The organism is Streptomyces sp. NPDC045022 (genome assembly GCF_056432605.1).
The window spans coordinates 114020-171690 of sequence record NZ_JBWKIR010000010.1; the positions used below are offsets into that span (position 1 = coordinate 114020).

Sequence of the window (57671 nt, forward strand, 5' to 3'; positions counted from 1 at the left end):
ACCGCGTGCCTGCAGAGCCGCCGATGGCTCTGCGACTCGGCGATCTCCACCTTCCCGAAAGCGTGCCGCTGCGCATCCCGATGCTGGTCAGGCTGCCACTGGAGCGAGGTCTGTGGATTGACAGCGGTCCGACGGCAGCGCTCGATGACTCCCTCCCGGACTCCGCCGAGCTGCGGCACCTGGCCATGGCCGCGGCCGTCGCGCTCGCGGCCCGGCTGCTCGCCGTGCACCCCGCGGGGGAGTTCGCCGTGCACGTCATCGACCCGGCCGGTGCCGGGGCGGCGGCGCTTCTGCCGCTGGCGGGAGCCGGAGTGCTCGCCACTGCGCCCGAGACCGGGGCGGCGGGGGTGACGCGGGTGCTGGAGACGCTCACCCGGCGGGTCGACCTGCTGCAGATGGCGGTGCGGGCCGGCGCGGCCGCGTCGCTGCCGGCCGATGTCGACACCGCGCAGCAGCTGCTGATCGTCAACGACTTCCCGCACGGGTTCGACGACCGGGCGGTCACCCGGCTGCGTTACGTCGCCGACGAGGGCCCGGCGGTCGGCGTCCACCTGCTGATGGTCGCGGACCGCCGGGACGCCGCCGCCTACGGCCCCCTGCTCGACCCGCTGTGGCGTTCGCTGATGCGACTCACCCCCGTGCCCGACGACCACCTCGCGGATCCTTGGGTCGGCCACGCATGGACGTACGAACCCTCGCTCGTGCCGGCCGGTAGCCAGATAGTCCAGCGGGTGCTCGCCGAGGTGGCGAGAGCGCTGGCCAAGCGCAGGTAAAGATGCGTTGGCCAGGCAATTTGGTCATTCTTTTACTTATCCCTTTACCTTTCCTTGGTGATTGGGGTACTGTTCTTCGTGCGGAGGGGAGTACTCCCTGACTGCGGCGCACCCGTCAGTACGGACCGGTTCCGGTCCCGGGGCGTCGGCCCCGCGCGGGTGGAAGAGACCTCCGGCAGTGACACCGCTCATGTGTTTGCCGTTCCGTAATCCGGAGGTGCAGTGGAAGTCTCCATGACCCTGTGGGTCCTTACCGTCCTGGGTCTCGCCGCCCTGATCGCCGTCGACTTCTTCATCGGTCGCAAGCCCCATGAGGTGTCGATCAAGGAAGCCGGCATCTGGACCGTCGTCTGGATCGCCCTGGCCGGGCTGTTCGGCCTGGGTCTCCTCGCCTTCGGTGGCGGACACCCGGCCGGTGAGTTCTTCGCCGGCTTCATCACCGAGAAATCGCTGAGCGTCGACAACCTCTTCGTCTTCGTCCTGATCATGGCGAAGTTCGCGGTACCCACCCGGTACCAGCAGCGTGTGCTGCTCGTCGGTGTCCTCATAGCCCTGGTTCTGCGTGCCGTCTTCATCGCCGCGGGAGCCGCGATCCTGGGCAGCTTCTCCTGGGTGTTCTACCTGTTCGGTGCCTTCCTGATCTGGACCGCCTGGAAGCTCGTCAAGGAGGCCCGCGCCGAGGAGGAGGACGAGGAGTACGAGGAGAACAAGGTGCTGAAGGCCGCGGAACGCAGGTTCGGCGTGGCCGACCGGTACCACGGCACCAAGCTGTGGATCCAGCAGAACGGCAAGCGGGTCATGACGCCGATGCTTGTCGTGATGCTCGCCATCGGCACCACGGACGTCCTGTTCGCCCTGGACTCCATCCCCGCGATCTTCGGTCTGACCCAGGACCCGTACATCGTGTTCACCGCCAACGCCTTCGCCCTGATGGGTCTGCGTCAGCTGTACTTCCTCATCGGCGGTCTGCTGAAGAAGCTGGTCCACCTCTCCTACGGCCTGTCGATCATCCTCGGCTTCATCGGCGTCAAGCTGGTGCTGCACGCACTGCACGAGTCCGGTGTCCATGTGCCCGAGATCAGCATCCCGGTCTCGCTCGGCGTGATCTGCGCCGTGCTGGTCGTCACCACGATCACCAGCCTGATGGCCACCCGGAGACAGGTGGCCGTCGAGGCGGAGCGCACCGGCGGCCAAGCCGCTCCGAAGGACAGGGCCGACGCCTGACCGCGCCGACGGGGCGAGAGGTCTCCGAAAAGGGCGGACTGCGAATCTTGTACCTCTCTGCGACCATCGCGGCATGATCACTCGGCTGCGGTCGCTCACCAGCCAATGGACGCTCCTCGTGCCGGTGCTCGCGGTCGTCCTGCTGGTCTTCAGCTGGGGCCGTCACCTGCCCGGCCCGGTCGTCGCCCTGGTGACCCTGGTGCTCGCCGGCTCCGTCCTGGCGGCGGTGCACCACGCCGAGGTGGTCGCCCACCGGGTCGGCGAGCCTTTCGGCTCCCTGGTGCTCGCCCTCGCCGTCACGGTCATCGAGGTGGCACTGATCGTGACCCTCATGGCCGACGGCGGCGGCAAGAGTTCCACTCTGGCGCGGGACACCGTCTTCGCCGCCGTGATGATCACCTGCAACGGCATCGTCGGGATCTGTCTGCTCGTCGCCTCGCTGCGGCACGGCACCGCGGTCTTCAACCCGGAGGGCACCGGCGCCGCCCTGGCGACCGTGGCGACCCTGGCCACGCTCAGCCTGGTCCTGCCGACGTTCACGACCAGCACGCCCGGACCCGAGTTCTCCACCGTGCAGCTGACGTTCGCAGCCGTGTCCTCGCTGATCCTCTACGGCCTGTTCGTGGCCACCCAGACCGTACGCCACCGGGACTACTTCCTGCCGATCACCCGGCAGGGCGAGGTCATCACCACCGACAACCACGCCGAGCCCCCGTCCGGGCGCACCGCGTGGATCAGCCTCGGCCTGCTCGGGCTGGCCCTGATCGGCGTCGTCGGCCTGGCCAAGGGTGTGTCGCCCACCATCGAGTCGGGCGTGGGGGCGGCGGGACTGGACCAGGCCGTCGTCGGTGTCATCATCGCCCTGCTGGTCCTGCTTCCCGAGACGATCGCCGCGCTGCGCTCGGCCCGCCGTGACCGGGTGCAGACGAGCCTCAACCTCGCGCTCGGCTCCGCGATGGCCAGCATCGGCCTGACGATCCCGGCGGTGGCGCTCGCCTCCGTCTGGCTGTCCGGGCCCCTCGTCCTGGGCCTCGGCTCGACCGGCATGCTGCTGCTCGCACTGACCGTCGTCGTCGCCTCCCTGACGGTCGTGCCCGGACGGGCCACCCCCTTGCAGGGCGGTGTCCACCTGGTGCTGTTCGCGGCCTACCTGGAGCTGGCGATCAACCCCTGACGCACGGCGGGACGACCGGCCTGCCGCGGTCATGGGCCCCGGTGCACACGCGTGGGGGCGGCGCCACCGCGGTCATCCCGTGGCCGGCTCGGCCGCCGGCACGGGGACCGGCCGTGTCTCCGGCAGCAGCGCGAAGCACCCCAGGCTGAGCAGCGCGATGCCCGTCAGATACGCGCCCACGCCCCACGGGACGCGCCCGCCGTGTTCCGCGAGCGCCGTGGCCACGATCGGGGTGAGGGCGCCGCCGAGGACCCCACCGAGGTTGTAGCCGACCGCCGCCCCCGTGCAGCGCACCCGCGCCTCGTAGAGCTCCGGCAAGTAGGCGGCGATCACCGCGAACATGGTGACGAAGGCGAGCAGGGCGCCCAGGATGCCGACGAACATCAGCAGGGGTTCACCGGTGGCCAGCAACGCGACCATCGGGAACATCCACAGGGCACAGGCGGCGCAGCCTGCCAGACACATCGGCCGGCGCCCGTAGCGGTCACCGCACAGCGCCATGACGGGCGTGAGTGCTCCCTTCACCACCACCGCGGCCATGACACAGGTCAGCATGACCGTCCGACTCACGCCGAGCCGTTCCGTGGCATACGCCAGCGACCAGGTCGTCACCGCGTAGAACACCGCGTAGCCGGCGGCCAGCGCCCCGGCGGTCAGCAGCACCAGCCGCCCGTGGTGCCGTACGACCTCGACGAGTGGCACGCGCGCGTGGTCGTCGATTTCCAGGAACCGGGGGCTCTCGGCGAGCGACGAGCGCAACCACAGCCCCGCCAGTGCCAGCGCACCGGCCGCCCAGAACGGCACGCGCCACCCCCAGCGCGCGAACTCCGCGTCGGACAGCCCGGCCGACAGTGCGAGCATCACCCCGTTGGCGAGCACGAAGCCGACTGCGGGCCCCACTTGGGGAAAGCACGACCACAGGGCGCGCCGCCCCGCGGGGGCGTGCTCGGCGGTCAGCAGCACGGCCCCGCCCCACTCCCCGCCGAGCCCCAGCCCTTGCAGGAAACGCAGGACCAGCAACAGCACGGGTGCGGCGATGCCGATCGTTTCGTACGACGGCACGCAGCCCACCGCGACCGTCGAGGCACCGGTCAGCAGCAGCGAGACGACGAGCACCGGCCGCCGCCCGCGCCGGTCGCCGAAGTGCCCGAACGCCACCGCGCCCAGCGGCCGGGCCAGGAAGCCCACCCCGAACGTCCCGAATGCCGCCAGCGTCCCCGCGAGCGGCGAGAACGTCGGGAAGAACAGCGGCCCCAGGACCAGGGCGGCCGCGGTCCCGTAGACGAAGAAGTCGTAGAACTCGATCGCGGTCCCGGCGAGTGAGGCGGCGGCGAGCCGCGACATGGACGGTGCGCTCACGGCGCGTACATCGTGCATGCCGCGACAACTACCCGGGGTGATCACCGGTTACGGGAGCGTGCGGTGGTGATCACCGATGCCGGAGCGTGCGCCGAGGCGGCGGCGCCCGCGGCCGGCCGCCCGCTCGGTCCGGCGTGATAGACCGGGTGCGAGCAGCGGTCGTCGACACACCGCCCGAACGGACCGGAGGAACCGTGCCCCGCACCCTGGCCAATGCCCCGATCATGATCCTCAACGGGCCCAATCTGAACCTGCTCGGCCAGCGTCAGCCCGAGATCTACGGCAAGGACACGCTGGCCGACGTGGCGGCGCTGTGCGCCAAGGCGGCGGCCGCGCACGGCGGCACGGTGGACTTCCGGCAGTCCAACCACGAGGGCGAACTGGTCGACTGGATCCACGAGGCGCGCCTCAGTCACTGCGGCATCGTCATCAACCCCGGTGCCTACTCGCACACGTCGGTCGCCATCCTGGACGCACTCAACACGTGCGACGGGATGCCCGTGCTGGAGGTGCACATCTCCAACATCCACCAGCGCGAATCGTTCCGGCACCACTCCTACGTCTCCCTGCGCGCCGACGGCGTGATCGCGGGCTGCGGGGTGCAGGGCTACGTGTTCGGCGTCGAGCGGGTCGCGGCTCTGGTGGGGACGGCGCGGGCCGACGCATAGCCCTGACTCCTACAGGCGGCCGGCCTCCACGATCCGCCGCAGGAAGCGCCGGGTGCGCTCCTGCTGCGGGTGACCGAAGAGCTGCTCGGCGGTGCCCCGCTCCAGCACGACGCCATCGTCCAGAAAACAAACCTGGTCGGCGACGTCCCGGGCGAACCCCATCTCGTGCGTCGCCAGCACCATGGTCATGCCCTCGTCCTTCAGGCCCCGGACCACTTCCAGTACCTCACCCACGAGTTCGGGGTCGAGCGCGGCCGTGATCTCGTCCAGCAGCAACAGCCGGGGCCGTACGGCAAGGGCCCGTAGGATCGCCACACGCTGCTGCTGGCCGCCGCTGAGCCGGTCCGGGTAGGCGTCGGCCTTTCCGGCGAGGCCCAGACGCTCCAGCAGCTCCCTGGCCCGCTCCTCGGCCTCGGCGCGCGGGACGCCGTGCACCCGGCGCGGGGCGAGCGTGATGTTGTCCAGCACGGTCATGTGCGGGAAGAGGTTGTACGCCTGGAAGACCACGCCGATCCGGCGCCGTACCGCGTCCTGGTCGGCCCGTGGATCGGTGATCTCCTCGCCGTCCAGCCAGATCGCGCCGTCGTCGATCTCCTCCAGAAGGTTGGCGCAGCGCAGCAGCGTGGACTTGCCGGAGCCGGAGGCACCGATCAGCGCGGTCACCGTGCGCGGGGCGACCTCCAGATCGACGTCCCGCAGCACGACGGAGCCGCCGAACGTCTTGCGGACGGACTCCAGACGCAGGACAGGTGCGTCGCTCATAGGGATCCTCCCTGGGCCCGCTGACGGTCCATCCGGGCCGTCACCCAGTCCGTGAAGCGGGTCATCGGGATGGTCAGGGCCACGAACACCAGCCCCGCGACGATGTACGGCGTGTAGTTCAGACTGCGGCCCACGATGATGTCGGCCGCCCGTACGGCGTCCACCGCGCCGCCGATCGACACCAGACCGGTGTCCTTCTGCAGCGACACCAGGTCGTTGAGCAGCGGCGGCACCTGCCGGCGCACCGCCTGCGGCAGCACCACATGGCGCAGGGCCTGCCGGTTCGTCAGGCCCAGCGAGCGGGCCGCCGCCCGCTGGGAGGGGTGGATGGACTCGATGCCGGCCCGGAAGACCTCCGCCACGTAGGCCGAGTACGTCAGCGTCAGCGCCGTACCGCCGAGCAGCACCGGATCGACCGTGACGCCCTGCAGGCGCAGCGCGGGCACGCCCAGAACCACGATCATCAGGTTGATGATCAGCGGCAGGCCGCGGAAGAAGTCGGTGTACGCCGCCGCCAGCACCCGCAGCGGGAAGAACGCCGGGCCGCGCAGGGTCCGGGCGACGGCGATCAACATGCCGAGGACCAGGACGGCGACGCCGCAGATCAGGAGCAGACGGACGTTCAGCCACAGCCCTTCGAGAACCTTGGGGAACGCCTCGCGCGCGTACTCCGCGCTGAAGAAGGTCTCCTTGGTGCGCGGCCAGCCCGGCGCGTTGACGACGACCAGGTAGAGCACGACCGCCGTGACGAGGGTCGAGAGCGCCGCGACGGCCGCGGCGCGGCGGGCACGCGCGCGTTTGTAGCGCTCGCGGCCCAGGCGCCGCTCGGAGGGTACGTACCCGTCGGCGGCGGCACCGTCGCCGGCGCCGCCCGTCGTGTCACCCTTGTCGTCCGCCCCCTCCCGGGCCGACTCGCCCTTGGTGACGGTCACTTGAGTACCGGGGCGTCGACGGCGTCGGAGAGCCACTGCTTCTCGAGCTTCGCCAGGGTGCCGTCCTTGCGCAGGGCGTCGACGGCGCCGCTCACGCACGAGGTGAGCGAGCTGCCCTTGTCCAGCACGAGCCCGAACTGCTCGGGCGTACCGCCCTGGTTCTCGAACTGGCCGACGATCTTCGCGTTCGTCACCTCGGCAGCGGTGATGTAGAACGCGGTCGGCAGGTCGGTGACGACGGCGTCCACCTGACCGTTCTTCAGCGCCGACTTGGCCTGGTCGTTCTTCGCGTAGGCGGCGGGCTGCTGCTTCGGCTTCACCACGTCGTCGATGTAGTCGAGGCTCGTCGTGCCCACCTGCGCACCCAGCTTGAGGTCCTTCAGGTCCTCGACGCTCGCCGCCTTGGCGGCCTTGCTGCCCTTGAGCGCGATGACGGCCTGGCGCACGTCGTAGTAGCCGGAGGAGAAGTCCACGGCCTTCTTGCGCTCGGTGCTGATCGACACCTGGTTGATGTCGAAGTCGAAGGTCTTCACGCCGGGGGCGAACGCCTTGTTGAACGGCACGCTCTGCCACACGACCGCGCTCTTGTCGTACCCCAGTCGCTTCGCCACGGCGTAGGCCACCGCCGACTCGAAGCCCTTGCCGTCGGCGGGCTTGCCGTCCTTGAACCACGGCTCGTACGCCGGCTCGTCGGTCGCGATCGTCAGCTTTCCGGACGTCTTGGTGGCCAACTTGCCCTGGACGCAGCTCTTCGCGGTCGACCCGGACGGGGTGGCCGACGCCTTCTCCTCGGGCTGCGGAGCACAGCCGACAGCGGTGGCGAGCAGGGCTACGGTGGCGGCGGCTACCGCACGGCGCAGGGCGCGAGGGGCAGGGTGCATGGCGGGAGAGTGGCAGCGAACGCCGCGTTTGTCGAGGTCACGGCGGTGTTTGTCCGCATACTGGGAACGGGTGTTGCGGTCGTGTGAACGGCGGCTGTGGCCTGCGCCCTGGCCTGGGCCGCCGGCCGAGGGCGGGGTGGGAAGACCGGCGGCCCCTACCGCTCAGGAGCCGTCATCCTGTGCGGGGCTGCTACCAGTTGACCGCGCGACACCGGCCTACGGGAGCGCGCACGCGCGCCGGGGTCGTGCGAAGTGTTCACACGGGGCGCGCGGTGCGGTACGGGCCGGGCGCACAGCTCCGCCGTGTGGGCGTACACCACGAGGAACCCACGGACGCCCCCGCACCAGGCCCTTGGAGTCATTGGGCACTCGGCCCCCTCACCACCCGCGCGCGTGCCACTCCGGAAGATGCGGCCGTTCCGCGCCCAGCGTGGTGTCGTTGCCATGGCCGGGGTAGACCCAGGTCTCGTCCGGCAGCACGCCGAAGATCTTCGTCTCCACGTCGTGGATCAGGCTGGCGAACGCCTTCGGGTCCTTGCGCGTGTTGCCGACGCCGCCCGGGAAGAGGCAGTCGCCGGTGAAGACGTGGGGATGGCCGTGCGGGTCGTCGTAGACGAGCGCGATCGAACCCGGGGTGTGCCCGACGAGGTGGCGCGCGGTGAGTTCCACGCGCCCCACCTTGATGACGTCGCCGTCGTCGACGAGGACGTCGGTCGGTACGGGGATTGCGGGGGCGTCCTCGCGGCCGGCGTAGGTACGCGCGCCCGTGCCGGCGACGACCGCGGCGAGCGCCTGCCAGTGGTCGCCGTGCTGGTGCGTGGTGACGACGGACGCGATGCCGTCGTCACCGATCATGCCGAGGAGTACCTCCGCCTCGTTGGCGGCGTCGATCAGAAGCTGCTCGTCGGTGGCCCGGCAGCGCAGCAGATAGGCGTTGTTGTCCATCGGGCCGACCGCGATCTTGGTGATCATCAGGTCTTTCAGCTCGTGCACGTCCGCCGGTCCGCCGACCTTGACCTCTCCGGTGTACGTCATGGCGGCCAGCCTATAGCGGGGAAGCCCCGGCGTACGGCCCTCGTGCTACAGCGGGGGCAACTTCGGGAGGGTCCCGCCCCGCACGTCCAGCGCCGCACCGTCGCGGCGCCCGGCGAGCCAGCCCAGCAGGTGCGCCGGCCGGCCGCTGATCGTGACCTCGGGCTCGTCCGCCGTGCGACCGGTGCGCCACGCGAGCGTGCCGTCCGTGACGCGGGTCGCCGGGACCTCGGCGTGCCCGGAGAACCGCTGCGCGAGGAAGTCGATCTCCCGCTCCGTGAACTCGTCCGGAAGGTCCTCCAGCTCGTAGCCGATCCCGAGGTCCACGTGATGCAGCTCCACCTCGACCCACCGCCGGAACGGCACCCGGGACGCGGAGTCGGTGACCCCGTTGCGCAGCTCCACCGTGCGTGTCCAGTCGGCAGGAGCGTCCCCTGCCGCCTGGAAGCGGGCCCCGCTCTCGCGCAGGTCGGCGAGCTGGACGTCGAGGGGGCGGGGGGCGTCGCGCTCGATGTCGGCGTTTCGCGCCTCGGCGCCGGGGTACATGGGGCGGCCCTGCAGGACGTTCACGAGCGCGTCCGCGTTTCGGGCGAGGTGAGCGAGCACATGCCCCCGGCTCCAGCCGGGGAGCCGTGACGGCTCGGCGAGCGAGACGTTGTCCAGTTCGGCGACCGCGCTCAGGAGCCGTTCGGTCGCGTCACGTACACATGCCAGGTCATGAGCGTGATCAATCATGGTGCTGACCCTAGCCCCGCCACACCTTCGGGTGAAGGCGGTGAACGTTGTCCATGATTCGAATGCGCGTGCTATATGGTCGAGAGCGGCGTCGGGCATGCTGGATGGTCGGGGGTTGTTATGCAACCGGGCAATCCGACCGGCGTTGTCAGTGGCTCCCCCTAGTCTGAAGAAGCACGGGGGCCCCGCCCCTGTCACTTCTCTCAAGAAAGGTGCGGACCGGCGTGGCCGACCGTCTCATCGTCCGTGGCGCGCGCGAGCACAACCTGAAGAATGTCTCGCTCGACCTGCCTCGTGACTCGCTCATCGTCTTCACGGGCCTGTCCGGGTCGGGCAAGTCCTCCCTGGCCTTCGACACGATCTTCGCCGAGGGTCAGCGCCGCTACGTGGAGTCGCTCTCCTCGTACGCCCGGCAGTTCCTCGGCCAGATGGACAAGCCGGACGTCGACTTCATCGAGGGCCTGTCCCCGGCGGTCTCCATCGACCAGAAGTCGACCTCGCGCAACCCGCGCTCGACGGTCGGCACCATCACCGAGGTCTACGACTACCTGCGTCTGCTCTTCGCGCGCATCGGCAAGCCGCACTGTCCCGAGTGCGGCCGCCCGATCTCGCGGCAGTCGCCGCAGGCCATCGTGGACAGGGTCCTGGAGCTGCCGGAGGGGAGCCGCTTCCAGGTGCTGTCGCCGCTGGTGCGCGAACGCAAGGGCGAGTTCGTCGACCTCTTCGCGGACCTGCAGACCAAGGGCTACTCCCGCGCCCGCGTGGACGGCCAGACCATCCAGCTCTCCGAGCCGCCGACGCTGAAGAAGCAGGAGAAGCACACCATCGAGGTGGTCGTGGACCGCCTCACGGTGAAGGACTCCGCCAAGCGCCGCCTCACCGACTCCGTGGAGACCGCCCTCGGCCTGTCCGGCGGCATGGTCGTGCTCGACTTCGTCGACCTGCCCGAGGACGACCCCGAGCGCGAGCGCATGTACTCGGAGCACCTCTACTGCCCGTACGACGACCTGTCCTTCGAGGAGCTGGAGCCCCGCTCCTTCTCCTTCAACTCTCCTTTCGGCGCCTGCCCCGAGTGCACTGGCATCGGCACGCGCATGGAGGTGGACCCCGAGCTGATCGTCCCGGACCCGGACAAGTCCCTGGACGAGGGCGCCATCCACCCCTGGTCGCACGGGCACACCAAGGACTATTTCGGCCGCCTGATCGGCGCCCTCGCCGAGGCGCTGGGCTTCCGCACGGACATCCCCTTCGCGGGCCTGCCCCAGCGCGCCAAGAAGGCCCTGCTCCACGGCCACAGGACCCAGATCGAGGTCCGGTACCGCAACCGGTACGGCCGCGAGCGCGTGTACACCACGCCCTTCGAGGGCGCGGTGCCCTTCGTGAAGCGCCGGCACAGCGAGGCGGAGAGCGACGCCAGCCGCGAGCGCTTCGAGGGCTACATGCGCGAGGTGCCCTGTCCCTCCTGTGAAGGCACCCGCCTGAAGCCGATCGTCCTCGCGGTCACGATCATGGAGAAGTCGATCGCCGAGGTCTCCGCCATGTCGATCAGCGACTGCGCGGACTTCCTGGGCCGGCTGAAGCTGAACGCGCGCGACAAGAAGATCGCCGAGCGGGTGCTGAAGGAGGTCAACGAGCGGCTGCGCTTCCTGGTCGACGTCGGCCTGGACTACCTCTCGCTGAACCGCGCGGCCGGCACCCTCTCCGGCGGCGAGGCCCAGCGCATCCGCCTCGCCACGCAGATCGGCTCCGGCCTCGTCGGCGTCCTGTACGTCCTGGACGAGCCGTCCATCGGCCTGCACCAGCGCGACAACCACCGGCTGATCGAAACCCTGGTCCGGCTGCGCGACATGGGCAACACGCTCATCGTCGTGGAGCACGACGAGGACACCATCAAGGTTGCCGACTGGGTCGTCGACATCGGTCCGGGCGCCGGCGAGCACGGCGGCAAGGTCGTGCACAGCGGCTCCCTGAAGGAACTGCTCGCCAACACCGAGTCGCAGACCGGCGCCTATCTCTCCGGCCGCAAGTCGATCCCGCTTCCGGACGTGCGCCGTCCCCGCGACCCGTCCCGGCGACTCACCGTGCACGGCGCCCGCGAGAACAACCTGCAGGACATCGACGTGTCCTTCCCGCTGGGCGTGTTCACGGCCGTCACGGGCGTCTCCGGCTCCGGCAAGTCGACGCTGGTCAACGACATCCTGTACACGCACCTGGCCCGTGAGCTGAACGGCGCGCGGAACGTCCCCGGGCGGCACACGCGCGTGGACGGCGACGACCTGGTCGACAAGGTCGTCCACGTCGACCAGTCGCCGATCGGCCGCACCCCGCGGTCCAACCCGGCGACCTACACGGGCGTCTTCGACCACATCCGCAAGCTGTTCGCCGAGACCACCGAGGCGAAGGTCCGCGGCTACCTGCCCGGCCGTTTCTCCTTCAACGTCAAGGGCGGCCGCTGCGAGAACTGCGCGGGCGACGGCACGATCAAGATCGAGATGAACTTCCTCCCGGACGTCTACGTCCCGTGCGAGGTCTGCCATGGTGCCCGGTACAACCGGGAGACCCTGGAGGTCCACTACAAGGGCAAGTCCATCGCCGACGTGCTGAACATGCCGATCGAGGAGGCCACCGACTTCTTCGAGGCCGTCCCGGCCATCTCCCGGCACCTGAGGACGCTGAAGGACGTCGGCCTCGGCTACGTCCGGCTCGGCCAGTCCGCGACGACCCTGTCCGGTGGCGAGGCGCAGCGGGTGAAGCTCGCCAGCGAACTGCAGAAGCGCTCCACCGGACGCACGGTCTACGTCCTGGACGAGCCGACCACCGGTCTGCACTTCGAGGACATCAGCAAGCTGCTGACGGTTCTCGGCGGCCTGGTCGACAAGGGCAACACGGTCATCGTCATCGAGCACAACCTCGACGTGATCAAGACGGCCGACTGGATCGTGGACATGGGGCCCGAAGGAGGCGCCGGCGGTGGCCTGGTGGTCGCCGAGGGCACGCCCGAGGAGGTCGCCGGAGTCCCGGCGAGCCACACCGGCAAGTTCCTGCGCGAGGTCCTCGGCGCCGACCGCATCAGCGACGCGGAGCCCGTGAAGGCACCGCGCGGCACAGCGGCGAGGAAGACGGCTGCGGCGAAGTCGGTGGCGAAGAAGACGGTGACGGCCAAGGCCGACGGCACGGCGACGAAGAAGGCCGCCGCGGCCACGAAGAAGGCGGCGCCCGCGAAGAAGACGACACGGGCCCGCAAGGCCTGAGGCGACCGGTACCGGCCGGCGCGCCACCCGTCACAGGCATCGACACCGGCCGAAGGCCTGCCGGGCACCGGCCGAAGCCCGTGCCCGACGCAATGCCTGACACAACATCAAAGAATCGGCGCCCCGCGGGAACTCCCCGCGGGGCGCCGCTCGTTCCACAATCAGCCAGCCCGGCCCGGCGGTTCGGCAGGTCCCCCGACCGCGTGTCCGGCCGCACCTTGACAAGACCACAGGGAAATCAGACCGCTCACCACTCACCCAGCTCGGCCGCGTACGGCGGCTCGGCTCCCGCCCGCGAGCAGGTGATCGCCGCCGCGCGCGCCGCGAAGCGCAGCAAACGCGTCCAGCCCTCCGTCCCGAGGGCCGCGAGCGCCCGCGGAGAGAGCGCGTCCCGGACGGACAGAGCGTGCAGCAAGGCCGCGTTCACCGTGTCACCGGCGCCGATGGTGTCCACGACGTCGACCTTCTCACCAGGCACGGAGTGTTCCCCGCCGTCCCGGGTGAACACGGTCAGGCCGTCGCCGCCCCGGGTGACCACGACGGCCGAGGGGCCGGCGGCCAGCCACTCGCCGGGGGTGCCACCCAGCCACGCGGCGTCCTCAGCGGAGAGCTTCAGCAACGTCACCGAGGGCAGCCAGCTCTTGAAGCGCGCCCTGTAGGCGTCCGCGTCCGGAATCAGTCCCGCCCGGACATTCGGGTCCAGCGCGGTGAACAGTCCCTGTCCGGCCGCCGTCCGCATCAGTTCCTCATAGGCGCTCGCCCCCGGTTCCAGGACGAGTGAGCAGGTGCCGAAGGACACCGCGCGCGTGCCGGCGGGGAGAGCGGCCGGGGCGGTGAACAGGCGGTCCGCGGTGCCGTCGACGTAGAAGGAATAGGCGGCCGAGCCACCGGCATCGACCGTTGCCACCGCAAGGGTCGTAGGCTCCGGTCCACGCGCCACTCCCGACACGTCGACCCCGGCCCGCCGCAGCCCGTCGAGCAAAGCATCACCGAAGGCGTCGGACGACGCCCGGGAGCAGAAGGCGGTGGGGGAGCCGAGTCGGCCGAGGGCCACGGCGGTGTTGTACGGGCCGCCGCCGAGCGCCGGCTTCAGGTCCGCGAGGGCGCCGGGGCCCTGCGGTACCAGGTCGATCAGTGCCTCTCCGGCGACGACGATCACGAGGCGGTTCCCTTCTCGGACAGCGTGGATGATGTGGTCGGCCCGGCCCCATCGGTCCTGGCCGGGTCCTCCGGGCACCCGCACGAGGTGCGGTGCACGAACGCGCTCGGCAGCCGCACCGTGCGGGCCGGCCGGTCCGGTTCGGCCAGGCGGTCCAGCAGAACCCGGACGGCCGTGGCGCCGAGTTCCCTGCTGGGCTGGGCGATGGCGGTGAGCCGGGGCGAGAACAGGTCGGCCCAGGCGAAGTCGTCGAAGCAGCACAGGGCGATGTCGGCCGGCACGGACAGGCCGTGTCGGCGCAGGGCGCGCAGGGCGCCGATGGTCATCGCGTTGTTGGCGGTGACGAGTGCCGTGGGCGGATCGGCCAGGGAGAGCAGTGCGGCCGTGGCCTGCTCGGCACCGGTGGACTCGGAATTGCCGGAGACGATGAGCCGTTCGTCGTACCCGAGGCCGACGGCGGCCAGACCGGCCCGGTAACCGGTGATGCGCTCACTGGTCGTACTGAGCCCGGACAGGCCCGCTACCAGGCCGATCCGGCGGTGGCCCAGCCCGGCGAGATGGGCGACCAGCAGGGCCGTCGGTTCGGCGCTCTCGGCACACACCTGATCGAAGCCCGCCGCGCCCGCGGCGGGGCCGCCATCCCCTCCGGCGCCGACAGCCACTCCACCATCGGTGTCCGCCCCACCGTCCGCCCCACCGTCCGCCGCGGGGGAGTCCAGCACCCGCGCGTCGACCACCCGGTCCAGGAACACCGCCGGTACGGCGTGGCGGCGCAGGTAGCCGACGAGGTCCTGCGGGTGCGCGGAAGGGGCGACGATCATGCCGTCCACCCGGCGCTCGTGAAGAAGCTGTACGACCTTGCGCTCGTGCTGGGGATCGTCGTGCGGATCGGCGATGAGCAGGCTGTACCCCGCTTCCAGGGCGGCGGCTTCGACGCCCTGGAGGATTTCCGTGAAATACGGGTTGCTGATCGCCGACACCGCGAGGCCGATGGAGCGGGTGCGGGAGGTCACCAGGGAGCGGGCCAGGGTGTTGGGCGTGTAATCGAGGGCGTCGACGGCGTCCAGCACGGCTTGACGGGTGTGCGACAGCACGGGGCGCGTGCCGTTGAGCACATGGGAGACGGTCGCCACTGAGACACCGGCGCACCGGGCGACGTCCGCCATGGTGGGCATCCTGTCCTCCTGCCTGGGGCGTCCGGGCCGTTTGTCCCGGCCGGGAAGATAACCCATCGACCCGCCCAGCGTAAACGCTTGCGTAAACGTTTACGTCGCCCTCCCGGGAACTCGGCCCCGCACGCACACCTTCACCGCCCCCGCCACCGGACCACCCCGCCGCCCGGGTATCGTCGCCCTGCACCGCCCTTGACCTGTGGAGTCCCAGATGGCCGCCCGACCGTCCACCAGCCGCCGCACCGTCCTTCGAGGGGCCGCCGCGACCCCGGTCGCCGGGCTCGGCCTGGCCGCGTGCTCGGCTCCGGGCAACGGCGACTCGGTTGCGGCCACCCCGACCGCACCGGTCGACCTCGGCGATGAGAACGAGGTCTCGAAGGGGGGTGCCAAGCTCTACCGGGACCACAACGTGGTCGTCAGCCGGGACGGAAACGGCACCCTGAAGGCGTACAGCACGATCTGCACACACGCGGGGTGCCCGATCAACAAGCTGCAGGGGACGACCCTGATCTGCCCCTGCCACGGCAGCCGGTTCGACGCCGTGACGGGCAAAGTGGTCCAGGCACCGGCCACCGAGCCCTTGAACGAGCTGTCGGTGAAGGCCGCCAACGGCAGGATCGTCGCCGGTCCCGCCGCCTGACCGGAGCGGGGGGACATCAAGAAGCTCACATCAAGGGGCTCTCACTCCCATCCCCAGGCGATGCCCACGATGCCCGGCCGTATCCGCGGCTCGACCACGTGGACGCAGTGGTGCGGCCACGTGACGGACAGTTCCTGCCGGCCGCTGCGCGGCGCCGCCGGCGAGTGCTGGGTGAAGCGGTGGCAGTGCGCCGGCAGCGCGGCCGCGTCGAAACGCACCTGCAGGGCGTACTGCCCGCCGGGGAAGCCGGAATGGTGGACGTACTCGCCGGAAGGCCCGGCCGTTCCGTCGTCGACGCCGTACCGGAAGAGGAAGGTGTCGCCGGAGCGGAGCCGGGTGCCGAAGAGCAGCTCGGCCACCAGCACCCCCGTCTCCTGGTCCCAGCGGACACGACCCGTACGGCAGTTCTCCAGGGCCCGTACCCGCATGTCGCGCGGGCTGCTGCCGGGATCGCCGTGGTGCACGGCGACGAAACGGTCGACGCCGTCGTGGTGGGCCCGCACGATGTGGTGGGCCTCGCGTCCCGCCAGCTCGCGCCGGGCGCCGATCCGGACGCGTTCGTGGTGGCCCAGGGTGTGCAGCCCGCCGTCTTGGGACCAGCTCAGCTCGGCCCGGAGCCGGTCCAGGACTTCCGAGGCCTCGACCAGGGAACGGTACGAGCGGCCCGCCGGACGACCGGCCGCCGCGTGCTCGTCGGACCCGGCGAGCAGCCGGATCAGTGACTCGTCCGGCAGCTGGAGGATCTCCTCCAGCGCCCGGACGGCGCGCAGCGACTCCGGGCGCTGCGGGCGGCGTGCACCCTGCTGCCAGTAACTCAGGCTGGTCACACCGACCTTGACCCCGTGCCGCGACAGATGATGCTGGACACGCTGGAGCGGCAGCCCGCGTGCGGCGATGGCGGCGCGCAGCGCCACGTGGAAGGGGCCGCCCCGCAGGGCCGTGTCCAGTTCCGCGGTGGGGACGTCCGCGTGCTCTGTGGCATGCCGCATGCCGAGGGGCCTTCCTGTGAGGTGTTACTACGGCTGGTCAGACCGTCTGCGCGGGTGTACGGGGCCACCCCCGTGGGCGCTGTGGACGCCCGTGGCTGCGCACGCCGCGCCCGTCCGCGTGCGTGCACGGCCCCGAGTTCCCGTGCATTGAAGCGTGTTGACCAGACCCCGACAACACCTCTGACTCGGCCGCAGCACACTCCTGGCCGGACCATGCCCTCACGCGCTGGGCGGCGAAGGCGGTACGGGCTCCGCTGGGCCGTGCCCACAGGGCCGCACCGAGAGGTGGCGCGGGCGGCAACCAAGGCCGGGCACGGCCGGGACGGCTGGGCATGGCCGGGATGGCCGGAACGCGCCGGGCGCGGCAGGGGCAGGCAGCCGTCCGGACGGGCGGCGGGCTGACCGGGCGGCGGGCCGGTGAGTGCCCCGGGCCCCGGGCCCCGGGCCCAGCACCCGGCCCCGGGCCCACCCCCCCCAATCCCGACCGCCGGCCACAGCCACAGCCACGGCCGCGTCATCGCCGAAGTCGCCGGCGCCGCCGATGTCGCCGCCGACAGCCGTCCCCGTGGAAAGGCGAGCGGGGTCAGTCGTCCGTGCGCGGGTCCCGGGTGGTGGACCGTGCGGGTGCGGGCGTTGTCCACAGGCCCGACGCGGTGTCGGTGCTCGCCAGTAGGGTGTGAGACATGGCCGACCCCTCCAGCTACCGCCCCAGGCCGGGTGAGATCCCGGACTCTCCCGGGGTGTACAGGTTCCGTGACGAGCACCGCCGGGTGATCTACGTCGGAAAGGCGAAAAGCCTGCGCCAGCGCCTGGCCAACTACTTCCAGGACCTGGCGAACCTGCACCCGCGCACCCGGACGATGGTGACCACCGCCGCATCCGTGGAGTGGACCGTGGTGTCCACGGAGGTCGAGGCGCTGCAGCTGGAGTACTCCTGGATCAAGGAGTACGACCCCCGGTTCAACGTCAAGTACCGCGACGACAAGAGCTACCCGTACCTCGCGGTGACGATGAACGAGGAGTTCCCGCGCGTGCAGGTGATGCGCGGTCACAAGAAGAAGGGCGTCCGCTACTTCGGTCCGTACGGGCACGCGTGGGCCATCCGGGACACCGTCGACCTGCTGCTGCGCGTCTTCCCGGTGCGTACCTGCTCGGCCGGCGTCTTCAAGAACGCCGCCCGCACCGGCCGCCCCTGCCTGCTCGGCTACATCGGCAAGTGCTCCGCCCCCTGCGTCGGCCGGATCACCCCCGAGGACCACTGGGAGCTGGCCGACGAGTTCTGCGACTTCATGGCGGGCCGCACCGGCACCTACCTCCGCCGTCTGGAGAAGCAGATGGCGGAGGCCGCCGAGGAGATGGAGTACGAGCGGGCCGCCCGCCTGCGCGACGACATCCAGGCCCTGAAGAAGGCCATGGAGAAGAACGCCGTCGTGCTCGCCGACGCGACCGACGCCGACCTCATCGCCGTCGCCGAGGACGAGCTGGAAGCGGCCGTGCAGATCTTCCACGTGCGCGGCGGCCGGGTGCGCGGCCAGCGTGGCTGGGTGACCGACAAGGTCGAGGAGGTCACCACGGGCGCCCTGGTCGAGCACGCCCTGCAGCAGCTGTACGGCGAGGAGACCGGGGACGCGGTCCCCAAGGAGGTCCTGGTCCCGGCGTTGCCCGAGCCGGTCGAGCCGGTCCAGGAGTGGCTGACCGGCCGCCGCGGGTCGAATGTCTCGCTGCGCATCCCGCAGCGGGGCGACAAGAAGGCGCTGATGGAGACCGTGCAGCGCAACGCCCAGCAGGCCCTCGCACTGCACAAGACCAAGCGCGCCTCCGACCTGACCACGCGCTCGCGCGCGCTGGAGGAGATCGCCGACGCCCTCGACCTGGACAGCGCCCCGCTCCGGATCGAGTGCTACGACATCTCGCATCTCCAGGGTGACGACGTGGTGGCCTCCATGGTCGTCTTCGAGGACGGCCTGCAGCGCAAGGGCGAGTACCGGCGCTTCCAGATCAAGGGTTTCGCGGGGCAGGACGACGTCCGCTCCATGCACGAGGTGATCTCCCGCCGCTTCAGGCGCTACCTCGCCGACAAGGAGAAGACGGGGGAGTGGGCCGACGGGTCCGGCGCGGAGGACACCCTCACCGGTGGCGACAGCGCGCTGACCGGCCCGGACGCGATGACCGGTGGTCTCAAGGACGACGGGATCACCGGCGCCCTCAAGGACGAGGACGGCCGCCCCAAGAAGTTCGCCTACCCGCCCCAGCTCGTCGTCGTCGACGGCGGTCAGCCGCAGGTCGCGGCGGCCCGGCGCGCCCTGGACGAGCTGGGCATCGACGACATCGCCGTCTGCGGTCTCGCCAAGCGGCTGGAAGAGGTCTGGGTGCCGGGGGAGGACGACCCGGTGGTCCTGCCGCGCACCAGCGAGGGGCTCTACCTGCTCCAGCGGGTCCGGGACGAGGCCCACCGCTTCGCCATCACCTACCAGCGCGCCAAGCGCGCCAAGCGCTTCCGGTCCAGTCCGCTCGACGACGTCCCCGGCCTCGGCGAAACCCGCAAACAGGCGCTCATCAAGCATTTCGGCTCGGTGAAGAGGCTGCGGTCCGCGACAATCGAGCAGATCCAGGAGGTGCCCGGGATAGGCCGGAAGACGGCCGAGACCATCGCCGCGGCCCTCGCCCTGGCGGCCCCGGCCGCACCCGCCGTGAACACGGCGACCGGAGAGATCATTGAGGACGGGGAACCCGATACGACGGGGGGTTCCTCGGGGGAGCCCGTGACCGCGGGCGTCCCGGACGAACGACGGGGGCAGGAGACATGACCGAGCACGACGCACAGCCCACAGCGCGGCGAGATCAGACACACAGCGACACGGGCGACGATGTCGTCCGGCACGACGCCGGCCAGGACGCGGGCCAGGACAACGGAGCACAGGTGAGTACGGGCAGCGAGACAGCCGGGGTCCCCGAGGCGGCCATCCCCGAGCTGGTGATCATCTCCGGCATGTCCGGAGCGGGCCGGTCGACGGCCGCGAAGTGTCTGGAGGACCTCGGCTGGTTCGTCGTGGACAACCTTCCGCCCGCGCTCATCCCCACCATGGTGGAGCTGGGTGCCCGCTCGCAGGGCAACGTGGCGCGGATCGCGGTCGTCGTGGACGTACGCGGCCGTCGCTTCTTCGACAACCTGCGCGAGTCCCTCGCGGACCTGGAGGCGAAGAACGTCACCCGGCGGATCGTCTTCCTGGAGTCCTCCGACGAGGCACTGGTGCGCCGCTTCGAGTCGGTGCGCCGCCCGCACCCCCTCCAGGGCGACGGCCGCATCGTCGACGGCATCGCCGCCGAGCGCGAGCTGCTGCGCGAGCTGCGCGGCGACGCCGACCTGGTGATCGACACCTCCAGCCTCAACGTGCACGAGCTGCGCGCCAAGATGGACGCCCAGTTCGCCGGCGAGGAGGAGCCCGAGCTGCGGGCCACTGTGATGTCCTTCGGTTTCAAGTACGGCCTCCCGGTCGACGCCGACCTCGTGACGGACATGCGGTTCCTGCCCAACCCGCACTGGGTCCCGGAGCTGCGCCCGTACACCGGCCTCAACGAGGAGGTCGCCGCCTATGTCTTCAACCAGCCCGGCGCGAAGGAGTTCCTCGACCGGTACGCCGAACTGCTGCGGCTCATCGCCGCCGGCTACCGGCGCGAGGGCAAGCGGTATGTGACCATCGCCATCGGCTGTACCGGCGGCAAGCACCGCTCGGTCGCGATGTCGGAGAAGCTCGCCGCGCGCCTCGCGGCCGAGGGCGTGGAGACGGTGGTCGTACACCGGGACATGGGACGGGAATGACGGAACGTACACCGCGGCTGGGCAGGCTGCGCCGGGTGGTGCCGGAGGGCCGCATGGGCCGCGCCACGGCCGTGGCCCGCGGCGGGCGGGCCCGCCGCCGGGGCGCCCAGCCCAAGGTCGTCGCCCTCGGCGGCGGCATGGGGCTGTCCGCCTCGCTCGCCGCGCTGCGCCGGATCACCGGTGACCTCACCGCCGTCGTCACGGTGGCCGACGACGGCGGTTCCAGCGGTCGGCTGCGCGACGAGCTGGGCGTGCTGCCGCCCGGCGATCTGCGCAAGGCGCTGGCCGCGCTGTGCGGTGACGACGACTGGGGCCAGACCTGGGCCAGGGTCATCCAGCACCGTTTCCACTCCAAGGGCGACCTGCACGACCACGCGGTGGGGAACCTGCTGATCGTCGCCCTGTGGGAGCAGCTGGGCGACCACGTCCAGGCCCTGGACCTGGTCGGCAAGCTGCTGGGCGCGCACGGCCGCGTGCTGCCCATGTCCGCCGTGCCGCTGGAGCTGCAGGCCCTGGTCAAGGGGCACGACCCGGACCGCCCGGACGACGTGGACACCGTGCGCGGACAGGCGACCGTGGCCCTCACGCCCGGCGAGGTGCAGTCGGTGCATCTCGTGCCCCACGACCCGCCCGCCGTTCCCGAGGCCGTGGCCGCCGTCCTGGACGCGGACTGGGTGGTGCTCGGCCCCGGCTCCTGGTTCTCCTCGGTCATCCCGCACCTGCTCGTCCCCGAGCTGCTGGACGCCCTCACCGAGACCAAGGCGCGCAAGGTGCTGTCCCTGAACCTCGCCCCGCAGCCCGGAGAAACCGAGGGCTTCTCCCCGCAGCGTCATTTGGAGGTTTTGGGGCGACACGCCCCTAAACTCGCCCTGGACGTGGTGCTGGCCGACGAGGCCGCCGTGCCCGACCGCGACTCGCTCACCGAAGCCGCCAAGCGGCTGGGAGCCGCGGTCGAGCTGGCGCCGGTGGCCCGGACCGACGGAAGCCCCCGGCACGACCCGGAGCTGTTGGCCGCCGCGTACGACCGTATTTTTCGGATGCATGGAAGGATCGGCCCATGGCGATGACGGCAGCGGTGAAGGACGAGATCTCCCGGCTCCCCGTCACCCGGACCTGCTGCAGGAAGGCGGAGGTCTCCGCCATTCTGCGGTTCGCCGGCGGCCTCCACCTGGTGAGCGGGCGCATCGTGATCGAGGCGGAGCTGGACACCGCGATGGCGGCCCGCCGCCTCAAGCGGGACATCCTGGAGATCTTCGGCCACAGCTCCGAGCTGATCGTGATGGCTCCCGGCGGGCTGCGCCGCGGCTCGCGGTACGTCGTGCGGGTCGTGGCGGGCGGTGACCAGCTGGCCCGTCAGACGGGCCTGGTGGACGGCCGGGGACGGCCGATCCGCGGGCTGCCCCCGCAGGTGGTCTCCGGCGCCACATGTGACGCGGAGGCGGCCTGGCGCGGGGCTTTCCTGGCGCACGGCTCGCTGACCGAGCCGGGCCGCTCCTCCTCCCTGGAGGTGACCTGCCCGGGCCCCGAGGCCGCGCTGGCGCTGGTCGGTGCCGCCCGCCGGCTGTCGATCGCGGCGAAGGCCCGCGAGGTGCGCACGGTGGACCGGGTGGTCGTCCGTGACGGTGACGCGATCGGCGCGCTGCTGACGCGGCTCGGTGCACACGAGTCCGTGCTGGCCTGGGAGGAGCGGCGGATGCGCCGCGAGGTGCGGGCCACCGCCAACCGGCTCGCCAACTTCGACGACGCCAACCTGCGCCGCTCGGCCCGTGCCGCCGTGGCCGCGGGTGCCCGGGTGCAGCGCGCCCTGGAGATCCTCGGCGAGGAGGTCCCCGAGCACCTCGCCGCCGCCGGCCGCCTGCGCATGGAGCACAAGCAGGCGTCCCTGGAGGAGCTGGGCGCGCTCGCCGACCCGCCGCTGACGAAGGACGCGGTCGCCGGCCGTATCCGCCGTCTGCTGGCGATGGCCGACAAGCGCGCCTCCGACCTGGGCATCCCGGGGACAGAGGCCAACATCAGCGAGGAGCTGGCGGACAACCTGGCCGGGTGACCGGATGACGTGTCAACTCGCCGGTGCCGACTCCATTCGGGTGGTCGGCACCGGCGTTTGCGTGTCCATGAGGCGCTCTTGACTCGATCATGAAGTGACATGAGCCTGGCAACCTGTTCGCCGCTGTGGCGAACCACCGGTAGGGGGGTTCATGAGACACAGAGCGAGATCGATCCTCGCTGTCGCCGCGCTTCTCGTCGGGGGAGCGGCCCTTGCACCCATCGCCCAGGCGCAGAACGGAACTTCGGCCGCCTCCGACCCCGGTGAGATCAAGGTCTTCAACGCCGAGGTCACGCCGCAACAGATTCCCCTGCTCCTCGAGGCCGGACAGGACGGCCACGAACTCGGCGAGCGGGTGACCGGGAACGGGAAGACCACCGTCGAGGTCTACCTCACCGACAAGCAGGCCAGGAAGCTGGAGAAGCGGGGCGTCCACCTCACCGAGGACGCCCTGTCGGCCAGGGCCGAGGCGCGCGTCCAGGACGCCTCCCAGGGCGTGTTCCGGCCCTACAGCGGCAGCGGCGGCCTGAAGGAAGAAATCCTCCGCGCCGCCCAGACCAGTCCCAGCCTCACCAAGGTCGAGTCCATCGGCAAGACCATCAAGGGCCAGGACATCCTCGCGCTCAAACTGACCAAGAACGCGAAGAAGTCGGAAGACGGGTCCAAGCCGTCCGTGCTGTACGTGTCCAACCAGCACGCGCGCGAGTGGATCACGCCGGAGATGACCCGGCGGCTGCTGCACTACTACCTGGACCACTACCGGACCGACCGGCGCATCAAGAAGATCGTCGACTCGACCGAGCTGTGGTTCGTGCTCTCGGCCAACCCCGACGGCTACGACTACACCTTCCGGGACCCCGGCACCCGCCTGTGGCGCAAGAACCTGCGGGACGTCAACGGCGACGGCGTCATCAGCACGGGCGACGGTGTCGACCTCAACCGCAACTTCGCCTACAAGTGGGGCTACGACGACGAGGGTTCCTCCCCCAGTCCCACCAGCCAGACCTACCGCGGCGCGAGCCCCGCGTCCGAGCCCGAGACCCGGGCGCTGGACGGCTTCGAGAAGCGCGTCGGCTTCACGTACGGCGTCAACTACCACTCCGCCGCCGAACTCCTCCTCTACGGTGTCGGCTGGCAGGTGGCGACCCCGAGCCCGGACGACGTCCTGTCCAAGGCACTCGCCGGCACCCCCGGCAACTCGGCTGTCCCGGGCTACCACCCGCAGGTCTCCTCGGAGCTGTACACCACCAACGGCGAGGCGGACGGCCATGCGTCGAACGTCAACGGGATGGCGATGTTCACTCCCGAGATGTCGACCTGCGAGACCGCGTCGGACATCGATCCGAACGACGCCTGGAAGGCTTCGGACTGCCGGTCGGTCTTCAACTTCCCCGACGACGAGAAGCTGATCCAGCAGGAGTTCGAGAAGAACATCCCGTTCGCGCTCTCCGTCGCCGAGACCGCCGTACACCCGGACAAGCCGGCCTCCTCGGTCGGTCTGAACGCCGCCGACTTCACCCCGGCCGCGTTCTCCACGTCGTACTCCCGGGGCGCGGACCAGGAGGTCTCGGTCGTCGTCCGCAAGGCGATCCGGGACAAGGAGCTCAAGTACCGCGTCAACGGCGGCCGTACGCTCGACCAGGCACTGAAGTCCTGGAAGGGCGGACAGACCTACGGCGGTGAGGACGACCTCTACTTCGACGAGTACCGGGCCAAGGTGCGGGACGGTGAGCCGGGCGACAAGGTCGAGGTGTGGTTCACCGGCGAGACGAGGAGCGGCAAGAAGGTCTCCAGCTCCCACTTCCGCTACACCGTCGCCGAGCGGCCCAGGGCCGACACGCTCGTCGTCGCCGAGGAGGACGCGGCCGCCGCACAGGCGCGGACGTACGTGGACGCGCTGAAGGCGAACGGCCACAAGGCGATCGTCTGGGACGTCGCCACGCAGGGCGCACCGGACGCGCTCGGCGTGCTCAAGCACTTCAGGACAGTCGTGCACTACTCGGGCGCGAGCGGACCGGGCAACCCCACCCAGCTCCGGCTGCGCGCCTACCTCAACGAGGGCGGCAGGCTGATCGAGGCCGGCGAGCTGGCCGGCGGCAGCGTCGATCTCGGTGACGGCACCTTGTCGGACGACTTCAGCCAGTACTACCTGGGCGCCTACAGCCGTACGTCGACCAAGGGAGCCACCGGCTTCACCGGCTCCGGTGCCCTCGACGGCTTCACCGGTGCCCTCGGCGACGCGCCCGGCAACCCGCTGGACAAGGCCGGCACCTACGGTGTCACCTCCGACGAGCTGCCGGTGTCGGCGTACCCGCAGTTCCAGAGCGCGGGCGCGGGCCGGTTCGCCGGCACCGTCAACCCGTACGGGCCGTACGCCGGCTCCGCCATGGCCGCCGCGGTGCACACCGACGACGCCTACAAGCGTCTGACCCGCACGATCGACCTCACCGATGTCGTCGCCGCCGACAAGCCGGCGCTGAGCACCCGGCTGCTGTGGGACACCGAACCCGGCTACGACCACGTGGTGGTCGAGGCGCACACCGTCGGCGCCGACGACTGGACGACCCTGCCGGAGGCATCGGGCGCCACGAGGACGACCGTGCCGGCCGAGTGCGGGGCCGGGTTCCTGATCGGCGAGCATCCATGGCTGAAGCACTATCTGACGGTCGCGGGCAACGCGTGCACCGCGTCCGGCACCACCGGCTCCTGGAACAGCCTCACCGGCGGCTCCGCCGGCTGGCAGCAGGTCGGCTTCGACCTGAGCGCCTACGCCGGGAAGTCGGTCGAGGTCTCGATCAGCTACATCACCGATCCGGGCAGCGGCGGGCACGGCGTGCTCGCCGACGACGCCTCGCTGGTGGTCGGTGGTACGGCGAAGGAGACCGAGGGCTTCGAGTCGTCCCTGGGTGCCTGGAAGCCGGCCGGACCCCCCGCCGGCAGTCCGGCGGTTCTGAAGGACTGGACGCGCAGCGGAACCCTGTTCCAGACATATGGAGCGGTCACCACGGACGACACCGTGCTGCTCGGTTTCGGCCTCGAACAGCTGCCGTCGGCGGGCGACCGGGCGGCTCTGCTGAGGAAGGCGTTCGCTTCTCTCGACAGGTGAGCGGAGCCCCCTCTCAACGGTGCAGAAATGGGTAGTCGACAGGTGAGCCGACCCGCTCACGAACGAGTGACAACGGCGTCAATAAGGGGCGGCATTCCGTAACAAATGCAAGTGAAACCACTGCCGATCCCTGGTGGTCCGTACCCCTACTGGCGGGTACGGACCGCCTGCCCTCTATGCGGCATCTCGATGTCACCTCGGGGGCCTCAGAGAGGTAGGGTCGGGGGTGGTCGGGGACATCCCAAATACAGCTCGCCGGCACCGCATGGCCGGCGTACCAACGAGGAGATCGGTTCGTGACGATCCGCGTAGGCATCAACGGCTTCGGCCGTATCGGCCGTAACTACTTCCGCGCGCTGCTGGAGCAGGGTGCAGACATCGAGGTTGTGGCTGTCAACGACCTGGGTGACACGGCGACCACCGCCCACCTGCTCAAGTACGACACGATCCTGGGCCGCCTCAAGCAGGAGGTCACCCACACCGCCGACACCATCACCGTCGACGGCCACACCATCAAGGTGCTCTCGGAGCGCAACCCGGCCGACATCCCGTGGGGCGAGCTGGGCGTCGACATCGTCATCGAGTCGACCGGCATCTTCACCAAGAAGGAAGACGCCGCGAAGCACATCGCCGGCGGCGCGAAGAAGGTCCTCATCTCGGCTCCCGCCAAGGACGAGGACATCACCATCGTGATGGGCGTCAACCAGGACAAGTACGAACCGGCGAACCACCACGTCATCTCCAACGCCTCCTGCACCACCAACTGTGTGGCCCCGATGGCGAAGGTCCTCGACGAGAACTTCGGCATCGTCAAGGGTCTGATGACCACGGTGCACGCGTACACGAACGACCAGCGCATCCTGGACTTCCCGCACAAGGACCTGCGCCGCGCCCGTGCCGCCGCGGAGAACATCATCCCGACCACCACGGGTGCCGCCAAGGCCACCGCCCTGGTCCTGCCGCAGCTCAAGGGCAAGCTGGACGGCATCGCGATGCGCGTCCCGGTGCCGACCGGCTCGGTCACCGACCTGGTCGTCGAACTCGGCCGCGAGGTCACCAAGGAAGAGGTCAACGCCGCCTTCCAGAAGGCCGCCGAGGGCGAGCTGAAGGGCCTGCTCGACTACACCGAGGACCCGATCGTCTCCTCGGACATCGTCAACGCCCCGGCGTCCTGCACCTTCGACTCCTCCCTGACCATGGTCCAGGAGGGCAAGAACGTGAAGATCATCGGTTGGTACGACAACGAGTGGGGCTACTCCAACCGCCTCGTCGACCTCACGGTCTTCGTCGGCAACCAGCTCTGATCGCCGAAGCAGGACCTTGAAGTGAGAGCAGGGCTCGGGCAGCGCACCGCCGCGCCGTCCGGGCCCTGTCCCACGCCCGGACCACGTCCTCTTACGATCAGGTGCACCACGAGCCCTCCTCAGGAGTCCACTCAATGAAGACGATCGACGAACTTCTCGCCGACGGCGTGAGCGGCAAGCGGGTCTTCGTCCGCGCCGACCTCAACGTGCCGCTGGCCGACGGGACGATCACCGACGACGGCCGCATCCGCGCCGTCCTGCCCACCATCAAGGCCCTCGTCGAGGCGGGCGCCAAGGTGGTCGTCGCCTCGCACCTGGGCCGCCCCAAGGGCGCCCCGGACCCCGCCTTCTCCCTCGCTCCGGCCGCCTCCCGCCTGGGTGAACTCCTCGGTTCGTCCGTGGCCTTCGCGGCCGACACCATCGGGCAGTCCGCCGTGGACACGGTCGCCGGTCTCGCCGACGGCCAGGTCGCCGTCCTGGAGAACCTGCGCTTCAACCCCGGCGAGACCTCCAAGGACGACGCCGAGCGCGGCGAGTTCGCCGACAAGCTCGCCCAGCTGGCCGACGCCTACGTCGGTGACGGTTTCGGCGCGGTCCACCGGCGGCACGCCTCCGTCTACGACCTCCCGGCCCGGCTGCCGCACTACGCCGGCTACCTCATCGCCACCGAGGTCGGCGTCCTGAAGAAGCTCACCGACGACGTCAAGCGCCCCTACGTCGTCGCACTCGGCGGCGCCAAGGTCTCCGACAAGCTGGCCGTCATCGACCAGCTGCTCGGCAAGGCCGACCGCCTGCTCGTCGGCGGCGGCATGGCCTACACCTTCCTCAAGGCCAAGGGCTACGAGGTCGGCATCTCCCTGCTCCAGGAGGACCAGGTCCCGGTCGTCCAGGAGTACATCCGGCGCGCCGAGGAGCAGGGCGTGGAGCTGCTGCTCCCCGTCGACGTCGTGGTCTCCCGGGAGTTCCCGGACCTGAAGGCCAAGGCGCCGACGGAGCACACCGTGGTCGACGCGGACAAGATCCCCGCCGACCAGGAGGGCCTGGACATCGGCCCGAAGACCCGAGAGCTGTACGCCTCGAAGCTCACCGACGCCGAGACCGTCTTCTGGAACGGTCCCATGGGCGTCTTCGAGCACCCCGACTACGCCGAGGGCACCAAGGCGGTCGCCCAGGCCCTCGTCGACTCGAACGGCTTCAGCGTCGTCGGCGGCGGTGACTCCGCCGCCGCTGTGCGTACGCTCGGCTTCGACGAGAACGCATTCGGCCACATCTCGACCGGTGGCGGCGCCTCCCTCGAATACCTCGAGGGCAAGACGCTCCCCGGCCTCGCCGCACTGGAGGACTGACCCTTGGCAGCATCGATTTCTTCTGGCCGCACGCCGATCATGGCGGGCAACTGGAAGATGAACCTCAACCACCTCGAGGCCATCGCGCACGTCCAGAAGCTCGCCTTCGCCCTGGCCGACAAGGACTACGAGGCCGTCGAGGTCGCCGTCCTGCCGCCCTTCACGGACCTGCGTTCCGTGCAGACCCTGGTCGACGGCGACAAGCTCAAGATCAAGTACGGCGCCCAGGACATCTCGCAGCACGACTCCGGCGCCTACACCGGCGAGATCTCCGGCCCGATGCTGGCCAAGCTGAAGTGCACCTTCGTGGTCATCGGCCACTCCGAGCGGCGCCAGTACCACCACGAGACCGACGAGCTGGTGAACGCCAAGGTCAAGGCCGCCCACCGGCACGGCCTGACCCCGATCCTGTGCGTCGGCGAGGAACTGGACGTCCGCGAGGCGGGCAACCACGTCACCCACACCCTCGCCCAGGTCGAGGGCGGTCTGAAGGACGTCCCGGCCGACCAGGCCGAGACCGTCGTGATCGCCTACGAGCCCGTCTGGGCCATCGGCACCGGCAAGGTCTGCGGCGCCGAGGACGCCCAGGAGGTCTGCGCCGCCATCCGCGGGAAGGTCGCCGAGCTGTACTCGCAGGACGTGGCCGACAAGGTCCGCATCCAGTACGGCGGCTCCGTGAAGTCGGGCAACGTCGCCGAGATCATGGCGCAGGCCGACATCGACGGCGCCCTGGTCGGCGGCGCTTCGCTGGACGCCGACGAGTTCGTCAAGATCGTGCGCTTCCGTGATCAGTGATCAGGGCCGTGAGTAGGCGGTAGCGGCGATACGTCGTACTCTTGCGGGGGCACGGCCGACGTGCTGTGCCCCCGTCGTCCATCCGAATCCGAGGAAGTTGGTCCAGCCGTGGTTTTGGGGTTCTCGATCGCCCTGATCGTCTTCAGCCTGCTGCTGATGCTGCTGGTGCTGATGCACAAGGGGAAGGGTGGCGGCCTCTCCGACATGTTCGGTGGCGGCATGCAGTCCTCCGTCGGTGGGTCCTCGGTCGCCGAGCGCAACCTCGACCGGATCACCATCGTGCTCGGCGTGCTGTGGTTCGCGTGCATCATCGTGCTCGGCATGCTGATGAAGTCGAACAGCTGACGCCCGAACGGCACGTACATCACGCACATTCCGTACGTAACGCCCCATGTTCGGTACGCGCTCCGGAGCGCGGCCTATCATGGGGCTTGCGTCTTGGTGTGGGGGCTTGTAACTCCAATCACTGGACGCGCGTTGGGCCTTACGTAGACTGAGGCGCTCGCAGCGAAGCGGAACGCCGACTCGCTTCGCGGCACCATCACGCAGGGAGTTACGACCGTGGCAAGTGGCAACGCGATCCGAGGAAGCCGGGTCGGGGCGGGGCCGATGGGCGAGGCCGAGCGCGGCGAGTCCGCGCCGCGTCTGCGCATCTCCTTCTGGTGCTCCAACGGGCATGAGACGCAGCCGAGCTTCGCCAGCGACGCTCAGGTCCCCGACACCTGGGACTGCCCGCGCTGCGGCTTCCCGGCCGGACAGGACCGGGACAACCCGCCGGACCCGCCGCGCACCGAGCCGTACAAGACGCACCTGGCGTATGTACGGGAGCGGCGCAGCGACGCGGACGGCGAGGCGATCCTCGCCGAGGCGCTCGCCAAACTGCGCGGCGAAATCTAGGACTCTCTCACCGGCCGGATGCCTGCGGGCGCCCGGCCGGAGCCGTATCCGCCGCTCGGGGCCGACCGATTGTCAGTGGTGCCCTCTACGCGGCCCGGCTGTCCGGCCTCAACGCGCCCGCCCTGCTCGCGGCCGTCCTCTTCGCCCTGAGCGTCGCCGCACCGATACCGGCAGGCAAGCCGGACGTACCTGATGTTGCCCATGAGGACAGCGTCGTGACCGCTCGTCCCGCGCTGATCAATTAGGTTGGGACCGGCAGCGGGGCAAGGTACGCAGCAGGACAGGTGCAGGAAAGAAGGCTGAAGTCGGAAATGAACGCAGACGGCCGTACCAGGCTCAACCAGACGCCCGAATGGACCGCTCTCGCCAAGCACCGCGAGGAGCTGGCCGGCACCCATCTGAGGGACCTGTTCGCCGCCGATCCGCAGCGCGGCGACGGATACACGCTCCAGGTCGGTGACCTGTACATCGACTACTCGAAGCACCTGGTCACCGATGAGACGCTGCGGCTACTGCGCGAGCTGGCCGCAGCGACCGACGTGTTCGGCCTCAGGGACGCCATGTTCCGCGGCGAGAAGATCAACGTCACCGAGAACCGGGCCGTGCTGCACACCGCGCTGCGCGCCCCGCGGGACGCCGTGATCGAGGTCGACGGCGAGAACGTGGTGCCGAAGGTGCACGCGGTCCTCGACAAGATGGCCCGCTTCGCCGACCGGGTCCGCTCCGGGGAGTGGACCGGCCACACCGGCAAGCGGATCCGTAACGTCGTCAACATCGGCATCGGCGGCTCCGATCTGGGCCCGGCGATGGCCTACGAGGCGCTGCGCGCCTTCACGGACCGCGAACTGACGGTCCGTTTCGTCTCCAACGTGGACGGCGCCGACCTGCACGAGGCCACCCGCGGCCTGGACCCGGCGGAGACGCTGTTCATCATCGCGTCCAAGACCTTCACCACCATCGAGACGATCACCAACGCGACCTCCGCGCGCACATGGCTGCTGGACGCGCTCGGCGACGAGTCCGCCGTGGCCAAGCACTTCGTGGCCCTGTCGACCAACGCCGAGAAGGTCGCCGGGTTCGGCATCGACACGGCCAACATGTTCGAGTTCTGGGACTGGGTCGGCGGCCGGTACTCGTACGACTCGGCCATCGGCCTCTCCCTGATGATCGCGATCGGACCCGACCGGTTCCGGGAGATGCTGGACGGATTCCGCCTGGTCGACGAACACTTCCGCACCGCGCCCGCCGAGGCCAACGTCCCGCTGCTGCTCGGCCTGCTGGGCATCTGGTACGGCAACTTCCACGACGCCCAGTCGCACGCCGTCCTGCCCTACAGCCACTACCTGTCCAAGTTCACCGCGTACCTCCAGCAGCTCGACATGGAGTCCAACGGCAAGTACGTGGCACGCGACGGCAAGCAGGTCGATTGGCAGACCGGGCCGGTGGTCTGGGGCACGCCCGGCACCAACGGGCAGCACGCCTACTACCAGTTGATCCACCAGGGCACCAAGCTGATCCCGGCGGACTTCATCGGCTTCGCCGAGCCGGTCGCCGAGCTGAGCGGTGAACTCAAGGCGCAGCACGACCTGTTGATGGCCAACTTCTTCGCCCAGACGCAGGCCCTCGCCTTCGGCAAGAGCGCCGAGGAGGTCCGCGCGGAGGGCGTGCCGGACGAGCTGGTCCCGCACAAGACCTTCCAGGGCAACCGGCCGACGACGACCATCCTGGCCAAGGAACTCACCCCGTCCGTCCTCGGCCAGCTGGTCGCCCTCTACGAACACAAGGTGTTCGTGCAGGGCGCGGTCTGGAACATCGACTCCTTCGACCAGTGGGGCGTGGAACTCGGCAAGGTCCTCGCGAAGCGCGTCGAGCCCGCCCTGACCGAGGGCGCGGAGGTCCCCGGCCTGGACGCCTCGACCAAGGCGCTGGTCGCCAAGTACCGGGAGCTGCGCGGCCGCGGCTGATCGGCCGACAGGCCCACCCGCCGGCCGCCGCGGAGGCCGTGGCGGTCAGGGTGGCCGCGTCGGTCAGGCGGTCACGGTGGCCGTGGTGGGGTTGTCGGCGGCGGGCCGAGGTGGGGCTGTCGGCGGCGGACCCCAGAAGTCCGGCGCCGAGGGCGGCCGGCCGCCACGGCGGAGGCCGAACGGGACCACGCCTCCGCCGAGGGCGGCCGGCCGCCACGGCGGAGGCCGAACGGGACCACGCCGGGCTGTCGGACGTGCCGGAGCGGCCGGCGGCGGACGGGACGACCGTCATGGTCGGCGACCCGGACGCCACGGTGACCGTGGTCCCGCCCACCGCACGGATACCCATGTGCGCGCTCGGGGCGCATCGACGGTCTGCTGCCCGATCCGGCGCTTTCCGGTCCGCGGGCGCCCTTCCGGTTCGCGTTCAGGCCACCGCGCTCAGGCCACCGCGCTCAGCGTGTCCGCGAGGCGTCTGCGGGCCGCGCGGGCCGCGGGCAGCGCGGCCAGCGCCGCCGCCCCCAGCACGGCCGCCGCGCCCAGCAGGAGCAGCGGCCCGGGGGAGGGGGACTCGGCGATCCCGGCGCCGATGCCGCTGGAACTGCCCTGGGCGTCGATCAGCCGGCGGGCCAGCGGCAGCCCCAGCGCCGTACCGGCGACGGCCGCCGTCAGGGCCGTACAGCTCATCGCCGTGACGGTGATCGCGGTGATCTGGCGTGGGGACATGCCGATCGCCCGGAGCGCCAGCACGTCCCGCTCGCCCTCGCGGACGCTGCCGCCGATCGCGCTGAGCAGTTCGACGAGGCCGATGAGGGCCAGGACGGCGATCAGCCCGGCGACGACCGCGCGCAGCGCGGACAGCCCGTCGGCGGGGTTCGTCACGGGGTGCACGTCCAGGTGTCCCCGGCCGGCCGTGGTGAGTGCGGCGGCCACGCGATGCGGGTCGGCGCCGGGGCGTAGGCGCAGCTCGTAGAAGGCCGGGGACAGCCCGGGGTCGTTCTCGCGGAGGGTGTCCAGGGAGGTCGTCACCACCCGGCCGGCGTTCTGCGGTTCGATGCTGCGGCCCACGATGTGCAGGATCTGCGGCCGGTCGCCCACCGTCATCCGCACCCAGTCGCCGACCCGCGCGTGCAGCAGGTCCAGCAGGCCCTGGCCGGCCACCGCCTCGTCCGCTCCGCGTGCGGCGCGGCCGTCGGCGAGCGCGTAGGGGTAGGGCTCGCCCCGGGTGCCGATGCCGCGCAGGGCGATGGTCCCGGTCTGGCCGGGGACCAGCGCGGCCACCTCGACACCGGGATAGGCTGCGGCGACCCGGGAGTCACGGGTCAGCAGGGTTCGCACGCCGGCCGTGTCCGCGCCGCCGTCCGAGCGGACGGTGAGGGCGGTCGGCAGACCCACCCGTTCGGGGCTGCTGTGGAACCGGTCGATCGTGGTCCACGCGCTGAGCGCCACCACGATCAGCACCAGCGGCAGCGTCAGCCGGGCCACGGTCGCCAGTGACCGACCGCGACCCGCGAACGCCTTGTGGCAGCCCAGGACCAGCGCGGCCGGCAACCGCAGCCCCAGCGCCCGCCGGGCCAGGCCGGTCAGTCGTCCGCCCGCCGGTGCGGCCGGCCGCGGCACCGGGACCGGCGGCACCCGCCCCGCCCGCCAGGCGGCGAGCCCCGTGGTCAGGCCGATGAACAGCACCGCGCCCACGGACACCACGCACAACGCCGGCGTGTGCCCGGGCAGCCCCTGCCACACGCCCACGGCGTCCCCGAGCCGTCCGGGCACCCGGCGCCCCAGGGCCTCGGTGAGCGCCGCCGCCGCCACGGAGCCGAGCAGGGCGTAAGCGAGGTGCTGGAGCAGGAAGATCCGCACCACCTGGCCGGGGGTGAAGCCGATCGCCTTGAGTACCGAGAGGTCCCGCAGATGACCGCGGATGCGGGTGGCGATCGCCCCGTGCACCGCGAACCCCGCGGCGATCAGTGCGCCCAGCCCGAACAGCCCGAGCACCTGCCCCAGCAGCCGGTTGTCGCCCTGTGCCTCGGAACGCGCCTGCTGCCAGGTGGAGACCTCGCCGACCGCGCCCGCGCCCAGCACGGTGACGGCACGCTGCACCGCGTAGTCCGTGTCGGCCGGATCGCCGAGCCGCAGCCCGGTCACCTGGCCGCCGGGGGCGCGTACGGCGGACGGCAGGGCCCAGACCAGACCCGGCTGCTCACCCGGGCTGTAGTGGGGTTCGGCGCTCTCGGCGATGCCCTCGACGGTGATGGTGCGGGCGGTGCCGGGCAGCGTGAGGGTGTCTCCGGGCTCGGCCAGCAGGGCCCGGGCCAGGCCGCTCTCCAGCACCACACCGTCCGGCTCGGCGGGGTCCAGCCAGTGTCCGGCCGTGAGCAGCGGTCGGCCCACGGAGGGCTGGCGCGGGGTGCCGCGCAGCTCCACGGCGGCGCGGACGCCGCGTGCGGAGACGGTGGCGGACTCGGTGCGGTAGGGGCCGGCGACGGACTCGACGCCGTCCAGCCGGGCGAGCTTGCCGGCGTCCGCGGACGCGACGGTGTGGATCCACACGTGCGCCCCGCGGGCCTGCGTGAAGACCCGCTGCCAGGGGTTCGTGGCATAGCCGAACAGGGCGGTGGCCAGCAGCAGCGAGGCGACGATGCCGGCGGTGGCCAGCACCAGGAACAGCGCCTCGCCGCGGTGCGTACGCAGATCGGAGTGCGCCCAGCGCAGGGTGGCCCGCACGTGTCTCAGCCCCTCGCCGCGCGAGGCACTGTCGGACGCACCCTCGGAGGCGTCGCCGGCCGCATCCTCAGCCGCGTCGTCATCCAGGTCGTCAGCCGTGTCGTCGGTCGCGCCATCAGTCCCTCAGCTCCAGCACGCCGGAGATACCACCACGGCGCGACGGCGTGCCGTCCAGGGCGGCGTCGTCGGCTATGCGGCCGTCGAAGAAGCTGATCACCCGGTCCGCGGCGCTCGCCAGCCGGGCGTCATGGGTGACCAGCACGATGGTCTGGCCGCGTCCGTGGAAGCGGGACAGCAGCCGCATCACCTCGCGGGTGCCCTTGCTGTCGAGGCTGCCGGCGGGCTCGTCCGCGAGCAGCAGCGGCGGATGGTTGACCAGGGCCCGGGCGAGCGCGACCCGCTGCTGCTCGCCGCCGGACAGCTCGCCGGGCATGCTGCGTTCCTTGCCCTGGAGGCCCAGCTCGGCGAGGAGGGCCTCACGCTCGGCGCGGGCCTTCTTCGGCGGGGCGCCGGCCAGCAGGGCGGGCAGCTCGACGTTGTCGGCGACGGACAGGTTCGACACCAGGTTGAAGAACTGGAAGACGATCCCGATGGCCTTGCGGCGCTCCACCGCCCAGCGCGCCTCGCTGAAGGAGTCCGTGCACCGCCCGTCGAGCCAGAGGCTGCCCTCGTCCGGCCGCTGCAGCCCGCCCAGCAGGTGCAGCAGCGTCGACTTCCCGGCCCCGGACGGGCCGGTGATCGCCAGGAATTCGCCACGCGCCACCGTGAGGTCGACCCCGCGCACGGCATGCGCGGGCGCGCCCTCGCCGTGGTGGGTCTTCACCAGCTTCTCGGCGCGCAGCAGGGGAGCGGCAGAGCCGTCGCTCATTCCAGCTCCTCCAGTTCCTCCTGGCACCGTTCCAGCCAGTCGAGGTCGGCCTGCAGGTGCAGCATCGCGCCCTCTATGAGCAGATGGGCGATTCGGTTGTCCCGGTTCTCGGCCGCGGCCAGTTTCGACAGATTGCGCATGGTGTTGAGGTACTGGCGCCGCTGCCTGTTGATGAGGGCGATCTGGTCGGCGAGACCGGCACGCGGGGCGACGGCGAGCTTCATGAAGAACTCGTCCCGCACCCGCGGCTCGTCCTCGGTCTCCTCGAACCAGGCGTGCAGCGCCTCGCGCCCGGCGTCGGTGAGGTGGTAGACCTTCTTGTTGGGCCGGCTGGACTGCTCGACGTCCTCGCCCTCGATCAGTCCCGACTTCTCGAGGCGGCCGAGGGTGACGTAGATCTGGCCGACGTTCGGCTGAGGGTACGCCGAGCCCAGCAGTTGCTCAAGGTCCTGTTTCAGCTCGTAGCCATGGGCCGGGCCGCGGGCGAGGAGTGCCAGGAGGGGCAGGCGCACTCGTGCTGTCCTCCTGTCTGCTCAATGTGCTCCAGGCCCTAGTATCGCCCATACCTAACAGGTATACATGGCCTCTGATCCCGGGCGAGGGTGCCCGCGGTGCCGGTGTACAGGGAGGAACCTATGCGGTGGATACACGCCGCCGGTAGGGGCCTTCTCGTTCTGTTCGTGATCATGGCAGGGTACGTCGCATCCGGTGCCCATGGCGACGAGGGGAACGCCCGGGGACGCGGCCCCCTCACCCTGGCCACCGCCGGTGACCTCACCGGCTATCTCGGTCCCCTCCTCCAGGGCTGGAACCGCACCCACCCCGGTGAGAAGGTCACTCTCGTCGAGCTGCCGGACTCCGCCGACGAGACCCACGCGCAGATGACCACCGACCTGCGCGGCGGCGACCGCGGCCGCTTCGACGTCCTGAACATCGACGTCAACTGGACCTCGGAGTTCGCGGCGGCCGGCTGGATCCGCCCGCTGCCCCGCGACCGCTTCCCGCTGAGGAGCCTCCTGCCGCCGGTCGTGGACACGGCAACCTACGAGGGACGTCTCTACGCCGTCCCGTACGTCACCAACGCCGGGCTGCTGCTGTACCGCAAGGACGTCCTCGCCGAGGAGGGTGTGCCGCCGCCGCGCACCTGGGCCGAGCTGGAGCACGACGCGAAGACCATCGCGCCGCGGCACGGGCTCGGCGGTTACGCGGGCCAGTTCCTGCCCTACGAGGGCCTCACCGTGAACGCGGCCGAGGCGGTGTACTCGGCGGGCGGGACGATCCTCGGCGCCGAGGGCACCCGCGTCACCGTAGACTCGGCCGCCGCCCGCGAGGGCATCGGCTTCCTCGCCCGCGGCATCCGCGAGGGCTGGATCCCGAAACAGGCGCTGACGTACAAGGAGGAGGAGTCCAAGCAGGCCTTCCAGGACGGCAGGCTGCTCTTCCTGCGCAACTGGCCCTACGCCTACGCCGTCGCCTCCGCCAGGGGATCCAGGGTCGCCGGGCGGATCGGTGCCGTACCGCTGCCCGGACCTCATGGGCCGGGGACGAGCGTCCTCGGCGGCTCCAACCTCGCGGTCAACGCCCACGCCCGGCACCCGGACTCCGCCGCGCGTCTGATCGCCTACCTCACCAGCGAGCCCGTGCAGCGCCAGGTGCTCACCCGGGGCGCGCTGCCTCCCGTACGCGCCGCGCTGTACGAAGATCCCGCGCTCGTACGGCGGTTCCCCTATCTGCCGACCCTGCGCACCGCCGTCCTCACCGCCGCGCCGCGCCCCAAGAGCGCGCACTACGACCAGGTCAGCCTGGCGGTGCAGGCGGTCGTCCAGGACGCGCTCACCAGGCGGGAGACGCCCGGGCAGGCCGTGCGCCGGCTGGCGCGCGAGCTCGACGCGATCGCCCGTCGCTAGTTACCTGTTAAGTAACGCCGCCATCACGACTGCAGTCTTCTTGGGGTGAAATGCCCTGATTTACCCGGCTGGTCAGCCAGGAGCCTCTGTTCATTTCATTGACACCCCTGCGTGACTTCTACCTAACATGCATGCATAACAGCCCCCCTTCAGAGACAGGTCCACAGGGTTGAACAGGCATCTTTGGTGGCGCGACGCGGTGATCTACCAGGTGTACGTCCGCAGCTTCCTGGACAGCACCGGCGACGGCATCGGCGATCTGGCCGGCGTCCGCGCCGGGCTGCCGTATCTGAAGAAGCTCGGCGTCGACGGCATCTGGCTGAGCCCGTTCTACCCCTCGCCGCAGCACGACCACGGGTACGACGTGGCCGACTACCGCGGCGTCGACCCGGTCTTCGGCGACCTCGCCGAGTTCGACCTGCTGATGGCGGCCGCCCGGCGGCTCGGCATCAAGGTGCTGCTCGACATCGTCCCCAACCACTGCTCCAGCGAGCACCCGTGGTTCCGCGAGGCGCTGGACAGCGCACCCGGCAGCCCGGCCCGCGCCCGCTTCCACTTCGCCGACGGCCGCGGTCCCGACGGCAGCGAGCCGCCCAACAACTGGCACGCCATGTTCGGCGGCCCGGCCTGGACCCGGATCACCGAGTCCGACGGCCGCCCGGGCCAGTGGTACCTGCACATGTTCACGCCCGAGCAGCCCGACTGGAACTGGCGCAACCCCGAGATCCCCGCCGAGTTCGACCGCGTCCTGCGCTTCTGGCTGGACCGGGGCGTGGACGGCTTCCGCATCGATGTGGCGGCCGGGCTGTACAAGCACCCGCGGCTGCCCGACTCGGACGACCCCGAGGCCGACGCCCGCACCCGCGACTCGGTCAACCCGCTGGCCTGGAACCAGCCCGAGGTGCACGACGTGTGGCGGCAATGGCGGGCCACCTGCGAGGAGTACACCGCCCACGACGGCCGCGACCGCCTCCTCGTCGGCGAGGTCTCCGTCCCCACCGCCCGCGAACACGCCCTCTACGTCCGCCCCGACGAACTCCACCAGGCCTTCTTCTTCGACCTGCTCGGCGCCCCCTGGAACGCCGACGCCTTCCGCAAGGTCATCTCCGAGGCCATGCAGGACATCGCCGGCACGGGCTCGACCGTCACCTGGGTCCTCAACAACCACGACCAGGTCCGCACCGTCACCCGCTACGGCGAACCCGCCACCGAGGGCAGCGGCCTCGGCCCCGCCCGCGCCCGCGCCGCCGCGCTGCTGATGCTCGCGCTGCCCGGAGCCGCGTACATCTACCAGGGCGAGGAACTGGGACTGCCAGAGGTCGTCGACCTGCCCGACGACGTGCTCACCGACCCGATCTTCCGCCGTACCGGAAGCCGCGCCCGCATCCGCGACGGCTGCCGGGTGCCGCTGCCCTGGTCCGGGCAGGCGTCCCCGTTCGGCTTCACCTCCGGCGTGGAGGGCGCCAAGCCGTGGCTGCCGCAGCCGGAGTACTTCGCCGAGTACGCCACCGACCGCGCCCTCGCCGACACCCGCTCCTTCTGGCACCTGTACCGCGACGGACTCCAGCTGCGCCACTCCCTGCCACAGCTGGGCGACGGCACGCTGCGCTGGCTGGACACCCCGCCCGGCGTCCTCGGCTTCGTCCGCGGCGACGGCCTGGTCTGCGCCGTCAACTTCGGTACGGCCCCCACGCCCGCGCCGGTCTCCGGCACCCCCCTGCTCTCCAGCAGCCCGTGCCCGCCAGGCGTCCTGCCCGGCTCCACGGCGGCCTGGTGGCTGAACGGCCTCTGATCCACCGTCAACTCCCACCTCCCGAAGGGACATCAATGATGATGCGACGTACCACCCTGCTCACCGGCTGCACCGCGCTCGCCCTCGCCCTCGGCGCCACCGCCTGTGGCGGCGGACCGGTCTCCGCGGGCGGCGGTGACAAGGCGCTCAGCGGCCAGACGGTCACCGTGGCCGGCGTCTGGTCCGGCAGCGAGCAGAAGAACTTCCAGAAGGTGCTGGACGCGTTCACCGAGAAGACCGGCGCCAAGACCCAGTTCGTGTCCACCGGTGACAACGTCTCCACGGTCGTCGGCAGCAAGATCGAGGGCGGCAACGCACCCGACGTCGTGATGGTCCCCCAGGTCGGCGTGCTGCAGCAGTTCGCGAAGAAGGGCTGGCTCAAGCCGCTCTCGGGGACCGCCCAGCAGACCATCGACGCCGACTACGCGCCCGTGTGGCGCAAGTACGGCAGCGTCGACGGCGCCCTCTACGGCCTGTACTTCAAGGCCGCCCACAAGTCCACCGTCTGGTACAGCCCCGACGCGCTCACCCAGGCCGGCGTCAAGCCGCCGAAGACGTACGACGAGCTGCTCAAGGCCGGGCACACCGTCTCCGACTCCGGTCTCGCCGCCTTCGCCGTGGCCGGACAGGACGGCTGGACCCTCACCGACTGGTTCGAGAACATCTACCTCTCCCAGGCCGGCCCCAAGAAGTACGACGCCCTCGCCGGCCACCAGCTGAAGTGGACCGACCCCAGCGTGGTGAAGGCGCTCACCACCCTCGGCAAGCTCTTCAAGGACAAGCAGCTGATCGCGGGCGGCCAGAAGGAGGCCCTGAACACCGACTTCCCGGGCTCGGTCGAGAAGGTGTTCGGGCCCAAGCCCAAGGCGGGCATGGTCTACGAGGGCGACTTCGTCGCCGGGGTCGCCCACGACCAGTACGGCAAGAGCATCGGCAAGGACGCGAACTTCTTCCCCTTCCCCGCGGTCGACGGCGGTGCCGCGCCGGTCGTCAGCGGTGGTGACGCGGCGGTCGTCCTCAAGGACGCCAAGAACAGCAAGGCCGGCATGAAGCTCCTGGAGTACCTGGCCACTCCCGAGGCCGCGGCCGTGTGGGCGAAGGCGGGCGGCTTCCTGTCCCCGAACAAGAAGCTCGACCTCGCCCAGTACGCCGACGACGTCACCCGCGCCACCGCCAAGTCCCTCGTGGGCGCCGGGGATTCGGTCCGCTTCGACATGTCCGACCAGGCCCCGGCGGCCTTCGGCGGCACCAAGGGCACCGGTGAGTGGAAGCTGCTCCAGGACTTCCTGCGCGACCCGGCGGACCCGAAGGGGACCGCGGCGAAGCTCGAAGCCGCGGCGGCCAAGGCCTACCAGGGCTGAGCGGCAGCACCATGACCGCCTCCACACTCGTGAAACAGCAGGCGGGCCCGCGGGCCGCCGGCGTGGCGCCCAGGCGCCGCAGCCGGCGGCGCGGCCGGCTGATCGCCCTGCTCTTCGTCCTCCCCGCGCTGCTCCTGCTCGGCGCCCTCGTCGTCTACCCGGTGCTGTTCTCCGTGGGCCGCAGCTTCTTCGACGCCTCCGGCACCCGGTTCGTCGGCGGCGACAACTACACCGAGATGTTCCGCGACCCGGCCACGCTGAAGGCCATCCGCAACACCACCATCTGGGTGGTGGTGGCCCCGGCCCTGCTCACCGGCCTCGGCCTGATCCTGGCCGTGCTGGTGGAGAAGGTCCGCTGGGCCACGGCGTTCAAGCTGCTGCTGTTCATGCCGATGGCGGTGTCGTTCCTCGCCGCCGGCATCATCTTCCGGCTCGCCTACGACGAGGACCCGGACAAGGGAGTCCTCAACGCGGCCGTGGTCTCCGTGCACGACGCCTTCAAGGACGCCTCGACCTATCCGACGGCCCGCGGCCGCCAGGGCCTGCTGACCCAAAACCCCGACGGCTCCTACGGCACGACCGCCGCGACGGGCCACTCGGTGACGCTGCCCATGGTCGGCGTCCTGCCCAAGGACCTGCCCGGGGACGCGGCGCCCGCGTACCCGGCGGCCGCGGCGAAGACCGCCGGCGATGAGCTGCGCGGTGTCGTCTACCTCGACTTCACCCCCGGCGGCGGAGGCAAGCAGGGCACGGTCGACCGGCGGGAGAGCGGGCTGCCCGGCATGAACGTCGAGGCGGTGCGGGACGGGAAGACGGTCGCGCGCACGACGACCGCCGCCGACGGGTCCTTCCGCTTCTCCGGGCTCGACGACGGCTCGTACACGGTGAAGCTGCCCGCCTCCAACTTCGCCGCGCCCTACCAGGGCATCTCCTGGCTCGGCCCGACCCTCGTCACACCGGCGATCATCGGCGCGTACCTGTGGATCTGGACGGGCTTCGCGATGGTGCTCATCGGCGCGGGGCTCGCCACGCTCCCACGGGACACGCTGGAGGCGGCCCGGATGGACGGCGCGAACGAGTGGCAGATCTTCCGCCGGATCACCGTCCCGCTGCTCGCGCCCGTACTCACCGTGGTCTTCGTGACCCTCGTGATCAACGTGATGAAGGTCTTCGACCTCGTCTACATCATCGCGCCCGGCCCGGTGCAGGAGGACGCCACCGTCCTCGCGACCCAGATGTGGCTCGTCTCCTTCGGCGGCGGCAACAACCAGGGTCTCGGCAGCGCCCTCGGTGTGCTCCTGCTGCTCCTGGTGGTCCCCGCGATGGTGTTCAACGTCCGCCGCTTCCGAAGGAGTCAGCGATGAACGCGATCAGGCGGGGCCTGGGCAACGGCCTGGTGCAGGCCTTCCTGGTGGTGATCGGCCTGGTCTGGCTGACCCCGCTGGCCGGACTGTTCCTGTCCTCGCTCCGGTCGGCACAGGACACCGCCAAGGGCGGCTGGTGGACGGCTCTGTCCAGCCCCGGTCAGCTGTCCTTCGACAACTACTCGGCACTGCTGAAGAACTCCGGCATCACCCAGGCCTTCTGGAACACCGTGCTGATCTCGGTGCCGACGACCACCCTGGTCGTCGTCATCGCGGCCCTCGCCGGTTACGCCTTCGCCTGGCTGGACTTCCCGTTCCGGGAGCCCCTTTTCCTGCTGGTGGTCGCCCTGTTGGTGGTGCCGGTGCAGATCGGCCTGTTGCCGGTGGCCAAACTCTTCGGCCAACTGGGTCTGTTCGGCACGATCCCCGGTGTCGTCCTCTTCCATGTGGCGTACGGGCTGCCGTTCGCGGTGTTCCTGCTGCGCAACTACTTCGCGGAGATGCCGAAGGAGATGCTGGAGGCGGCGCGGATGGACGGCGGCAGCGAGTGGCGCATCTTCACCCGGCTGGTGTTGCCGGTGGGCCGCCCGGCCATCGCCTCGCTCGCCATCTTCCAGTTCCTGTGGGTCTGGAACGACATGCTGGTCGCCCTGCTCTTCGCCGACAGCTCGTCCCAGCCGCTGACCGTGCAACTCCAGTCCCAGATCCGGCAGTTCGGCAGCAACATCGACGTCCTGGCGCCGGGCGCCTTCCTGTCCCTGATCGTGCCGGTGGTCGTGTTCTTCGCCTTCCAGCGGCACTTCGTCCAGGGCGTGATGGCCGGCTCGGTCAAGTGACCGAGCCGGTCCGGCGGCCGGCGCGGCGTCAGCCGTGGTAGGTGATGTAACCGTTGCCGTCCCGGTCGTCGCGGGACTTGGTGTAGGCGTGGGTGTCCGCGTGCGCCCCGGACGGCTTGTACAGGTAGATGGTGTCCTTGTCGTTGTTCCAGATGAAGTTGCAGTTCTGGCGGTAGACGACGTTGTCGGCGTCCGAGTCGGTGCCGTGGCCCCCGCGCAGCCTCACGTAGTCGCCGGGCTGGAGATAGTGGTTGGCGGTGAAGGTGAAGTGGTTGCCCGTGGCGTCTTCGACGGCGTAGCCCTTCAGGTTCACCGTGGCGGTCCGCGAGTAGTTCTTGATCGTCACGTACTCGCTCTTGCTGTTGCCCGTGGTGCAGTTGTTGGAGTCCCGTCCCGGGGCGTCGTACTGGACGCCCTTGACCTTCAGGGACGAGGAGTACTCGGTGGCCTGGGCCGGGGCCGCGACGACGACGGCGAGCGTCCCGGCGGTGACAGCGGTGGCCAGCGCGAAGCGTATGCGCATGAGGTCCCCCCTCAAGTGTGCGAATGGTGCGGCCAGGAGCTTACACAAAAGATGAGCGGTACATGTACGTACCGTGCAGAAAACGTGAAGAGCCCGGGCTGAGGGGGAGTCACCAAGACGGCGGGGGCGGCAGAGGAGTCATCCTCTGCCGCCCCCGTTCGTCACGGTGAGGGGTTCGTCAGGGCGAGGCCGGCGGATACAGCGACCGCGGCAACTGCGAAGCCGCCGCCGCGTCGAGCAGCCACAGCGTGCGCGAGCGCCCGTACGCCCCCGCCGCCGGTGCCTGGATCTCACCCGCGCCGGACAGCGCGATGGCCACCGCCTCCGCCTTGTCCGCACCGGCCGCGAGCAGCCAGACCTCGCGGGCCGAGCGGATCGCGGGAAGGGTCAGGCTGATCCGGGTCGGCGGCGGCTTGGGCGCGCCGTGGACACCGACCACCGTGCGCTCGGTCTCCCGCACGGCCGGCAACTCCGGGAAGAGCGAGGCCACATGGGTGTCCGGGCCGACGCCCAGCATCAGGACGTCGAAGGTCGGCACCGGGCCGTGGTTCTCCGGCCCGGCCGCCTTCGCCAGCTCCGCCGCGTACGCCTCCGCCGCGGCCTCGACGTCCGCGCCGTACGGGCCGTCGGAGGCGGGCATGGCGTGCACGCGCTCCGGGTCCAGCGGCACCGAGTCCAGCAGGGCCTCGCGGGCCTGCGTGACATTGCGCTCGGGGTCGCCCTCGGGAAGGAAACGCTCGTCGCCCCACCACAGGTCGAGGCGGCCCCAGTCGACGGCGTCGCGGGCGGGCGCCGCCGCCAGCGCGGCCAGCAGGCCGTTGCCGTTGCGGCCGCCGGTGAGGACCACGGACGCGGTGCCCCGGGAGGCCTGCGCGTCCACGATCTTCGTGATCAGGCGGGCCGCGGCGGCCTGCGCCATCAGCTCCTTGTCGTGGTGGACGACCAGCTGCGGAGTGCTCACTTCGCCGCCGCCCTCCTCGTCGGTGCCTTCTTGGCGGTCTTGGCCGCGGCCTTCTTCGCGGGCGCCTTCGCGGCCTCCTCGACCGGCTCCGGCTCGGCCACCGGCTCGGCCTCGGCGACCGTGGGCCGCTGCTCCGGAACGGTGTTCAGCCGCTCCACGCCATAGCGCAGCGCCGACGCGTAGGTGTCGTCCGGGTCCAGCCGGCGCAGCTCCTCCGCGATCAGCTCGGCGGTGTCCCGCCGCTTGAGCGCCACCGCGCGGGCCGGCTGCCCCTCGATGGTCAGCGTGGCCAGCGAGCCGTCCGCCCGGTCCAGGGTGATCGGGCCGCAGCTGGTGTCCATACGGACGGCCGTGAGACCCGGGCCGGAGGAGAGCGAGCGCTTCACCGGCACGTCCAGCCGGTCCGCGAGCCACATCGCCAGCAGCTCGCAGCTCGGGTTGAACTCCTCGCCCTCCACCTCGACGGCCCGCACCTCGCAGGTGACCTGGTCCAGCGCCGCCGCGAGCATCGAGCGCCACGGCGTGATCCGGGTCCAGGACAGGTCGGTGTCGCCGGGCGTGTAGGCCTCGGCGCGGGCGGACAGCTCCCGCACCGGCTGCTCGGCGGCGTAGGTGTCGGTGACCCGGCGCTGGGCGAGCGCGCCCAGCGGGTCCTTCGCCGGATCCAGCGGGGCGTTCACCGGCCACCACACGACGACCGGTGCGTCCGGCAGCAGCAGCGGCAGGACCACCGAGTCGGCGTGGTCGACGACCTCGCCGTACATCCGGAGCACGACCGTCTCGCCGGTGCCGGCGTCCGCGCCCACCCGAACCTCGGCGTCGAGACGCGAGGACGTACGGTCGCGCGGGGTGCGCGAGACCCGCTTGATGACCACCAGCGTGCGCGAGGGGTGCTCGCGCGAGGCGTCGTTGGCCGCCTTCAGCGCGTCGTAGGCGTTCTCCTCGTCGGTGACGATGACGAGGGTCAGGACCATGCCGACGGCGGGCGTGCCGATGGCGCGGCGGCCCTTGACGAGCGCCTTGTTGATCTCGCCGGCGGTGGTGTCGGTCAGGTCTGTCTTCATGGCCGGCGCCAGCTCCGTCCGTCTCGTGCGAGCATCTCGTCCGCCTCGGCCGGCCCCCAGGTGCCCGACGGGTACTGCGCGGGCCTGCCGTGCTTGTCCCAGTGATCCTCGATCGGATCGAGGATCTCCCAGGACAGCTCGACCTCCTCCGTACGCGGAAAGAGGTTGGCGTCACCCAGCAGCACGTCCAGGATCAGGCGCTCGTACGCCTCCGGGCTGGACTCCGTGAAGGACTCGCCGTAGGCGAAGTCCATGGAGACGTCCCGGATCTCCATCGAGGTGCCCGGCACCTTCGAGCCGAAGCGGACCGTGATGCCCTCGTCCGGCTGGACACGGATGACGATCGCGTTCGAGCCCAGCTCCTCCGTCGCCGTGTGGTCGAAGGGGGAGTGCGGGGCCCGCTGGAAGACGACCGCGATCTCCGTCACGCGGCGGCCGAGACGCTTGCCGGTGCGCAGATAGAAGGGGACGCCCGCCCAGCGGCGGTTGTCGATCTCCAGCTTCACGGCCGCGTACGTGTCGGTCTTCGACCCAGCGTCGATGCCCTCCTCTTCGAGGTAGCCGATGACCTTCTCGCCGCCCTGCCAGCCGGCCGCGTACTGACCGCGTACGGTGTTGCGGCCGAGGTCCTTCGGCAGCCGGACGGCGCCGAGCACCTTGGTCTTCTCCGCGGCCAGCGCGTCCGCGCCGAAGGAGGCGGGCTCCTCCATCGCGGTCAGCGCGAGCAGCTGCAGAAGGTGGTTCTGGATCACGTCACGGGCGGCGCCGATGCCGTCGTAGTAGCCCGCGCGGCCGCCGATGCCGATGTCCTCGGCCATGGTGATCTGCACGTGGTCCACGAAGGACCGGTTCCAGATCGGCTCGAACATCGTGTTGGCGAAGCGCAGCGCCAGTATGTTCTGGACGGTCTCCTTGCCGAGGTAGTGGTCGATCCGGAACACCTGGTCCGGCTCGAACACCTCGTGCACGACCTTGTTCAGCTCCTCGGCCGACTTCAGGTCGTGGCCGAAGGGCTTCTCGATGACCGCGCGCCGCCAGGAACCGCCCGACTGGTCGGCGAGACCGTGCTTCTTCAGCTGCTGGATGACCACCGGGAAGGAGCGCGGCGGCACCGAGAGGTAGAAGGCGAAGTTGCCGCCCGTGCCCTGGGCCTTGTCCAGCTCCTCGATGGTGGCGCGCAGCCGCTCGAAGGCATCGTCGTCGTCGAAGGTGCCCTGGACGAAGCGCATCCCCTGGATGAGCTGCTGCCAGACTTCCTCGCGGAACGGCGTGCGCGAGTGCTCCTTGACCGCGTCGTGCACGACCTCGGCGAAGTCCTCGTGCTCCCAGTCGCGGCGGGCGAAGCCCACCAGCGAGAAGCCCGGCGGCAGCAGACCCCGGTTGGCGAGGTCGTACACCGCGGGCATCAGCTTCTTGCGGGACAGGTCGCCCGTGACGCCGAAGATGACCAGGCCCGACGGCCCCGCGATACGCGGGAGCCGTCGGTCGGCCGGGTCACGAAGCGGGTTCGCTCCGGAACCGGAAACGGGTGACAAATCAGCCCTCCGAGGGGGCGAGGCGCTCGAGCTCCGCCTGGGTCGACTTCAGCAGGTCGTTCCAGGACGCCTCGAACTTCTCCACGCCCTCTTCCTCCAGCACCCGGACCACGTCGTCGTACGCGATCCCGAGCTTCTCCAGCGCGTCGAGGTCGGCGCGCGCCTGCTCGTAGGTGCCGGCGACGGTGTTGCCGGTGATCTCGCCGTGGTCCTCGGTGGCCTCCAGGGTGGCCTCCGGCATGGTGTTGACCGTGTTCGGCGCGACCAGCTCGGTGACGTACATGGTGTCCGCGTACGCCGGGTCCTTCACACCGGTCGACGCCCACAGCGGACGCTGCTTGTTGGCGCCCGCCTTCTCCAGCGCGTTCCAGCGGTCGGAGGAGAAGACCTCCTCGTACGCCTGGTAGGCGAGACGCGCGTTGGCGATGGCGGCCTTGCCGCGCAGCGCCTTGGCCTCGTCGGTGCCGATCTCGTCCAGGCGCTTGTCGATCTCGGTGTCCACCCGGGACACGAAGAAGGACGCCACGGAGTGGATCTTCGAGAGGTCCAGGCCGCGCTCCTTGGCCTTCTCCAGGCCGGAGAGGTACGCGTCCATGACGGCCCGGTACCGCTCCAGGGAGAAGATCAGCGTGACGTTGACGCTGATGCCGAGCCCGATCGTCGAGGTGATCGCCGGCAGACCCGCCATGGTGGCCGGGATCTTGATCAGGGTGTTCGGGCGGTCGACGAGCCAGGCCAGCTGCTTGGCCTCGGCGACGGTCGCCTTCTCGTTGTGCGCGAGGCGCGGGTCGACCTCGATGGAGACCCGGCCGTCCTTGCCGCCCGTCGCGTCGAAGACGGGGCGCATGATGTCGGCGGCGTCGCGGACGTCCGCCGTGGTGATCATGCGGATCGCCTCTTCGACGGTGACCTTGCGGTAGGCGAGGTCCGACAGCTGCTGGTCGTAGCCGTCGCCCTGCGAGATCGCCTTCTGGAAGATCGTCGGGTTGGTGGTGACGCCCACGACGTGCTGCTGGTCGATCAGCTCGGCGAGGTTGCCGGACGTGATCCGCTTGCGCGACAGGTCGTCCAGCCAGATCGCCACGCCTTCTTCGGAGAGGCGCTTGAGTGCGTCTGTCATGGAATTACATCTCCTACGTGTCGTATATGAGCGTCAGCGCTGGACGGCGGCGATGGATTCCCGCGCCTTGGCGGCCACGTTCTCGGCAGTGAAGCCGAACTCGCGGAAGAGCACCTTGCCGTCGGCGGAAGCACCGAAGTGCTCCAGGGAAACGATGCGGCCGGCGTCCCCCACGTACTTGTGCCAGGTCAGGCCGATGCCCGCCTCCACGGCGACTCGGGCCTTCAAGGACGGCGGCAGCACGGAGTCCCGGTACCCCTGGTCCTGCTGCTCGAACCACTCCACGCACGGCATCGACACGACGCGGGTGGGCACGCCCTCGGCCTGGAGCTGCTCACGCGCCTCCACGGCCACATGCACCTCGGAACCGGTGGCGATCAGGACGACCTGCGGCTCGCCACCCTCGGCCTCGAAGAGCACGTAGCCACCACGGGCGGCGTTCTCGTCGGGCTCGTAGGCCGGCACGCCCTGGCGGGTGAGCGCGAGGCCGTGCGGCTGGCCCTTGCCGAACTCCTTGGTGTAGCGCTTGAGGATCTCGCGCCAGGCGATGGCGGTCTCGTTGGCGTCCGCCGGGCGGACGATGTTCAGACCCGGGATCGCGCGCAGCGAGGCCAGGTGCTCGACCGGCTGGTGTGTCGGGCCGTCCTCGCCGAGGCCGATGGAGTCGTGCGTCCACACGAAGGTCACCGGCAGGTGCATCAGGGCCGACAGGCGCACCGCGTTGCGCATGTAGTCGGAGAACACCAGGAAGGTGCCGCCGTAGACCCGGGTGTTGCCGTGCAGCGTGATGCCGTTCAGCTCGGCACCCATGGAGTGCTCGCGGATGCCGAAGTGGATCGTGCGGCCGTACGGGTTGGCCTCGGGCAGCGGGTTGCCCTCGGGGAGGAACGAGCTGTCCTTGTCGATCGTGGTGTTGTTCGACCCGGCGAGGTCGGCGGAGCCGCCCCACAGTTCGGGGATGACCGCGCCCAGCGCCTGCAGCACCTTGCCGGAGGCGGCACGGGTGGCGACGGCCTTGCCCGGCTCGAAGACCGGGAGCTTCTCCTCCCAGCCGGTGGGCAGCTCGCCCTTGCTGATGCGGTCGAAGTCGGCGGCACGCTCGGCGTTGTTGTTCCGCCACTCCTGGAAGGACTTCTCCCACTCGGCCTTGGCCTGGCGGCCCCGGTCGAGCGCCTGGCGGGTGTGGGCGATGACCTCGTCGGAGACCTCGAAGCTCTGCTCGGGGTCGAAGCCGAGGACACGCTTGGTGGCCGCGACCTCCTCGTCGCCGAGGGCCGAGCCGTGGGCGGCCTCGGTGTTCTGCGCGTTCGGGGCGGGCCAGGCGATGATCGAGCGCATCGCGATGAACGACGGCCGGTCGGTGACCCGCTTGGCCTCCTGGATCGCGGCGAAGATCGCCGCCGGGTCCAGGTCGCCGTCCTCCTTGGCCTCCACGCGCTGGACGTGCCAGCCGTAGGCCTCGTACCGCTTGACGGTGTCCTCGGAGACGGCCGTCTCGGTGTCGCCCTCGATCGAGATGTGGTTGTCGTCCCACAGCAGGATCAGGTTGCCCAGCTTCTGGTGGCCGGCCAGCGAGGACGCCTCCGCGGAGATGCCCTCCTGGAGGCAGCCGTCACCGGCGATGCAGTAGATGAAGTGGTCGAACGGGGACTCGCCCCGCGGGGCGTCCGGGTCGAACAGGCCGCGCTCGTAGCGGGCGGCCATCGCCATGCCCACCGCGTTGGCCACACCCTGGCCCAGCGGGCCGGTGGTGGTCTCGACGCCCTTGGTGTGCCCGTACTCCGGGTGGCCCGGGGTCTTCGAACCCCACGTCCGGAAGGCCTTGAGGTCGTCCAGCTCCAGGCCGAAACCGGCCAGGTAGAGCTGTGTGTAGAGGGTCAGGGACGAGTGGCCGGCGGACAGCACGAAGCGGTCGCGCCCGACCCACTCCGGGTCGGCCGGGTCGTGCCGCATCACCTTCTGGAAGAGGGTGTAGGCGGCCGGGGCCAGGCTCATCGCCGTACCGGGATGGCCGTTGCCGACCTTCTGTACGGCGTCGGCGGCCAGGACGCGGGCGGTGTCCACGGCCCGCTGGTCCAGGTCGGTCCACTCAAGGTCTGTGGTGGTCGGCTTGGTGCTCACCCTGGGTCAGGGCTCCTCTCCACATGTCGTTCGCCGGTCTTCGGGGCATGCGCCCACCCGGCCGCCGACGTGCTCGGCGCCCGCCGGCCGCTGTCGAGCCTACCCCCGTAAAGACGTGCGTTTTTTCGAGTCTTTACAGACTGCCGGGACTCCGTGCGATCCGCCTCCCGACTGGCCGACAAGGCATTCGGCACATGAATACGGAGGCGCTCATCTGACCGCTCAATCGAGCCCTGCGGCACCTCGTATGCGATGCCCGCCAACACGAGCCCACCCCCGCGAAGGCCGGGGTATGGGCAACGTCTAAAGTGGCGTGGTACGCGCGAGCCTTTACCGGGACTTCACACGGGGGGCTTGCTGGGATGTCTCTGTCAGGGGTGTGCGTGACGGCCGTCGAATCCCGTCCTGGGGGCACCTCCCAGGCCGTTAAGGCTCTGGGGGAGGGTGTGCTCGGTGGTGCGAGCCAGGGCCGGGCTCATCGGCCGTTCGGGGCCCGTGTCAAGGCGTTCGTGGCGCTGACCAAGCCGCGGATCATCGAGCTGCTGCTCATCACCACCGTTCCGGTGATGTTCCTGGCACAGCAGGGTGTGCCCGACCTGAAGCTGGTCCTGCTGACCTGCGTGGGCGGCTACCTCTCCGCGGGTGGCGCCAACGCGCTGAACATGTACATCGACCGGGACATCGACGCCCTGATGGACCGCACCTCGCAGCGGCCGCTGGTGACCGGCATGGTCAGCCCGCCCGAGTGCCTGGCCTTCGGCATCACCCTGGCCGTCGTCTCGACGCTGCTGTTCGGATTCACCGTCAACTGGCTGAGCGCCTGGCTGTCACTCGGAGCGCTCCTCTTCTACGTCGTCGTCTATACGATGATCCTCAAGCGGCGTACCTCCCAGAACATCGTGTGGGGTGGCATCGCGGGCTGCCTCCCGGTGCTGATCGGCTGGTCCTCCGTCACGAACTCGATGTCGTGGGCGCCGGTCGTCCTCTTCCTCGTCATGTTCTTCTGGACCCCGCCGCACTACTGGCCGCTGTCCATGAAGGTCAAGGACGACTACGCGCGCGTGGGCGTGCCGATGCTCCCGGTCGTCGCCTCCAACAAGGTCGTCGCCAAGCAGATCGTGATCTACAGCTGGGTGATGGTCGCCGTCTCCCTGCTGCTGACCCCGCTCGGCTACACCGGCTGGTTCTACACGGTGGTCGCCCTCGCGGCCGGCGGCTTCTGGCTCTGGGAGGCCCACGGGCTGCAGAACCGGGCGAAGGCCGAGGTGACCGGGGCCAAGCTCAAGGAGATGCGTCTCTTCCACTGGTCGATCACCTATGTGTCGATCCTCTTCGTCGCCGTCGCGGTGGACCCCTTCCTCCGCTAGCCCTCTGATTCCTCCGGTACGGGAGGGGTGCGTGGCCAAGACCACGTGCCCCTCCCGTCGCCGTTCGATCTACCCGTCGGTAGCATCCTGGCCATGGCAGACACGCAGCAGGTTGACCCGAAGGCCGACGCCAAGGCCGAGCGCAAGGTGGCGAAGCTGGCCCGGCAGATCAGCGCCTTCTCCAAGGCCCACGGCGGCGCCGAGGGCCAGGTGGCCCACATCGGCGAACGCGGTGCCCGCATCGTGCTCGTCGGCGAGGACGGCGGCTGGGGCGATCTGGTGGCGCCCAGCACGAAGATCGCCGAGCAGGCGGTGGAGAAGTCCGGTATCACCGTCCACGAGTCCTTCGACGGCGAGTTCGCGGCGAAGGTGACGACGGGCTCGTACGAGTGGAAGCGGATGGCGGGCATCCAGCTCGGCGGCTGAGCCCCGGGGTGCCGGTGGTCCGGCGACTGCTGATCCGTCGGGAGCGGTCGCGCCCCGCGGCGGAGCCGCGGATGGACCCGGCCCGGCGCTCCGTTGGGCCGGCTGCCGCCACCTGAACCCGATTCACCCGTTAGGACGGGTAAGGCAGCACAGCGCGTCCTCCCGGGGAGCCGGAATGATCGAAACGCCGTCCCTCGTGGACCAGTACTGCCACGGAGTGCTGCGCACCGAGCTGGGCCTCGGCACCTTCGAGGCCCAGCTGGCCCGCACCGAGGGACCACCGGCCCCGGGCACCACCCTCTTCGACACCCAGACCGGCTTCGCCGTGCGGCGCTGGTGCCCGCCCCTGCTCGGCCTGGAACCGCACTGCCCGCCCGCCCGCTATCTGGCCCGGCGCCGGGAACTGGGCGTCCTGGAAGCGGGCCGCAGACTGCTGCGGGGCACCGGGATCACCACCTACCTCGTCGACACGGGCCTGCCCGGCGACCTCACCGGCCCCGCCGAGATGGCCTGCGACGGCGGCGCCGCCGCTCGCGAGATCGTCCGCCTGGAGCCGCTGGCGGAGCAGGTCGCCGACACCTCCGGCACCGTCGAGTCCTTCCTGGCCAACCTCGCCGAGTCGGTGCACGGCGCCGCCGCGAACGCGGTCGCCTTCACCTCCGTCGCGGGCCTCAGACACGGCCTGGCTCTCGCATCCGAGCCACCCGGGCCGGGAGAGGTACGGGGCGCGGCGGGCCGCTGGCTGGCCGGGCGACGGGTCGGCGGGCCACTGACCGACGCGGTGCTGCTCAGGCACCTGCTGTGGATCGCGGTCGCCTCCGGTCTGCCGCTGCAACTGCACGCCGGACTCGGCGAACCCGGCTCCCGCGTCGACCGTACGGACCCGGTGCCGCTGACCGACTTCGCGCGGGCCACGGCCGGCCTCGGCACCGACCTGGTCCTGCTGCACGGCTACCCGCACCACCGCCACGCCGCCCATCTGGCCGGTGTCTTCCCGCACGTGTACGCCGACTCGGGCGCCGCCCTCGTGCGTACCGGCGCCCGCGCGGCCACGGTCCTCGCCGAGATCCTGGAGCTGGCCCCCTTCGGCAAGATCCTGTTCTCCACCGGCGCCCACGGCCTGCCGGAGCTGCACGTCGTAGGCGCCCGCATCTTCCGCGAGGCCCTGGGTGGCGTCCTGGGCACCTGGGTCGCCGAGGGCGCGTGGTCCCTGGAGGACGCCCAGCGGGTGGCCCGGCTGATCGCGGCGGACAACGCGCGCCGGGTGTACGGGCTGGAATGAGACCTGTACAGGGACCCGCCCGTTGCTGAGACTGAGGCGATGCCGACCGACACGCTCGTCGCCCGTTTCCTGCACGAACTGGCGCCCCTCGGGCCCCTGGCGGTGTGGGCGCACGGCTCACTGGCCGGCGGGGACTACCAGGAGGGCCGCAGCGACCTGGACCTCATCGCCGTACTGCCCCGGGCCGTGCGCCCGCGGCAGGTCTGGCAGGTGGCGGTGCTGCACAGCTCGCTGCGCGGGGAACCGCTCGCCGCGAAACTCCACTGCAGCTACCTCACCCCGGCCACCCTGGAAGACCCGGGACGCTCGCACCTCACCTGGGCGCACGGAGGAGTGATGCGCCGCCCGGTCACCCCCGTCACCCGGCGTGAGCTGCACCACTTCGGCCGGGTGCTGCACGGTGCCGCGCCGGCCGGGCTGCTCCCACCGGTTCCCCGGCGACAGCTCGACGACTTCGTCGTCCGGGACCAGCGGGACTTCTGGCGGCCCGCGGTCGGCAGGACCCGGCTGTGGCGCCAGGACGCCTGGGTCGACCTGGGGCTGCTGACGTTCGCCCGGGCCACCGTGACCCTGCGTGACGGACGGCTGGTCTCCAAGCGGCAGGCGCTCGCCGAGCTGCCGGCTCTCGGCGCGCCCGCCGAGGTCGTCGCGGACATCGCCCGACGCCGCTACGAACACCCCGCTCCACCGGACGCCGCATGGCTCGCCCGGCGCGCCGAGCTGACCCGCGGCTACCTCGGCCCGGCCATCGACGCGCTGGTCACCACGTACGGATGAGTCACGCGCGCGTGCCGACCGTCACCTCGGCCGAGGGACCGGGCAGGTCCAGGGCCGCCTCCGGGCGCTCGCGCAGCGACAGCAGGACGCGCAGGACACCGATCCAGATCAGGCACGAGCCGAGCATGTGGAGGCCGACCAGGACCTCGGGCAGGTGCGTGAAGTACTGCACGTAACCGATCACGCCCTGGGCCAGCAGGACCAGGAACAGCTCCCGCGTCCGCGCCAGCGGCCCCCGGGGCGCGTCCACCGCCTTCAGGACGAACCACAGGGCGAACGTCAGCGTGACCACGATCCAGGCGAGCACCGCGTGCAGCTTGGCCACGGTCTCCCAGTCGATGGGGATCCGGTCGACCTCGGTGGAGTCGCCCGCGTGCGGCCCGGCACCGGTCACCACCGTCCCCACGGCGATGAGCAGCACGGACGCGGCCACCAGGAACCACACCAGCTGCCGCACGGCCGTGCCGACCAGCGGACGCGGCGCCCCGTCGCCCTCCCGGGTGCGCTGCCACATCGCCGTCGCGACGGCGATCAGCGCCGTGGAGAGCAGGAAGTGCGCGGCGACCGTGTACGGGTTGAGGCCGACCAGCACCACGATGCCGCCGAGCACGGCGTTGCCCATGACGATCCAGAACTGAGCCCAGCCCAGCCGGGTCAGGCCGCGCCGCCACGGCTTCTCGGAGCGGGCCGCGATGATCGCCCAGCCGACGGCCGCGCACAGCACGTACGTCAGCATGCGGTTGCCGAACTCGATGACCCCGTGGAAGCCCATGGCCCGGGTGGTGGTCAGCGAGTCGTCGGTGCAGGTGGGCCAGGTCGGGCAGCCGAGGCCCGAGCCGGTCAGCCGGACGGCGCCGCCGGTGACGACGATGACCACCGACATGACGAGCGCGGCGAGGGCCGCCCGCTGGACGGTCCGGGGATCCGGGGTCCAGCGTTCGGCGATCAGGGCGAGGGGGTTGCGCAGGGCCGCCTGGGCGTCGGCGCGGTTCAGCTTTGGCACGCCCACCATCGTAGGCCGCCGCTTGTGCACGCGTTCACGAGGGTCAGCCCCAGCGCGTTCACGAAGGTGGGTTCAGCAGGCCCCTACCAGCGCGTTCAGCGGGTCACTCCCAGCGGAAGAACTTTCCCGCGGCCGCCAGCCCGAGCACCGCCCACACGGCGAGGATCCCCAGGTCGCCCCAGGGCATCCCGGCGCCGTGCTGGAGCACGTCCCGCAGACCGTCCGACAGCGCCGAGATCGGCAGCAGGCCGAGGAGGTGCTGACCGGTCGGGCCGAACTTCTCCAGCGGCACGATCACCCCGCCGCCGACGAGCAGCAGCAGGAAGACCAGGTTGGCGGCGGCCAGCGTCGCCTCCGCCTTCAGGGTGCCCGCCATCAGCAGGCCGAGCCCGGAGAACGCGGCCGTGCCCAGGATCAGCAGGAGCAGCACGGCGGCGGGGTTGCCGTGCGGGGACCAGCCGAGCGCGAAGGCGATCACTGTCAGCAGGATCACCTGGAGGATCTCGGTGACCAGCACGGACGCCGTCTTCGCGGTCATCAGGGCCCACCGGGGCAACGGGGAGGAGGCGAGCCGCTTGAGGACGCCGTAGCGGCGCTCGAAGCCGGTCGCGATGGCCTGCCCGGTGAAGGCCGTCGACATCACGGCGAGCGCCAGGATGCCCGGCGCGAGGAAGTCGACCGCCTTGCCCGTGCCGGTGTCGACGACGTCCACGGTGCTGAAGAGCACCAGCAGCAGCGTCGGGACGACGACCGTCAGCAGCAGCTGTTCGCCGTTGCGCAGCAGCATCCGGGTCTCCAGCGCCGCCTGCGCCGCGATCATGCGGGGCAGGGGGGCCGCACCCGGCTTCGGGGTGTAGGTGCCCGACGCGGTGGTCATGAGCGCAGCTCCTTGCCGGTCAGCTCCAGAAAGACGTCCTCCAGGGTGTGCCGCTCGACCGAGATCCGGTCCGGCATCACCCCGTGCTGGGCACACCACGAGGTCACCGTGGCGAGCAGCTGCGGGTCGACGTTGCCGACGACCCGGTAGGAGCCCGGGGTCAGCTCGGCGGCCGTGCAGTCGGCCGGGAGCGCCTTGAGCAGCGAGCCCACGTCGAGGCCGGGGCGGCCGGTGAAGCGCAGGGTGTTCTCGGCGCCGCCCTTGCACAGCTCCTCGGGGGAGCCCTGGGCGATGACCCGGCCGCCGTCGACGATCGCCACGTCGTCGGCGAGCTGCTCGGCCTCTTCCATGTAGTGCGTGGTGAGGATGACCGAGACGCCGTCGGCGCGCAGGTCCCGCACCAGGTCCCAGGTGGCCCGGCGGGCCTGCGGGTCGAGGCCGGCCGTCGGCTCGTCGAGGAACACCAGCTCCGGGCGGCCCACGACGGCCATGGCGAGCGCGAGCCGCTGCTGCTGGCCGCCGGACAGCCGCCGGTAGGAGGTCCGGCCGCAGGAGCCGAGCCCGAGGCGTTCGGTCAGCGCGGCCACGTCCAGCGGATGCGCGTGCAGCCTGGCGATGTGGCGCAGCATCTCGTCCGCTCTGGCGCCCGAGTACACGCCGCCGGACTGGAGCATCACGCCGATGCGGGGCCGCAGTTCGGCGGACTGCCGGACCGGGTCGAGGCCCAGGACGCGCACCGTTCCGGAATCCGGCTTCCGGTACCCCTCGCAGGTCTCGACCGTGGTGGTCTTCCCCGCCCCGTTGGGGCCGAGTACGGCGGTCACGCCCGCCTGGGCCACCAGGTCGAGGCCGTCCACCGCGGTCTTCGTGCCATACCGCTTCACCAGGGCCTGGACCTGGACCACGGGCTCACTTCGCATGTCTGCAGAGTCTAGGGAGACCGCTTGCCGTTCACGCGCGGGGGTACGGGAAGTCCCCCGCACGGGGCCGGTGCAGCGGCAGCCACCGTTCGGCGTAGGCCACCGCGTCCGTCACCGGGAACAGCCGTACGTCCGCCGCGCCCACCGTGCCGCGCACGACCGGCCGGTCCCGTTCGAAGTCGTGGCCCAGCTCGTCGAAGCGGTCGGAGGTGATGGAGACCTCGACGACCGTCTCCCAGCCGCCGCCGGGAGCCGGCCGGCCGACCTCGACGCGCGGCGCCGGTATCCGGTACTCGGCCAGGTGGAAGCTGGTGCAGGCGTCGTAGCCCGCGCCGAGCAGCAGTACCCGGGCGCCCAGCTTCTCCAGCCGGGCCAGCGGGCTGCGCTCGCCGAGCCGGCAGTCGGGCGCGTGGCCGTCGGTGATCTCCTCCGCGCGCGGGCCGAGGGCCGCGAAGGAGGTCTGCGGATGCGCGCTGCGCCGTGCGCCGGGCCAGGTCCGCACGGTCTCGGGGATCACGCCGACCCCGCGCGAGGGGGTGATCAGCGGCTCGTACGGGGGCATGGTGGCCCGGATGCGGTCCCACCACTCCTCGGGCACCGGCGGGTTCCCCCACAGGGCCGGGTCGGACTGGTCTCCGGTCTGGGTGGGGACGACGAGTGTGCCGGACTGGCCCAGTGCGTCGAGGATTCCCTGGACGACGGCGGCGGCGCCTCCGTTGACCCAGCCGAGGGAACTGAGCGAGGAATGTACGAGGAGGATCTCGCCGGTCTCGACACCCAGCAGGCGCAGCTGTGCGGCGATGCTGTCCCGAG

At 70.8% G+C, this 57671-nt stretch carries 48 protein-coding genes (2 of these 48 running past the window's edge); 26 read left to right on the plus strand and 22 right to left on the minus strand.

Going from position 1 to position 57671, the window contains the following annotated elements:
* The 3 genes from AC07C1_RS19720 to AC07C1_RS19730 all read left to right on the plus strand — a co-directional run.
* On the plus strand, positions 1-773 hold the 3' portion of the coding sequence (locus tag AC07C1_RS19720; protein WP_478940872.1) for a TerD family protein. It extends 1204 nt beyond the left edge of the window; the window shows 773 of its 1977 coding nt (coding positions 1205-1977); its start codon lies off the left edge, out of view; it ends in the stop codon at positions 771-773.
* Between the two features lie 234 nt (positions 774-1007).
* Positions 1008-1997 carry a TerC family protein gene (locus AC07C1_RS19725; protein ID WP_478940595.1) on the plus strand — a complete coding sequence of 330 codons (990 nt, stop codon included), beginning with the start codon at positions 1008-1010 and terminating at the stop codon, positions 1995-1997.
* A 73-nt stretch (positions 1998-2070) separates the two neighbouring features.
* A complete protein-coding gene (locus AC07C1_RS19730) occupies positions 2071-3171 on the plus strand; it encodes a calcium:cation antiporter (RefSeq protein WP_478940596.1) in 1101 nt (366 codons plus the stop codon).
* 72 nt (positions 3172-3243) lie between these two features.
* Here the strand turns inward: AC07C1_RS19730 and AC07C1_RS19735 are convergent, their stop codons facing one another.
* Entirely contained in the window at positions 3244-4515 is a 1272-nt protein-coding gene (locus AC07C1_RS19735; RefSeq protein ID WP_478940874.1) for an MFS transporter, read from the minus strand.
* A gap of 209 nt (positions 4516-4724) precedes the next feature.
* Here AC07C1_RS19735 and aroQ point away from each other — a divergent pair, with 209 nt between their 5' ends.
* Positions 4725-5198 carry a type II 3-dehydroquinate dehydratase gene (gene aroQ, locus AC07C1_RS19740; protein WP_478940598.1) on the plus strand — a complete coding sequence of 158 codons (474 nt, stop codon included), beginning with the start codon at positions 4725-4727 and terminating at the stop codon, positions 5196-5198.
* A 9-nt stretch (positions 5199-5207) separates the two neighbouring features.
* Here aroQ and AC07C1_RS19745 read toward each other — a convergent pair whose 3' ends face one another.
* The 5 genes from AC07C1_RS19745 to AC07C1_RS19765 all read right to left on the minus strand — a co-directional run bounded on the left by AC07C1_RS19745 (position 5208) and on the right by AC07C1_RS19765 (position 9540).
* Positions 5208-5960 (minus strand): amino acid ABC transporter ATP-binding protein, encoded by a 753-nt coding sequence (locus AC07C1_RS19745; RefSeq protein ID WP_478940600.1) that lies wholly within the window; start codon positions 5958-5960, stop codon positions 5208-5210.
* Positions 5957-6892, minus strand: a complete 936-nt coding sequence (locus AC07C1_RS19750) for an amino acid ABC transporter permease (protein WP_478940601.1) — start codon at positions 6890-6892, stop codon at positions 5957-5959. The genes AC07C1_RS19745 and AC07C1_RS19750 overlap by 4 nt, the downstream gene beginning before the upstream one ends.
* A complete protein-coding gene (locus AC07C1_RS19755; RefSeq protein ID WP_478940603.1) occupies positions 6889-7773 on the minus strand; it encodes an ABC transporter substrate-binding protein in 885 nt (294 codons plus the stop codon). The genes AC07C1_RS19750 and AC07C1_RS19755 overlap by 4 nt, the downstream gene beginning before the upstream one ends.
* Before the next feature lie 378 nt (positions 7774-8151).
* The gene (locus tag AC07C1_RS19760) at positions 8152-8808 is read right to left on the minus strand and encodes an MBL fold metallo-hydrolase (protein ID WP_478940605.1); all 657 of its coding nucleotides are present in this window, start codon (positions 8806-8808) and stop codon (positions 8152-8154) included.
* Positions 8809-8853: 45 nt separating this feature from the next.
* Complete coding sequence (locus AC07C1_RS19765; protein WP_478940606.1) at positions 8854-9540, minus strand: maleylpyruvate isomerase family mycothiol-dependent enzyme; 687 nt, start codon at positions 9538-9540, stop codon at positions 8854-8856.
* A 224-nt stretch (positions 9541-9764) separates the two neighbouring features.
* Here AC07C1_RS19765 and uvrA point away from each other — a divergent pair, with 224 nt between their 5' ends.
* The gene (gene uvrA / locus AC07C1_RS19770) at positions 9765-12791 is read left to right on the plus strand and encodes an excinuclease ABC subunit UvrA (protein ID WP_478940608.1); all 3027 of its coding nucleotides are present in this window, start codon (positions 9765-9767) and stop codon (positions 12789-12791) included.
* A gap of 247 nt (positions 12792-13038) precedes the next feature.
* Here the strand turns inward: uvrA and AC07C1_RS19775 are convergent, their stop codons facing one another.
* Both AC07C1_RS19775 and AC07C1_RS19780 read right to left on the minus strand, forming a co-directional pair.
* Entirely contained in the window at positions 13039-13950 is a 912-nt protein-coding gene (locus AC07C1_RS19775; RefSeq protein WP_478940610.1) for a carbohydrate kinase family protein, read from the minus strand.
* Positions 13947-15125, minus strand: a complete 1179-nt coding sequence (locus AC07C1_RS19780) for a LacI family DNA-binding transcriptional regulator (RefSeq protein ID WP_478940612.1) — start codon at positions 15123-15125, stop codon at positions 13947-13949. The genes AC07C1_RS19775 and AC07C1_RS19780 overlap by 4 nt, the downstream gene beginning before the upstream one ends.
* A gap of 208 nt (positions 15126-15333) precedes the next feature.
* Here AC07C1_RS19780 and AC07C1_RS19785 point away from each other — a divergent pair, with 208 nt between their 5' ends.
* Complete coding sequence (locus AC07C1_RS19785; protein ID WP_478940614.1) at positions 15334-15762, plus strand: Rieske (2Fe-2S) protein; 429 nt, start codon at positions 15334-15336, stop codon at positions 15760-15762.
* Between the two features lie 41 nt (positions 15763-15803).
* Here AC07C1_RS19785 and AC07C1_RS19790 read toward each other — a convergent pair whose 3' ends face one another.
* The gene (locus AC07C1_RS19790; RefSeq protein WP_478940616.1) at positions 15804-16751 is read right to left on the minus strand and encodes a hypothetical protein; all 948 of its coding nucleotides are present in this window, start codon (positions 16749-16751) and stop codon (positions 15804-15806) included.
* A gap of 683 nt (positions 16752-17434) precedes the next feature.
* Here AC07C1_RS19790 and uvrC point away from each other — a divergent pair.
* From uvrC to pgi, 11 genes are all read left to right on the plus strand, one after another.
* Positions 17435-19558: an excinuclease ABC subunit UvrC gene (gene uvrC, locus AC07C1_RS19795; protein ID WP_478940618.1), complete on the plus strand. Its 2124-nt coding sequence runs from the start codon at positions 17435-17437 to the stop codon at positions 19556-19558.
* Positions 19555-20571 (plus strand): RNase adapter RapZ, encoded by a 1017-nt coding sequence (gene rapZ, locus AC07C1_RS19800; RefSeq protein ID WP_478940620.1) that lies wholly within the window; start codon positions 19555-19557, stop codon positions 20569-20571. Before uvrC ends, rapZ begins: the two co-directional genes overlap by 4 nt.
* On the plus strand, positions 20568-21638 hold the full coding sequence (locus AC07C1_RS19805) for a gluconeogenesis factor YvcK family protein (protein ID WP_478940621.1): 1071 nt from the start codon (positions 20568-20570) through the stop codon (positions 21636-21638). Before rapZ ends, AC07C1_RS19805 begins: the two co-directional genes overlap by 4 nt.
* Positions 21629-22618 carry a DNA-binding protein WhiA gene (gene whiA, locus AC07C1_RS19810; protein ID WP_478940623.1) on the plus strand — a complete coding sequence of 330 codons (990 nt, stop codon included), beginning with the start codon at positions 21629-21631 and terminating at the stop codon, positions 22616-22618. The genes AC07C1_RS19805 and whiA overlap by 10 nt, the downstream gene beginning before the upstream one ends.
* A 151-nt stretch (positions 22619-22769) precedes the next feature.
* Positions 22770-25724, plus strand: a complete 2955-nt coding sequence (locus tag AC07C1_RS19815) for a M14 family metallopeptidase (protein WP_478940625.1) — start codon at positions 22770-22772, stop codon at positions 25722-25724.
* A 296-nt stretch (positions 25725-26020) separates the two neighbouring features.
* Positions 26021-27028: a type I glyceraldehyde-3-phosphate dehydrogenase gene (gene gap / locus AC07C1_RS19820; protein WP_478940627.1), complete on the plus strand. Its 1008-nt coding sequence runs from the start codon at positions 26021-26023 to the stop codon at positions 27026-27028.
* Positions 27029-27162: 134 nt separating this feature from the next.
* The gene (locus AC07C1_RS19825; RefSeq protein WP_478940629.1) at positions 27163-28374 is read left to right on the plus strand and encodes a phosphoglycerate kinase; all 1212 of its coding nucleotides are present in this window, start codon (positions 27163-27165) and stop codon (positions 28372-28374) included.
* A gap of 39 nt (positions 28375-28413) precedes the next feature.
* A complete protein-coding gene (tpiA, locus tag AC07C1_RS19830; RefSeq protein WP_478940876.1) occupies positions 28414-29169 on the plus strand; it encodes a triose-phosphate isomerase in 756 nt (251 codons plus the stop codon).
* A 108-nt stretch (positions 29170-29277) separates the two neighbouring features.
* Positions 29278-29514: a preprotein translocase subunit SecG gene (gene secG / locus AC07C1_RS19835; protein WP_478940631.1), complete on the plus strand. Its 237-nt coding sequence runs from the start codon at positions 29278-29280 to the stop codon at positions 29512-29514.
* 216 nt (positions 29515-29730) lie between these two features.
* Entirely contained in the window at positions 29731-30066 is a 336-nt protein-coding gene (locus tag AC07C1_RS19840) for an RNA polymerase-binding protein RbpA (RefSeq protein ID WP_003957010.1), read from the plus strand.
* A 311-nt stretch (positions 30067-30377) separates the two neighbouring features.
* Entirely contained in the window at positions 30378-32030 is a 1653-nt protein-coding gene (gene pgi / locus AC07C1_RS19845; protein ID WP_478940633.1) for a glucose-6-phosphate isomerase, read from the plus strand.
* 441 nt (positions 32031-32471) lie between these two features.
* Here the strand turns inward: pgi and AC07C1_RS19850 are convergent, their stop codons facing one another.
* The 3 genes from AC07C1_RS19850 to AC07C1_RS19860 all read right to left on the minus strand — a co-directional run bounded on the left by AC07C1_RS19850 (position 32472) and on the right by AC07C1_RS19860 (position 36134).
* Positions 32472-34754, minus strand: a complete 2283-nt coding sequence (locus AC07C1_RS19850; protein WP_478940635.1) for an ABC transporter permease — start codon at positions 34752-34754, stop codon at positions 32472-32474.
* A gap of 115 nt (positions 34755-34869) precedes the next feature.
* Positions 34870-35622 carry an ABC transporter ATP-binding protein gene (locus AC07C1_RS19855; protein WP_478940637.1) on the minus strand — a complete coding sequence of 251 codons (753 nt, stop codon included), beginning with the start codon at positions 35620-35622 and terminating at the stop codon, positions 34870-34872.
* Positions 35619-36134, minus strand: coding sequence for a PadR family transcriptional regulator (locus tag AC07C1_RS19860; protein ID WP_478940639.1), 516 nt, complete (start codon positions 36132-36134; stop codon positions 35619-35621). The genes AC07C1_RS19855 and AC07C1_RS19860 overlap by 4 nt, the downstream gene beginning before the upstream one ends.
* 123 nt (positions 36135-36257) lie before the next feature.
* On the opposite strand from AC07C1_RS19860, the gene AC07C1_RS19865 reads away from it, so the two are divergent.
* From AC07C1_RS19865 to AC07C1_RS19885, 5 genes are all read left to right on the plus strand, one after another.
* Complete coding sequence (locus AC07C1_RS19865; protein WP_478940640.1) at positions 36258-37529, plus strand: ABC transporter substrate-binding protein; 1272 nt, start codon at positions 36258-36260, stop codon at positions 37527-37529.
* 169 nt (positions 37530-37698) lie between these two features.
* Positions 37699-39321: a glycoside hydrolase family 13 protein gene (locus AC07C1_RS19870; RefSeq protein WP_478940642.1), complete on the plus strand. Its 1623-nt coding sequence runs from the start codon at positions 37699-37701 to the stop codon at positions 39319-39321.
* Positions 39322-39356: 35 nt separating this feature from the next.
* On the plus strand, positions 39357-40682 hold the full coding sequence (locus AC07C1_RS19875) for an ABC transporter substrate-binding protein (RefSeq protein WP_478940643.1): 1326 nt from the start codon (positions 39357-39359) through the stop codon (positions 40680-40682).
* Between the two features lie 11 nt (positions 40683-40693).
* Positions 40694-42046, plus strand: coding sequence for an ABC transporter permease (locus AC07C1_RS19880; protein WP_478940644.1), 1353 nt, complete (start codon positions 40694-40696; stop codon positions 42044-42046).
* Positions 42043-42882 carry a carbohydrate ABC transporter permease gene (locus tag AC07C1_RS19885; RefSeq protein WP_478940646.1) on the plus strand — a complete coding sequence of 280 codons (840 nt, stop codon included), beginning with the start codon at positions 42043-42045 and terminating at the stop codon, positions 42880-42882. Before AC07C1_RS19880 ends, AC07C1_RS19885 begins: the two co-directional genes overlap by 4 nt.
* A 28-nt stretch (positions 42883-42910) precedes the next feature.
* On the opposite strand, the gene AC07C1_RS19890 is transcribed toward AC07C1_RS19885, so the two are convergent.
* The 6 genes from AC07C1_RS19890 to tkt all read right to left on the minus strand — a co-directional run bounded on the left by AC07C1_RS19890 (position 42911) and on the right by tkt (position 50206).
* Positions 42911-43405 carry a lamin tail domain-containing protein gene (locus tag AC07C1_RS19890; RefSeq protein WP_478940648.1) on the minus strand — a complete coding sequence of 165 codons (495 nt, stop codon included), beginning with the start codon at positions 43403-43405 and terminating at the stop codon, positions 42911-42913.
* 178 nt (positions 43406-43583) lie between these two features.
* A complete protein-coding gene (gene pgl, locus AC07C1_RS19895) occupies positions 43584-44366 on the minus strand; it encodes a 6-phosphogluconolactonase (protein WP_478940650.1) in 783 nt (260 codons plus the stop codon).
* On the minus strand, positions 44363-45430 hold the full coding sequence (gene opcA / locus AC07C1_RS19900) for a glucose-6-phosphate dehydrogenase assembly protein OpcA (protein WP_478940651.1): 1068 nt from the start codon (positions 45428-45430) through the stop codon (positions 44363-44365). Before opcA ends, pgl begins: the two co-directional genes overlap by 4 nt.
* A complete protein-coding gene (gene zwf / locus AC07C1_RS19905; RefSeq protein WP_478940652.1) occupies positions 45427-46965 on the minus strand; it encodes a glucose-6-phosphate dehydrogenase in 1539 nt (512 codons plus the stop codon). The genes opcA and zwf overlap by 4 nt, the downstream gene beginning before the upstream one ends.
* A gap of 1 nt (position 46966) precedes the next feature.
* Positions 46967-48085 (minus strand): transaldolase, encoded by a 1119-nt coding sequence (gene tal / locus AC07C1_RS19910; protein WP_478940653.1) that lies wholly within the window; start codon positions 48083-48085, stop codon positions 46967-46969.
* A gap of 33 nt (positions 48086-48118) precedes the next feature.
* The gene (tkt, locus tag AC07C1_RS19915) at positions 48119-50206 is read right to left on the minus strand and encodes a transketolase (RefSeq protein ID WP_478940654.1); all 2088 of its coding nucleotides are present in this window, start codon (positions 50204-50206) and stop codon (positions 48119-48121) included.
* Between the two features lie 377 nt (positions 50207-50583).
* On the opposite strand from tkt, the gene AC07C1_RS19920 reads away from it, so the two are divergent.
* The 4 genes from AC07C1_RS19920 (at position 50584) to AC07C1_RS19935 (ending at position 54058) form a co-directional block, all read left to right on the plus strand.
* Positions 50584-51573 carry a heme o synthase gene (locus AC07C1_RS19920; RefSeq protein ID WP_478940878.1) on the plus strand — a complete coding sequence of 330 codons (990 nt, stop codon included), beginning with the start codon at positions 50584-50586 and terminating at the stop codon, positions 51571-51573.
* 93 nt (positions 51574-51666) lie between these two features.
* A complete protein-coding gene (locus AC07C1_RS19925) occupies positions 51667-51999 on the plus strand; it encodes a hypothetical protein (protein WP_478940655.1) in 333 nt (110 codons plus the stop codon).
* A 175-nt stretch (positions 52000-52174) separates the two neighbouring features.
* Positions 52175-53281 (plus strand): amidohydrolase family protein, encoded by a 1107-nt coding sequence (locus tag AC07C1_RS19930; RefSeq protein ID WP_478940656.1) that lies wholly within the window; start codon positions 52175-52177, stop codon positions 53279-53281.
* Positions 53282-53320: 39 nt separating this feature from the next.
* Positions 53321-54058: a nucleotidyltransferase domain-containing protein gene (locus AC07C1_RS19935; RefSeq protein WP_478940657.1), complete on the plus strand. Its 738-nt coding sequence runs from the start codon at positions 53321-53323 to the stop codon at positions 54056-54058.
* Position 54059: 1 nt separating this feature from the next.
* Here the strand turns inward: AC07C1_RS19935 and AC07C1_RS19940 are convergent, their stop codons facing one another.
* The 4 genes from AC07C1_RS19940 to AC07C1_RS19955 form a co-directional block, all read right to left on the minus strand.
* Complete coding sequence (locus AC07C1_RS19940) at positions 54060-55070, minus strand: COX15/CtaA family protein (protein WP_478940658.1); 1011 nt, start codon at positions 55068-55070, stop codon at positions 54060-54062.
* A gap of 94 nt (positions 55071-55164) precedes the next feature.
* Positions 55165-55938: an ABC transporter permease gene (locus tag AC07C1_RS19945; RefSeq protein WP_478940659.1), complete on the minus strand. Its 774-nt coding sequence runs from the start codon at positions 55936-55938 to the stop codon at positions 55165-55167.
* Positions 55935-56858 (minus strand): ABC transporter ATP-binding protein, encoded by a 924-nt coding sequence (locus AC07C1_RS19950; RefSeq protein ID WP_478940660.1) that lies wholly within the window; start codon positions 56856-56858, stop codon positions 55935-55937. The genes AC07C1_RS19945 and AC07C1_RS19950 overlap by 4 nt, the downstream gene beginning before the upstream one ends.
* 31 nt (positions 56859-56889) lie before the next feature.
* Positions 56890-57671 carry the 3' portion of an AAC(3) family N-acetyltransferase gene (locus tag AC07C1_RS19955; RefSeq protein WP_478940661.1) on the minus strand. It continues 34 nt past the right edge of the window, so only the last 782 of its 816 coding nucleotides appear in the window; its start codon lies beyond the right edge, outside the window — the gene reads right to left on this strand; it ends in the stop codon at positions 56890-56892.

Coding starts and splice junctions, on each gene's coding strand:
- AC07C1_RS19725 (WP_478940595.1), top strand. CDS start 1,008: ATGACCCTGTGGGTCCTTACCGTCCTGGGTCTCGCCGCCCTGATCGCC.
- AC07C1_RS19730 (WP_478940596.1), top strand. CDS start 2,071: ATGATCACTCGGCTGCGGTCGCTCACCAGCCAATGGACGCTCCTCGTG.
- AC07C1_RS19735 (WP_478940874.1), bottom strand. CDS start 4,515: ATGTCGCGGCTCGCCGCCGCCTCACTCGCCGGGACCGCGATCGAGTTC.
- AC07C1_RS19745 (WP_478940600.1), bottom strand. CDS start 5,960: ATGAGCGACGCACCTGTCCTGCGTCTGGAGTCCGTCCGCAAGACGTTC.
- AC07C1_RS19755 (WP_478940603.1), bottom strand. CDS start 7,773: ATGCACCCTGCCCCTCGCGCCCTGCGCCGTGCGGTAGCCGCCGCCACC.
- AC07C1_RS19760 (WP_478940605.1), bottom strand. CDS start 8,808: ATGACGTACACCGGAGAGGTCAAGGTCGGCGGACCGGCGGACGTGCAC.
- AC07C1_RS19765 (WP_478940606.1), bottom strand. CDS start 9,540: ATGATTGATCACGCTCATGACCTGGCATGTGTACGTGACGCGACCGAA.
- AC07C1_RS19780 (WP_478940612.1), bottom strand. CDS start 15,125: ATGCCCACCATGGCGGACGTCGCCCGGTGCGCCGGTGTCTCAGTGGCG.
- AC07C1_RS19785 (WP_478940614.1), top strand. CDS start 15,334: ATGGCCGCCCGACCGTCCACCAGCCGCCGCACCGTCCTTCGAGGGGCC.
- AC07C1_RS19790 (WP_478940616.1), bottom strand. CDS start 16,751: ATGCGGCATGCCACAGAGCACGCGGACGTCCCCACCGCGGAACTGGAC.
- uvrC (WP_478940618.1), top strand. CDS start 17,435: ATGGCCGACCCCTCCAGCTACCGCCCCAGGCCGGGTGAGATCCCGGAC.
- rapZ (WP_478940620.1), top strand. CDS start 19,555: ATGACCGAGCACGACGCACAGCCCACAGCGCGGCGAGATCAGACACAC.
- AC07C1_RS19805 (WP_478940621.1), top strand. CDS start 20,568: ATGACGGAACGTACACCGCGGCTGGGCAGGCTGCGCCGGGTGGTGCCG.
- whiA (WP_478940623.1), top strand. CDS start 21,629: ATGGCGATGACGGCAGCGGTGAAGGACGAGATCTCCCGGCTCCCCGTC.
- AC07C1_RS19815 (WP_478940625.1), top strand. CDS start 22,770: ATGAGACACAGAGCGAGATCGATCCTCGCTGTCGCCGCGCTTCTCGTC.
- AC07C1_RS19825 (WP_478940629.1), top strand. CDS start 27,163: ATGAAGACGATCGACGAACTTCTCGCCGACGGCGTGAGCGGCAAGCGG.
- tpiA (WP_478940876.1), top strand. CDS start 28,414: ATGGCGGGCAACTGGAAGATGAACCTCAACCACCTCGAGGCCATCGCG.
- pgi (WP_478940633.1), top strand. CDS start 30,378: ATGAACGCAGACGGCCGTACCAGGCTCAACCAGACGCCCGAATGGACC.
- AC07C1_RS19855 (WP_478940637.1), bottom strand. CDS start 35,622: ATGAGCGACGGCTCTGCCGCTCCCCTGCTGCGCGCCGAGAAGCTGGTG.
- AC07C1_RS19865 (WP_478940640.1), top strand. CDS start 36,258: ATGCGGTGGATACACGCCGCCGGTAGGGGCCTTCTCGTTCTGTTCGTG.
- AC07C1_RS19875 (WP_478940643.1), top strand. CDS start 39,357: ATGATGATGCGACGTACCACCCTGCTCACCGGCTGCACCGCGCTCGCC.
- AC07C1_RS19880 (WP_478940644.1), top strand. CDS start 40,694: ATGACCGCCTCCACACTCGTGAAACAGCAGGCGGGCCCGCGGGCCGCC.
- AC07C1_RS19885 (WP_478940646.1), top strand. CDS start 42,043: ATGAACGCGATCAGGCGGGGCCTGGGCAACGGCCTGGTGCAGGCCTTC.
- AC07C1_RS19890 (WP_478940648.1), bottom strand. CDS start 43,405: ATGCGCATACGCTTCGCGCTGGCCACCGCTGTCACCGCCGGGACGCTC.
- opcA (WP_478940651.1), bottom strand. CDS start 45,430: ATGAAGACAGACCTGACCGACACCACCGCCGGCGAGATCAACAAGGCG.
- tal (WP_478940653.1), bottom strand. CDS start 48,085: ATGACAGACGCACTCAAGCGCCTCTCCGAAGAAGGCGTGGCGATCTGG.
- AC07C1_RS19925 (WP_478940655.1), top strand. CDS start 51,667: ATGGCAGACACGCAGCAGGTTGACCCGAAGGCCGACGCCAAGGCCGAG.
- AC07C1_RS19930 (WP_478940656.1), top strand. CDS start 52,175: ATGATCGAAACGCCGTCCCTCGTGGACCAGTACTGCCACGGAGTGCTG.
- AC07C1_RS19935 (WP_478940657.1), top strand. CDS start 53,321: ATGCCGACCGACACGCTCGTCGCCCGTTTCCTGCACGAACTGGCGCCC.
- AC07C1_RS19940 (WP_478940658.1), bottom strand. CDS start 55,070: ATGGTGGGCGTGCCAAAGCTGAACCGCGCCGACGCCCAGGCGGCCCTG.
- AC07C1_RS19945 (WP_478940659.1), bottom strand. CDS start 55,938: ATGACCACCGCGTCGGGCACCTACACCCCGAAGCCGGGTGCGGCCCCC.
- AC07C1_RS19950 (WP_478940660.1), bottom strand. CDS start 56,858: ATGCGAAGTGAGCCCGTGGTCCAGGTCCAGGCCCTGGTGAAGCGGTAT.